The following is a 57,671-nucleotide window of genomic DNA, read 5'->3' as shown; positions in this document are numbered from 1 at the left end:
TAGCTATTTTTCTTTATATTATTTTCTTTTTCATTAAGCTTTTTTTCTAATAATATAAAATGATCTTTTAGTTTTCCAGTCTTTAATATTCCAAAATATATAATTTCATTACTTATTTGTTTAGATACATAATGTAAATATTTTAATATACTTTTATGCATCTTAGCTGGCTCACCATAAATAGCTAGTGGACCATCTATTATGAATGCTGTTTTTCTTATTAATTCATACGACTTATATTTTAATAATGAATCTATTAAATTTATAGCTAGCATATGTTCTGTTATTTGAGCAAATCTTGTTAAAATTGTGTTATGTCCAAATTCTAAATCAACGCACTCATGTAACCTTAAATAATCAGTTATATATTTTTTTTCCCCGCAAAATGGACATATACAATATCCATCTTGTAATTCATTTATACTTATTTCAAAATTATCATTCTCATTATTATTTGATTTGCAATTTTCATTAGAACACCTAATTCTAATACTACTTAAATTACTTTTTAGCACATTAATAAATGATTCCATAAGAGTTATCTCTCCAAATGGACTATTTGTAAGATAGAAATTATATATTTCCTTTCTAATACAATCTATAATATTCATATCCTCATTATCTTTTGGTACTATATTAAAAGTTGGACATATAAATGTTAAAATTTTCGAATTATATATATCATTAAATTTTTCTGGATTAACAAATCCACCATCATAAATTTCAGATTTCTTATTTAAATCAATAATATTAGAACTAAAATTTACAATTCCAATTTTGGCCGATGGAACTTCATCATTTACTGGTAACTCTGTAAACGAGCTATCAACTGTAAATATAAATTTTATAATATTATTATCAATGATATTATTATATTCGAATCTTGAATTTACATCTGAAATTAATTCTCTATTTCCTTCGTCTATATCATATGCAATTCTATATTCATTTATTTTTTCTTTAAGAATATAATTATTGATTATATTCTCATGAGAAAATTTATTAGCTCTCTCCTTATTAAATGGCATCATTCTTCACTGCTTTCATATAATTTAATTTGTACAGGTAATACAAAATGTTGTGATAAAGTTTTAATTCTAGAAAATCCAACATCCTTACTTGTTAATAAAGAATTTTTAAAATCTGCAAAATCATAAAATTTCGATAATGTTCTTAGCTCATCTTCGTTATTAAGATGTGTCACAAACCAATTCTCTGTGTTAGATAATATATTTTTATTTATAGATGATGGTTCTTGTGTAGAATATACTAGCCCTATCTTATACTTTGCTCCTTCTTTAGCTATCCTTGGCCAAACTTCTTTCAAATCCATATCTCTTCCTATTAAGTTATGTGCTTCCTCTATATAAAATATTACAAAATTAGGTGTTTCTCCATTTATATACATACTCATATTACTTTTAAATATCTTTTTAGCAATACTTTCACTTATTAAATTTCTCATGTTTTCATCACCTATTGATAAATCTAGTATTATAGTATGTCCATCTTTAACTAAATTCAATATTTTATAAATATAGTTTTCTGCTTCATCACAATGATATGCTCCTGGTTGTACTTTTTTTATATGACCAAATCCTAAAAATTGACCTCCGTTTGAATTTTTTTTAACTGCTATATTAACTAAATTTTCGAATTCATCTTTATATACTTTTGATCCACTACTAGTTTTTAAAGAATCCCTTTTTTCATGAATTTTATTTAAAATATCTCCTAATTCCTCATATGTTATTTCCTTATCTATAAATTTATTCATATCTAATTGTTCCATTATTATTTTACTAAATGGATTTTTGAATTTTTCTAATTTACTTTGTCCTAAAACCTTATATAAAATATATTTATATGTTGCAATTATCCATTTTGACCTAGTTATTAATGACCTATCTGTTGGATCAATATTTTGATACATATATGCACTAATATCCATATTCAAAAATGTTTGAATATCTGTTGATGTAGACGTATTATTATCCTTTAAAAGATTTATAATAAATTCATGTGCTAATTCTATATTCTTGAAGAAATCAAATTGTAATGTTTGAATATTTGTACTATTTACATTTCTTAATTTTGTATTTAACGAGAATATATGTGCACTTTTTAAGTCACTTGCTATTGATCCTTTATCATCAATATTCATATTAGCATATTCACCATTTATATCATAAATAATCTGAGCTATCTTCATATTATTAGCTCTTGCTGTTTCATCAATAGCTTTGACTAAAGTTTTCACAGTATTTGACTTTCCAGTTCTAGTCATTCCAAACATAGCAGTTCTTCGAGCAATAAAGTCATTTGGATCTATATAAACTTTTGCTTTTTTATCCTTATTTTGTAATCTATTGCTTGATGTAAATCTTATTTCTCCGATTTCCTTAGGCGTAGTCACAATCTTTTGTCTTGTATTTTTTTGTTCTTTATAATTAACAATTTTCTCCAAACTACTGCATGATGGCTTGTATACTCTCAAAATTTGTGTTCCATAATAATTTTCTATATCCGATCCAAACTTAAGTTCACCATTTTCATCTTTAAAAAATGTTCCTAAAACTCTACATTCCAATCCTGAATATTGCATTTCATTTTGTGAAAATTCATCATACACCAGTTTTGTATCTGTTTGTATATTCTTAAATTTATCTATCTTAGCCTCTAACCACACATCACTATTAGGCAATTCATATTCCGATGTCACACGCAATAGTATAATTTCTTCGTCAATTTCCTTAGTTAAGCTTAAATTTTCTGAATTAATGGCTGTTGCAATTAAAAAACTATTATGTTGAATACCTTTAGATTGCTTTTTGTAATAATCATTAGTTAATATTGTCATAGTTGAATAGTTTAAATTTATTGAATATCCAATTTTTTGAGCATCTTTTAATAATGTAAACAAATTATCTTCTTTTAACATATCATTAATCATATTGCACCTCTTTGTAAATATTAAATATTCTTTACATTTGTTCCCTAAAAACATTATACTACATTATAATAATAATAGATTAATTTTGAAATAATATCATATACTTACTATTTTGCTATATAAATTTTCTTTAAATTTTCCTATACCATTTCTACTATGCTTACATTTAATAGTTTTGACTTCTAACATATTTATTTCCTGAATTTTTTTACTGCTCCAAGAGCCATTCATTATTACCAAATCCTCAAGAATTTTTTTATAAATATATTCGTAATTTTTATTTTTTTCTCTTTCAATTATTAAAGTTGATAACATCCTATTTTCTCTTTCTACTTCAATAATACTTAATTTTTTTCCATCACCTTTAATTACTTCTGCTATTACACATTTACGCCTGTCAATAGCATTGCTTAAGTATGAAAATTTTCTTCCTACTGGTAAATTAACAACCTTTATATCTACACTTGATATCCAACTAAACCCTTCTAGTTCTTTTATAATAGCTATAAAACTTTCTAATTCTTTTGATAATACTTTTTCATCTACTGCGGAAATTTCGATTCCAATACTACTTCTATACCCACCTTCTGAAGATAATGTCCTTAAATTGTCATCTTCCTTAACATACTTTTGCGTATACTCGTCTTCAAATGATCTTAACTTTCCTTCACGTTGCTTAATCTTTTTTATTTTAGGTATATTAACATACTCTTGAATTATCAAATCATTATTAATATTTTCATCATAATTATTAGAACCATCCATATTATTATCAATTATTTTATCATCACTATTATTGTCTATATAAATATATTTCCTGTTTTTAGCTTCATCACTTTTTTTTCGTTCTTCAAAGCTAGGATGATATATTTCCACTCCTTCAAATTTAATTTCCTTTAAATTTACTTTTAATATTTCCATAATAGTAAAACCATATTTATGTGTCTTAACTCTTGCTCTAATATTAAACTTGGGAATATTAAATTCAAATTTTAATGTTCCATAATTCAACATGCTATATCCTACGTTACTATACATTTGAAAAATTTCTTGATTACTTATCATCCATGCCAAATGATTATAGTATTCATCTTTTAAATATGATGTTTTATACTCTTTAGAAAAATATAAATTAAGAATATTATCTTTTTCATGGTAGATAAAATAATCTTCCCATATATCATTATATAAAATAGTGTTTAGCATAAACGAATTTGGAGCTAAAACAGCTCTTACTATTTCAATTATTGGAATAGTATATAAAACATTATTTTTCCAAAAACTAAAAGTTTTAGATTTACTTTTATAATTACTTTTCTTTATATTCCAATCTGATTCGTTGTATTTAGGCATAATGTTGCTTAACTCTATATTTATTGTTTTCATTATTCCTTCATCATCTATTATTTCACCTGAATTTAAATCTCCATCAGTATAATACTTATCAATAGATAAAAAATGTATGTTGGCCCAATCTTGAATTACCTTTTTAGTAACTTTTCCATCACAAAAATAAGTATCAATCATCCATTTATTATTTTCTTTAAATGGTTCTCCAATCCATATCAATTGAACCTTTTGTCCTTTTTCAAAAGGCCAGTTTTTTAATTTAAGCTTTATTCTCCCCATAATATAATTCTCCCAGTTTCTCGTTTAAATATTTTTGTAATTCATCTTTTACATTTTTAAAATGTTCACTTCTAATTCCAGCTATTCTTTGCACTTCCCATAGCTTTATTCCTTCTTTATCTATATATTTATCAATTATAAATTTTCCCCGTCTTATTTGAAAATCTGTTGTACTTTCACATACTTCATCAAAAAATTTCTTTACTAAAGGTAAATTATCTAATTTCTTTTCTATATTAGATAATATTCCTAATGACTTAGATAAACTTCCTTTTGTAATACGAATCATAGTTTCACTATTAATTAATTCTTCATATTTTTCCTTTAACAATTTCAAATACTCTTTATCACGTTTATCCCAATCTACTCTTCTATTATCTTGTTTAATTTCAACTTTTTTAGGTAAAGTATTTAATAGCCATTCTTTATCATATCTATAAAGATACATATATTCTTTTTTACATCTACTTCGTATCTCCGTCCTTGATAGATTCTTGCTGTCAGCTATTTCTTTTAAAATAATTTCTTTATACATTTTTAATTTATTTATATCTGCATTTTCTAAAAAATAATGTTCATTTCTTTTATTTATTTTTCCTAGTTTACAATCCGTCTTATAAAAAAATTCTTCAATATTTCCACATAAGAAATTAATAAACAGCAGATGTCTTAAAGGATGTGATGCTCTTTTAGATTTCCTTGCCAGAACTTTAAGCCAGTTATATTCATTGTTATAATCTATATTGCAATCCAATTTGTCTAAGAATGTTCTTCCATAAAAATTTATGAATTCTTCATATAGCTCTCTTTGGTTTATTGTATTATTTCCCTTTAATAGCCCCTTTTGAAATAATAATTTTCTATATTTCATAAAAACTTTTTCTTTAGACATACTACTTAAATTAGCATTTAATAAATAATATGAATCTTCAGCTAATTTTAAATGCTTATCATAATCATCAATAATACTATCATCAGTTTTTAAATCTAAGTACCTTTCTTCTAACCTGATATATTCAATTCTGCTTACATCAACTTTCTTCAAAGAATATTCCTTCAGCAAAACACCATGATGAGGACATAAATATATTCCTTGTAGTTGATGTTCACGGTGAATATATGGCTCTCCGTATTTATCCAAATCATCATCAGCACATAATGGACAGTAAAAAATCCCATCCTTTTTACATATAGCTCCCGCTACAATTCCTAACCTTGTATATAATGCATAACTTCCTTTATTCTTTATTTCATCAATAGTTTGATTTTTTACTCTTTCAGAAATAAAAGGTGAATAATAAGGCATAATAGTATGTTTTATTATTAATTCATCTGAACTATATTTCTTTCCTAATACTTTTGATAAATATTCAAAGTTACCACCTATTTCAAATGATGGTATCATAGTTCTCTTACCAAAACATTCTTCAATAGTATCTCTAAAATCAACATTTCCTGAATAAAAATGATATCTAGCTATAGTTGAATATATTAATTCATCCTTGTAGGGATCAGTAAAAAAATCTAGCATTAATATCGCTCCTTATATTTTTACTCTCCCATCCCCTCATAATTAATTAACTTTTAAAAATTCTTCAAAAGGATCTTTTATAAAACCCTTTTCTTTTAATAGTTCATATGGATGTATTTTCTGCTTTATAGCAGCATCATATATTCCTATTAATCCTTCATTGCTCTCACATTGTTTCTTTCTATTTTGGTTTTCTCTTAATGTTTCATTAAGCTCCATAGCTTTCTTAACAGCTTCAAGCTTTTGAATATTATATTCATCGTCAATAGCAGATTTTTCTACTATCTTTTCACAAATTTTTTGAATATCGTCATTACTTAAATTATCAAACAAATTCATCGCTACTAAATCTAAAATCAGATTCTCTGTTACACTTTTTTTCTTAAATTCCACTGACTTTTTTCTTTCTTTAAATGATTCTTTAATTAAACCTGTTAACTGTATATCATTCTTATAGTTCATTGCTATTTCATCTAAATTGATTGAAATATCCTCATACTTCATAATATCCGCTAAATTATTGTTTCTGAGAGCTTTAATCATTGGTTTAATCATCTGTAAATCATTTTTAGCTGTTTCTCTTACAATTCCAATAGTTATTTGTTCTTTGCCCTCCTGTAGTGCTCTTTCTTGCGCTAATAAGAATAAATTAACTGCTACTGCTGTAATGCCTTGGCATTCATCATAAAATACATCCATCAGTTTATCTGTTAATTGAGCTATTTTCTTTAATCCTTGAAATTCCCATATAGATTCCATAAAGAACTTCCACTCATCATCTTCTTTGCTCATTCTATCCCACATAATAGAACCTTCACTAGCCGCTCTTCTCGCCTGCCTAAAGTTTCCCTTAAATATCTTTTGTGCTTTACTGGTTCCAATAAGTACTGTAGGTATTCCAACTGTATTAGTAAGTGTAACGAAAAAATCAAGCATTTCTTCCATATCATTTTTTGCATTTAACAGATGTTGTATTTCATCTATAACTAAGACACCTATTCCATATCTCCATGCTAATTTGGTCATATTAATTAACATCGTTGATGTTATTCTATTAGAATACCCAAACTTTTCTAAATATCTTGTTCCTAAAATATCATCAATTGCAGAAAAGAAATTCTTACACAACGTAGATAAGTTTCCATCATAAGGGCAGTCGACCTTTAACCATACTATTTGTGTTCTTGTAAGGTTTATCCCTTTATATTCGAAATGCTTAATTACTTGTGGATACATCAAAAGTAATCTTTCAATAGCTGTTGTTTTTCCTATTCCTGAAATTCCTATAATAGATATACTATCAGCAGTAGACCTAATGTTGCTTAATTCATCTTGCAGGCTATTATCTTTAATTGATTCATCATCTAACTCGTTAAGTATCCTCAAACTTTTCAAAAAGCTTTTATCTACTGGATTTCTACTTAAATATCCACGCCTTATTAATGCAGATAGCATTCTTTCTAATCTGATATGTATAGGTAACGGCTGAATAAAGCTTTTTGCTCTCTTTATAATGTGATACCTCAAATTTTCTGGCTTACTTCTATCTTCATCCGTAATCTGCGGAAAAACTGTGAATTTGTCGACCACGTCTTCCTCAGTAAATATATTAGGTAATGCTTCTATAAATGGATTACATGAGTATTCTTTTATTTCTTGTTCTTTATAAACAGCTTCCTCAACGCGCCCTTTAAGTATTGTTATCTTTTCACTATCTTTCACTTTTTCTCATTCCTTTTTCGCTTGATCATTTCCAACAATCTTTTATCTCCATTACTTTCTTTAGTTTCTTCATCTGGTTTAATTAATTCAATGGCTTCTGCTATCTTATTATTCTCAATATTGTTTTCTTGACCTAACTTAAAACTTTCATCCTCCCTATTCAATTCCTTTTCTACCATTCTATTTTTCTTTATTCCTTTTAATTTTTCTGCTGAACTTTTATTGTAATCAATATCCTTTTGCTTAGCTTTTTTTGCTTGAATTACTATTTCTTCAATTTCTTTTTCAAAATCAACTTTATTTTGATTCTGCTCTTTTTCTTCCTTTTCTTTTAATTCAGACATAAGTTCTTGATTAAATATAATTTCTTCTAATATGCAGTCTTTATATTGCAAACTTGTGCTTATTAAATAACATTCATCATAACTTAATCCATTGTCATATGGAATATAAATACTATTCATATTTCTAGGATCATAAACTATATTTATACTTCTAACATTATTATTTATAAACCATTGCTCTTTAATTGCTTTATCTGAACTATAATACAAACCTTTAAACCTTATTCCTGCCCTTGATATACTTGCTTTACCTCTAGGCAGTATATTAAGCCTTAAAACTTCTCTATCTACGGTTTTTAATCGTCCTTTCCTATTTTCCATTCCCCATTTCCATAATTGTAATGGTGTTGGAACAATTTCATCCTCAATCATTTCTTTATCCATAGGATATTTATCTATTAATTTACTATTATGATGTAAAACAATATTAATATATATTTTTGTAAATTCTTCTAATGTTAATGTTGCATCTAATCTATAATCTCTATCTCCACGCTTTCTAAATTCTTTTTGAATTGCTCCTGGAGTTGTATGTTTAATTTTTTCATTTGTTGTTCTAAAACTTCGCTCAACAATCCCTTTTAAATCACCTCTATACGGTGAAGTATTTTCTATCTTAACATCTAAATTATTAATTAAGTTTTCTACGGAATACCCCTCAAATTCGCCTCTATCAGCTATTATTATTTCAGGAAGATGTTTGCATGGCCATTGCTCTGGTTTTATATCAATTCCATATTTTTTGCAAAATTCAGCCTTATCACAAATCATATTGTCAAGAGCCATCATTGCTCCTATCCATGAAGGTCCTTCAAGTCCTACATAAATTCCTGTAATCATCCTTGAAAAAACATCTATTATCGCATATATAATAGGTCTTCCAATAACTCTATTTCTATTTAGAGAACTTACTAGATAAACATCAGCTATTGTAGCATCTACTTGAAATCTAGTTCCTGGTCCATCAGTTTCTTGCTTTGAATTACTTAAAAGCTCCCTATGTTTAAGATTAAATTCTTTTTCACTTTCTCTAAATGTAATATCTTTTTTAATATCCTCATTCTTCCTAAACCAATAATAGAATTGAGTATATGTAGGTATTCGTGATTTATCCCATACTTTATGTTTTATCTCATTATTTTCTTTATAACTATCTGAATAGAAATCTCTTAACATAAAAATATAAGTTTCTTTAAGTGATATTTTTTTATTATTTCTATAATATTTATTAATTGAAAGTTGAAAATGTTGCTTTACTTCATCTGTTATATTTATTCCTTTAATTGATTCACCCTCATAATCAACTTTTCTAGGTCTTCCAACTTTAACATCAGCTAATTTTCTTTCTTTACCTCGAGCACCTGAATTAATATAATCTGGTAAAAGAGCATTTTTATTCATTCCCCGCTGCCAATAGCGACTAAACAATTTTTTTACCTTAGGAACACTTATACCTGCTTGCTCTGATATTTCTTCAAATATTTTATTTCTATATTTCTTTTCTAATAATCCAATTTTATTGGGATCCCAAAATTTCAAAATGATTTTCCAATCATTTTCCCTTTTGGAAATCTGCAATTCTGATAAATTTTTTTCATCAATTATTCTTGCAAACGGATCTTTAATAGCAACTAATTTCTCCGTAGTAATTTCTTGTGCAATAGTTTCTATCAATTCTTTTCTAGGCATAGATGTTGCCCCATCTATATTTACTATATAAATATAGTCATCTATCATATCAATAACTCTAATTCGTTCTTTACTAACATCATCAACATATTTATATACAGAGTTAATTTCAATCATATAGCTTCCACCTTCTTAATATCTTCTTTTCTTAACTCAAGAATAGGTAAGTTTTTATTTACATCAATTTCTTTTGTAATATCTATTTGAATAATCTTATTAATAACTAAATATTTAAAAATACTTAGTCCACTTCCTTTTTCTAAATCCATATCATCATCAAACTCAGAAGATATTTTCCTTACACTTCTATTATCATCTATAATTCTTTTTATAAATTCATATATTAAATCTTTTAATTCCAAGCTATCTATATTAATAAAACAATCTATTGATGAAATATCTTTATATCCTTGAACAAAACTTATATTATGTGCTGCTACTTTATCAATCTCATTTTCAGTTACTATGCCCCAATCTATTTCTTTTCTTTGCCAATATACTCTTTCTATTTCAAATTTCTCTAATATACGTTTATTAAACAGTTCATCTTTATTTTTTATTGTTCTGGCCAACTCCATATATTTTCCATTATTATTTACTGTCACTAAAAAATCCGTTGTCATAACTATTGGCTCATTAGTTTTAGGATCTGTTGGATGCTTTATTCCTAATTCAATTGCAATATCCATAGTTTCTTCTAATGGTAATAATGGATACTGTTCTCTTATATCCACTACATCATCTGAAAACTCTAATAAATAAAAATAATTTCTTTCAACATCAGATAGTAATTCATGTTGTCTTCCAGTTTTTATACCCTTAACTCGTGTAACCCTCCCCAAAGATGCTATATCTTGTATTCTTATCCACGGAATATAATCCTTTCCTATACCAGTTCCACGTCCGTCGCTTATCATTTTATTTATTTTTTTAGTTCTTTCCCTTTTAGCCATTATTTTCACCTCAAAAATATAAAAGCTAGACATTCTTTTAATAAAAATGTCTAGCCTTATTGGATCTATTATTCTATTTTTATCATTATTGCAATACTAAACATTCATTTTTAGTATTACCAATTAAATTTATTTTGATACAACTTTGTTATAAACGATATAACTTTATTACAAATGATACGACTTTATTATAAATGATTTAACTTTGTTACAAATCTACATTTAAACAAATTTATTATTTATCTTTATTCTACTGTAACGCTTTTGGCTAGATTACGAGGTTTATCAATATCACAGCCTTTAAATTTAGCGATATAGTAAGATAATAATTGAAGAACTGCAACTCCAAGCACTGGTGCAAATATATCTATAGTTCTTGGAATATAAATAACCTCATCTAGAACTTCTTCCACACCTTTAGTTCCTTCATAGCAAACTCCTACTACTTTAGCTCCTCTAGCTTTAATTTCAACAATATTGCTTATCATTTTTTCTTTTAAAGCTTCTTGAGTTAATAATGTTACTACCTTAGTGCCTTCTTCTATTAAAGCTATTGGGCCATGCTTTAATTCTCCACCCGCGTATGCTTCAGAATGAATATATGATATTTCTTTTAGCTTAAGTGATCCTTCAAGTGCTAATGCATAATCAAGACCTCTTCCTAAATAAAACATATCTTTTTCTTCATATAAATTCTTAGCTATATCTTTTATCTTATCTTTATCTTCTAATACTAATTCTACCTTTTCAGGTAAGTTTAGTAATTCTTCTTTTAACTTATTTATTCTTTCACTCTTAACTCTACCTAATATTTTAGCAAATGTCATTGCCATCATATACATACCAATTATTTGAGTAGTGTATGCCTTTGTTGAAGCAACAGATATTTCTGGTCCAGCTAATGTGTATAATACATGATCAGCTTCTCTTGATACTGAACTTCCAACAACATTAGTAAGTGCAATTATTGTAGCGCCAATATTTTTGCAGTTTCTCATAGCAGCTAATGTATCTGCTGTTTCTCCAGACTGGCTTATTACAATTACTAAAGATTTTTCTGTAACTAATGGATTTCTATATCTAAATTCTGAGGCAATATCAACTTCTACAGGTATTCTTGCAAGTGATTCAATTAAATTTTTTCCTACAAGTCCAGCATGATATGCAGTACCACAAGCCACTATAAATACTCTATCAGTATTTAATAAATCTTCCTTAGTTATTTTTAATTCATCAAGTAAGATTTCATTCCCCATAGATACTCTTCCTGCTAAAGTGTCTCTTATAGCTCTTGGCTGTTCATGAATTTCTTTTAACATGAAGTCTTCAAATCCACCTTTTTCAGCTGCATCTTCACTCCATGTAACATGATATATATCTTTTTTAATTTCATTTCCTTCTGTATCTACAAGCTTAACACCATTCTTATCTATTACAGCTATTTCGAAATCCTCTAAAAGATAAACATCTCTAGTATAGCTTAATACAGCAGGTATATCTGATGCTATAAAGGATTCTCCTTTACCTAACCCAACTATTAATGGACATTCTTTTCTTACTGCTATTAATTTATCTGGTTCATCTTTGCAGATTATTCCTAAAGCATAGCTTCCTTCAAGTCTTTTAAGTGCTTTAGTTACAGCTTCAAATAAATCTCCTTCATAATAATAATCAATTAAGTTAGGGATTACTTCTGTATCAGTTTCTGATTTAAAAGTATATCCTTCTCCTTTTAGCCAAGTTCTTAATGCTAAATAGTTTTCAATGATCCCATTTTGAACTACAGCTATTGTTTCTTTGCTATTTAAATGAGGATGAGAGTTTGCATCTGATGGTGCACCATGAGTTGCCCATCTTGTATGACCTATACCTATACATCCCTCAACTGGATTTTGCTTTATATTATCTGCTAAATTAGATAATCTTCCTTTAAATTTTCTTACCTCTAAATGATCTTTATTAAATACAGCAACACCTGCAGAGTCATATCCTCTGTATTCTAATTTTGATAATCCATTTATTAAAAATGATGTTGCCTTTCCACTTCCTAAATATCCAACTATTCCGCACATATTAAATTCTTCCTTCCTTATTTCACAAATTAAGAATCCATTTTAAACATACGAATTACTTGTTCATTAGCTTACTAAGGAACAAGTGTTAAAAATTCAAGTGTTTAAAAAGTTCCTTTTTCCTAACAAACATATCTAGCTAGGCTTCTTTATTCATAATTTTATCTAAGTCTTAAAACTTTATACTAGTAATACCAAAATATTAAAATATCATTGCAAATTACTTTACAATTAATAATCATATTAAATAAAAAAAGGGCATAATAGTCCTAGTACCTAAAAGCCTTAAACTTTAGAAGGTTTTAACACCAGACTGGATTTGTTCTTTAAATCACTTTAAAGGTTTGCCAGCCGTTAACGGTAGTGCTTAATACCGTGGGGCACCCGCCGAAGTTTCGATAACTCCCCAACCTCGTCAACTTCTTTCGAAGTTCTGGCGCTTTAAATATAGATGCTTTTTAAAACTATCCCTATATAATTCCACCTTTCTATTTCTTATTTCACACCCTTTTATATATTTTATCATATAAATTAGTTTTGTCTATAATATATAATATTAAAGTGCTTTTAATTATGTGATTAATAATAATTTAAGAATTTATCTATAAAAATTGCATCCTAAGTTATTTAGGATGCAATTTAAAATTCATTAAATTTGTATTATTGTCCAGCAGAAGATGAACTGCTTACTGCCCAAGGTTTTTCAAATACTATCTTCAATTGATAATATTGATTTAATGTCTGTCTCAAACTAATATCTAATTGTCTATACCCTGTTGCAGCTGTATTATAGTCATTAGTAGTCATCAATCCTAATTGATATTGTAGCTTTGTATTCGCTAAGCTTTTATTAGCTATATCAATATTAGTTATTAATTGATCAATTCCATCTTCCATTGCTAGAATATTAGAGTAATTACTTCGTAACATATTTTTATATGTTTTCTCTTTTATGTTTACTCCAGCACTTGCAGATTCACTACCCTTTTTAGCCTCTAAATAGCCTTTATATGCAGCTAATGCTCCATTTTTAGCAGTATTATATGCTTCTTCATTAAGATCATATCCTATAACATTTCCATCGGAATCTGTTTTAGGAATATTATAAAATTTATCTTTATCTGGCATTTCTAAATCATCTAAATCATCATCTTTCATATCGTCTACAGCATCTTCTAGAAGATCAGCTAATTCTCTATCATACTTAGTAATAATGCTTATTTTATCATCAATATAACTTTCAAGATCACCATCTAGTTTCAATTTTTCATAATTTAATCTATCATCAAATGTATAGTTATTTACATTTATTCCTGTAGCTAATTTTAATTTTTCTTTTAAATCATTAAGTGAGTTTATTTTAGCCTGTAAGGTATCTTTTTCAGTCTTAAGAGAAGCTTCTTGCTTGGACATAGAAACAGAATCAATTAAACCTTTATTATATTTTAATTTCATATTACTTGTTTTTGTTTCTTCATTATTAACAATCTCTCTTTGATATTCAACCTGCTTTTCAGCTAATACTATACTGTTATAAAGATTAGTTATTTCATACTCTACTGCATCTTTTCTAAATTCTTTTGATTGCTTAGCAGAATCTATATTTACATCATTTTGGTCTTCTCCATTATCATTATCAGCTTCATCATAATAATCCTGCAAATCTTTATAATAATTTAAATTGCTTGATAATATTTTCATTTGATCATCATTATTTAGGCCTGCTTCTATCGCTTTATCTAAAGTGAGGATTTTCAAACTATTTTCTGAAGCCCCTGATATTGTGTTTATCTTACTATCTCTTATAGTTTCAGTTGCCAGTACAGGAGATACATTTCCTACTATTACACTTAAACCAATTCCAATAGCTATTAATTTATTAATGTTTTTCTTCACTTTCATACCTCCAAATGTATTATTTATACAATTAGCAATGAAGACTATACAAAATGTACCTCTTCATTACTATAAATTCATTCATTTAATAACTCATTCTTTATAATCAACTAATAAATTCCCTTAAGCTCTAATGCTTTAAATCTTAATATTTTTTTACGTTAATCTATATAATTCCACCGTTTCATTCTCTTATTTTATACCCTTTTATATATTTTACCATACAAATTAGTTTTGTATATAATATATATTATTAACATATTATTAACGATTTAAGAACTTACTTAATAATGCTTTTCTTAACTTTCATACCTCTAACTATATTATTAGATATTAGTAATGAAGACTCTGCAAATTGCACGTCTTCATTACCATAAACAAATATATTTATTTTTTTAATTTTTCTTTTCCATTTTTTATTATATTTTTAAAATTAATTTTTAATTTGTTATTGCCATTATAATTTGAATCATTAGAGTCTTTTTTTAATATTTTTCTTATTTTTTTCTTAAATGAATTTTCAATTCTATCAAATATCAAATATAAAGTTGGTATTAGAACTAATGTTACTAATGTTGATACAGTAAGTCCTCCAATAATTACTATAGCAAGTGGCTGCATCATAGCTCCACCTTCACCAAATGCTAATGCACTTGGAATCATCCCAACTATAGTTGTCATTGTTGTCATAAGTACTGGTCTAAGTCTTGCTGCTGATCCCTTAGCTACAAGTTCTTCCAATGTTCCATCAAATTCTGATTCTCTAAGCTGTCCAATATAGTCGATTAAAACTATACCATTATTAACAACTATACCAACAAGTAATATGGCACCAAGCATACCTACTACATTTAATGTAGTTCTTGAGATTACCAATGCAAGAACTACTCCAACAAATGCAAATGGTATACTAAACATTATTATGAACGGTTTATTAAATGATTCAAATTGAGCTACCATTACCATATATACCAGAATTAATGCTATTATCATTGAAAATACAAGACCACTCATAGATTCATTCATCATTTCAGCTGTACCACCAACATCTATTCCATAGTCTCTAGGCATATCAACTTGATTAACTGCTGCAACTGCTTTGGCTGATGCAGAATTGGTATCTAATCCATCTGCTTTTGCTGTAATTGATATTGAATAGTCACCATCTGTTCTTGAAACTGATTTTAATCCTTCTGACATTTTGATATCTGCAAAAGCACTTAAAGGAAACTCTTGTCCTGTTGCTGATTTTATTTTTATCTGTCCTATATCATCTACGCTATCTATACTTGAATCTTTAAATTTTAAGTTAACATTATAATCATATCCATCTATTGTTACTGTACTTGTATCTGAGCCACTTATTGCTGTACGTAACGTTGATGCTACTGATGCTGTATTTATTCCATATAATGTTGCTTTTCTTTTATCTATTTTAAATTGTGCTTCTTGATTTGCATCTGATAATGATGTTTCTACATTTCTGAATCCTGGGATCTTTTCCACATTAGCCTTCGCTTGATTAGCTATTTCTTCTAATACATCTAAATCAGGTCCCTTTATATCAACTTGAACTTCACCAGATCCTCCCATAGACATACTACTGCTCTGACTTACATTAATTTCGCAATCAGGAATTACCTTTAATCTTTCAATTACTTCTTGTTCTATTTCATCAGTTGATCTATCTCTTTCTTTAGATGAAACTAAATCTAAATTTATACTTGCACCTGAACTCATTAACGAGCTCATTCCTGAGCCTGTTCCAAATGAAGTCACCATCGTTTCAATTTCTGGTATATCTGCAATCTTTTCTTCAGCCATTGATACATAATAATCACTTGGCTCTAAATCTAATCCTTCAGGTAATGTGATTGATATGCTTAACATACCCTCATCACCTGTAGACATAAAATCCATACCTATCGCACCAGAAAAGCCTAAAATTATTGAACCAATAAACATTCCTATACTTATAAGTACTACTACTGTCTTATGCTTTAATGAAACAGTGATGAGTTTTTTATATATTTCACTAACCTTATCAAATATAGGAGATTCTTTCTCTTTCATTTTAGCTGCATTTTTCCCACCACTTAATTTAACAAATATACTAGGCACAAGAGTTATTGCAACTATCAATGATAATGTAAGTGCAAAAATAAGAGTTTTAGCTAATGATCCAAACATTATCTTAGTAAAGCCTTCTGTAAACAGGATCGGTAAAAATATTGCTACCGTTGTTAATGTTGAAGCTAAAACTGCATTAGAAACTGTTTGTGTTCCTTGAATTGCTGCTTCATCTAATGGTAAAGCATCATTTTGTCTATATTTAAATATGTTTTCAATAACAACTGTTGCATTATCAACAACCATACCAACTGCTATTACAAGCGAACTTAATGTTACCATATTTAAAGTTTCACCAGTGAAATAAAGCAATGCTATAGCACCCACTATTGACGTTGGTATTGATACAGCAACAACAAATGAAGCCCTTCCACTCTTTAAGAAAAGTAATATTACAAAGAAGGCTATCACTGCACTTAATACCAAGTTATTCATTACATCTTTTATAGATGTACTAATATACTCGCTTGTATCATTTACTATCTTTAAATTATATTGTGGATTTTCTGAATTCAACTGCTCAACAATTTTATTTACATTCTTCATAACTTGCACTGTATTTGAATCTTGTTGTTTTTGAATATCCATAACCAAACTTTCTTGGCCATTATATCTATATACTGATGTCTTTTCTACAACTCCATATTCCACATCACATATTTTATCTAGATTAACTGTTTCTCCTCCAGATACAGGCACTTGAATTGACCTTATATCTTCTATATTCTCAATTTTATCTACTCCTCTAATTACGATTTTATCTTCACCTTGAGTTATAGATCCATATGGATAACTTTTATTAGCTGCTGATAAAAGCCCTTTTATAGTATCTAATGATACACCATAGTTTGAAAGAACTGCTGGATCTGCTGTTACATTAATTTGAGTCTTTTCACCACCATTAATATCAGCAGATGTTATCCCATCTACAGATTCTAATTTAATTTGTACTGTATCTTCAGCATATTTCATTATGTCATCTGTACTTCCATCACCATTTACAACAATTTGTGCTATGGCTTGGGCATTCATGTCCATTTTTAATATACTTGGTGATTCTACATCATCCGGCAAAGTCATTTTGACTCCATCTATTTTAGTTCTTACATCATTAAGTTTCTCATCTACATCAGTTCCATAATCAAACTGCGCCACAACCATTGATACACCTTCACTTGACTGTGATACTGTTGTTTTTACTTTAGATATACCTGAAAGGCTCTTTTCAATTGGCTCTGATATTTGATCATCAATATCTTCTGGTCCTGCACCTGGCCACGTAGTCATAACCAGAACTACTGGTATCTCTATATCTGGCATTAAGTTAGCTGGCATTTTCATATATCCTATTCCACCAAACATCATAACGACTAAAAATACCATTATTATAGTAAGAGGACGCTTTACTGAAGTTCTTGTTACACTCATGCTGTTAATCCTCCTTTACTACTGGGAATAACTTGCTGCCATCATCAATAAGTGATGTTCCTCCAATGACTATTGTATCGCTATCACTTACTCCACTTGTAATTTCAATTTCTTCTGCTGTTTCAATTCCTGTTTGGACTTCTACTTTACTTGCTTTATTTTCTTTTGTAACTATGTATACATATTTTTTATCATCTTCTTCGATAATTGCTTTTCTAGGAATTGTAATTACTCCAGATTCTTCTTCGATGCTAACTTCAACTTCAGCTGATACTCCTGCTTTAAATTTGCCTTCTCCATTATCTACAAGTATCTCTACATTATATAATGATGATGAATTATCAATAGTAGTAGGAACTGTTTTAACTGTACCAGTAGTTTCATCATCTCCAATTATAACTTTAACTTCTTTTCCAACAGCAAATTTATCTAAGTCATTAGCTGTTATTTTTAAATCAACCTGTAATATATTAGGATTAGATATAACAAATGCAGCTCCTTGTTGACTTATAAGTTCATTTTCATTACAATTTTTAGCTGTTATAATTCCATCAACTGGTGCAGTTAATGTAAGTTTATCTATATTTCTTGCTGCAGAATCATAACTAGCTTGGGCTTGTTCAACTCCTTTTTGGCCTGCTTCTACAACTTTTGGAAGTAATTCATCATAACTCTTTATTGCACTATCTAATGCATCTTTAGCCTGATTATATCCCTTTTCAGCTTGTTTATAGGTATCTTCGCTTATTACATCTGCTTCATAAAGCTCAGTCTGTATATCATAATTTCTTTTTGCTTCATCATATGCTAGTTGTGCTGATTTTAAACTTGATTCCATTTGTATTTTGGTTTGCTCTATGGTACTATCACTACTAGCCTTAGCTGACTCAACAGCTGCACGAGCCGTATTGACTCCATCCCTTACATCATCACCCTTTATCGTTAATAAAACATCCCCTTTATGTACTTGTTGTCCAACTTCAACTTTTATCGATTCTACGGTTCCACCTATTTCTACTGAAACAGCCGTTTCATCTTTAATCTTTGTCGTTCCTATAAAAGTATTTGTATTTTTTATTTCTCCATTTTTAGCTGCTTTTACTGATACAGCTACTGACTTATCTTCTTGTTGAACTTCTTTACTTCCACATCCAACCAAACTAAATGCAGTAATACTTACTAAAAATAACGCCAAATATTTTTTCATACTTTCCTCCCCAATCTACCCAATCAATAACTTTTACTATATTATACAATTATTTGCACTTCTTACCTTTTTCTTTAATATCAGCTTAAACAGAATATATATATTTTTTATATTGTATACTATACTTCTTTTAAGTGTATTATGTAATTGATTATAATTTTATAACTATTCTAAGTCAATAACTTTTTTCCTTGTTAATAAATTATTCATAGTCTATAATAATATTAATGAATTTTTAAAATTTAAAGTATGTTATATGAGCTTTGATATATACTATGGATGAAATTGTATTAAAAACATTAGCAGATTCTTTATTTGATTTTTTAATAATATCTAGAAATAGTGTTACGAATGGTGATGAATTTCTAAAAACTTTCCTGTGCCACCAAAACAATTTCAAGAATATATAGAAAAGTTCCCTATGCTGCCACCTTCACATATAAAAGTTATTATTTATCTTTATGGAATAAATTCAGCTCCAATGTCTCAAATTGCTTCTACTCTAAATATTTCTAAATCAAATATGACACCAATTATAGATAAACTTATATCTTATGGACTTGTTAAAAGATATACTGATGAAAAAGATAGAAGAATTCTACGTATTGAACTAACTGAATTAGCATTTAATATATTCAATCATTTTAAAAATTATGCGAAATCAGTCTTGTTAAATAAAGTATCAATTCTTCCTGATGATGATCTTGAAGAAGCACAATATTGCATTGAAAAATTAACTTCTATTTTCTTAAAGCTGTCTTAAATCCAAAAAATAAATCTCAAACCCTGTGGAGTTTGAGATTTATTATAAAATTCTTTTATGTAAAAAAAGCATTTTACATAAAGACTATACCGTTAATCAGAAGGAATAGAATTTGTTCATTGGTACGTAAAAAGAAAAAATCCATTACAAAAATCAATTTAAAACCTTGAAGAATATCTTTCAAAATCGAACTAAAAATCATTTATTTGAGTTAAATAAAATTGCATAAACTTATTTTTAAGTCTTTTAATTAAGATTGTTTAAGTGTATCTATTTATATAAAAACTGTAAGTTCAAAAAATCAGTATGAAAAAATAGCGCCCTAAATAATTTAGGATGCCATTATGAATTTATTGATTATCTTTTTGTTGCTCAGAATCTGAACTGCTTACTGACCAAGGTTTTTCAAATGTTGTTTTTAATTGATAATATTGATTTAATGTCTGTCTCAAACTAATATCTAACTGCCTATACCCTGTTACAGCTGTATTATAGTCATTAATAGTCATCAATCCCAATTGATATTGTAGCTTTGTATTCGCTAAGCTTTTATTAGCTATCTCAATATTAGTTATTAATTGATCAATTCCATCTTCCATTGCTAGAATATTAGAGTAATTACTTCGTAACATATTCTTATATGTTTTCTCTTTTATGTTTACTCCAGCACTTGCAGATTCACTTCCCTTTTTAGCATCTAAATAACCCTTATATGCAGACAATACATTATCTCTAGCAGTATTATACTCTGTTGTATTAAAATCATTTCCTATAACATTTCCTTCAGAATCTGTTTTAGGAATATTATAAAATTTATCTTTATCTGGCATTTCTAAATCATCTAAATCATCATCTTTCATATCGTCTACAGCATCTTCTAGAAGATCAGCTAATTCTCTATCATACTTAGTAATAATGCTTATTTTATCATCAATATAACTTTCAAGATCACCATCTAGTTTCAATTTTTCATAATTTAATCTATCATCAAATGTATAGTTATTTACATTTATTCCTGTAGCTAATTTTAATTTTTCTTTTAAATAATTAAGTGAGTTTATTTTAGCCTGTAAAGTATCTTTTTCAGTCTTAAGAGAAGCTTCTTGCTTGGACATAGAAACAGAATCAATTAAACCTTTATTGTATTTTAATTTCATATTATTTGTTTTTGTTCCTTCATTATTAACAATCTCTCTTTGATATTCAACCTGCTTTTCAGCTAATACTATACTGTTATAAAGATTAGTTATTTCGTATTCTACTCCATCTTTTCTGAATTCTTTTGACTGCTTAGTAGAATTTATGTTTACATCATTTTGATCTTCTCCATTTTCATTATCAGCTTCATCATAATAATCTTGAAGATCATTATAATAATTTGATTTACTTGATAGTATTTTCATTTGATCATCATTATTTAAACCTGCTTCTATTGCCTTATCTAAAGTGAGGATTTTCAAACTATTTTGTGCTGCCCCTGATATTATATTTATATTACTATCTCTTATAGTTTCAGTTGCCAGTACAGGAGATACATTTCCTACTATTACACTTAAACCAATTCCAATAGCTATCAACTTATTAATGTTTTTCTTCACGTTCACACCTCCAAATGTATTATTTATACATTTACTAATGAAGACTATACAAAATGTATGCCTTCATTACTATAAATTTATCTAGATTTTACTTTTTCTTTTCCGCTTTTCAATATATTCTTAAAATTAAACTTCATCTTCTTATCATTCTTAGGTTCATCATCTGAATCCTTATTGAATATTTTTCTAAGTTTTTTCTTTACTGAAGTTTCTATATTATCAAAAATAATATATATTGTTGGTATAAGCACTAAGGTTACCAATGTTGATACGCTAAGTCCACCAATAACAACAACAGAAAGTGGCTGCATCATTTCTCCACCTTCACCAAATGCAAAAGCTGAAGGTAGCATACCTATTATAGAAGTTAATGCTGTCATTAAAACTGGTCTTAATCTTGTTGAAGATCCCTTTGCAACTATTTGTTCTAAACTTCCTCCAATATCTGATTTTCTTAGCTGCTCAATATAATCAATTAATACTATACCATTATTAACAACCATACCTATCAATAATATTGCCCCCAACATTCCTATTACATTTAATGAAATTCTACTTACTACAAGTGCTAGTACAACTCCTATAAATGCAAATGGTATGCTGAACATTATAATAAATGGTCTACTAAATGATTCAAACTGAGCTACCATTACCATATACACAAGAACTATAGAGATTAACATAGCAGATACAAGGCCTGACATAGCTTCATTCATTTGTTCTGCATCTCCACCAACATCTAATCCATAATCTTTAGGGAAATCTAATTGCTTTATTGCTTGCATTGCTAAATTGTTTGCTTTATTAGTATCCATTCCATCTGCTATACCACTAACAGCTATAGAGTAATCTCCATCTGTTCTTGATATTGATTTAACACCTTTTGCGATTTGAATATCTGCAAAAGCGCTTAATGGTACTTCTTTTCCACCTGCTGATGTTACAGTTATTTTTCCTACATCCTCTATACTATTTATACTATCTTCTTTTAGCTTTAAGTTGATGTCCATACTATAACCATCAATTGTTACAGTGGTTGCATCAGTTCCAGTAATTGCAGTACGTAATGTTGATCCAATACCCACAGTATTAACACCATACAATGCTGCTTTTCTTTTATCTATTTTAAATTGAACTTCTTCTTTACTATCACTAAGGGTAGTTTGTACATTCCTAAAATTTGGAATTGCTTTCAATTTTTCCTCAGCTTGATTTGATAATACTTCTAAAACATCTAAATCTGGTCCTTTTATGCTTATCGATACACTTCCACCGCTGCTACCACCCATACCACTTGAACCAACTGTTATTTCGCAGTCTGGAATAACTTTTAATTTTTCTGCAACTTCCTTTTCTATTTCAGAAGCACTTCTATCTCTTTCTGTTCTAGGTGTTAACATCATATATATCGAACCTGAACTTTTGTCTACTTCAGTTAACATTCTATCAAGTTCTGGAGTATTCATTATTTTTTCTTCTGCCATTGATACATAATACTCACTTGGCTTTAAATCCAAGCCATCTGGTAACTTCATGCTTATTTGAACCATACCTTGATCCCCCATAGACATAAAGTCCATTCCTATTAATCCTGAAAAACCTAAGACTATAGACCCTATAAATAACCCAAAGCTTGTCAACACTACTATTGTTTTTCTTTTTAATGACCAAGATATAAATCTTTCATAAAATGCACTTATTTTATCAAATAATGGTGTTGGCTTTTCTCTCATTTTAGCTGCATTTTTTCCACCACTTAATTTAGCATAAATACTTGGTACAATAGTCATAGCTACTATTAAAGATAATGTTAAAGCAAAAATAAGTGTTTTAGCTAATGCACCAAACATTATTTTAGTAAATCCTTCAGTGAACATAATCGGTAAGAAAATTGCTATTTTAGTTAATGTTGATGCCATAATAGCATTTGATACTGTTTGTGTTCCTTTTACGGATATTTCCTCTACATCAAGCATATTATCTGATCGCCTATGCTTAAATATATTATCAATAACAACTATAGCATCATCAACAACTATACCAACTGCAATTACTAGCGAACTTAATGTAACCATATTTAAAGTTTCACCAGTAAAGTATAGTAATGCAATAGAGCCAATTATTGATGTTGGTATTGCAACTGATATTACTAAAGATGCTCTTAAACTCTTTAAGAACAAAAGTATAATACCAAATGCAATGACTGAGCTAAGAACTATGTTTAACATTACATCCTTTATAGATGCCCTAATATATGATGATTCATCATATGCTACAGTGAGCTTAAATTGTTCATTTTCTTTATTTAATTGATCAACAGTTTTGTTTACTTTATTCATTACTTGAACAATATTTCCATCTTGTTGTTTCTTAATATCCATTCTTAAAGCAGGTTTTCCATTGTATCTTTGTATTGACTCTTTTTCTTTAGATCCATAATTAACGCTACATATTGTTCCTAAATTAACAGTCTCACCTTCATTTGTAGGTATTTGAATTAATCTTACATCTTCTAAAGATTCAATTTTATCAACCCCTCTTAAAACAAGAGAGTCCTCTCCTTGAATAATAGAGCCATAAGGAGTAGTTTTATTTGAACTTGCTAAAATTCCCTTTATTGCATCCAAAGAAATTCCATAGTTTCTTAATACAGCTTGGTCTGCAACTACATTTATTTGAGTTTTATCTCCCCCTTGTATATCTGCTGCATTTACACCATCAACAGATTCTAACTTAGGTTCAACTATATCTTCTGCATATTGCATTATGTCATCTGAATTTCCTTCACCTTCTACTATAATAAAAGATATCGCTTCTGAATTCATATCAAATTTTTGAATAGTTGGTCTATTTACATCATCCGGTAATGAGCTTTGAACTGTATCTACTTTTGATCTTATATCATTAAGTAAATCATCAACCTTTGTTCCATATTCAAATTGTGCAACAACCATTGAATAGCCTTCTCCTGATTGGGAAGTTGTTGTTTTTACACCTTGAACTGATGAAAGAGCTTTTTCTATGGGCTTTGATACTTCTTTATCAATATCCTCTGGTCCTGCACCTTGCCATGTAGTTTGTACCATTACGACTGGAATATCAATATCAGGCATTATATTTGATGGCATTTTTAAATATCCTATTATTCCAAATAAAAGTACTATTACAAATACCATTATTATAGTAAGTGGACGTTTAACTGAGGTTCTTGTTATGCTCATATATTAGTCCTCCTTTACTACTGTAAATAATTTACTTCCATCTTTAATACGTGATAAACCTGAAATTACTATAGTATCTTTATTGTTTACACCACTTTTGATCTCTATTCTTTCTGCTGTTTCAATACCTGTTTGAACTTCGACTTTTTTAGCTTTATTATCTGCTGTTACTACATATACATATTTTTTATTATCCTCTTCAAATACAGCTTTTTTAAGTACACTAATTGTGTCATTTTTATTTTCTGTAGTAACTTCAACATCTGCTGCCATTCCGCCTTTAATTTTACCTTCAGAATTATCAGCAATAACTTCCACTGTATATAATGATGTTGAATTATTAACTACAGATGGCACTGTTTTTATTGTTCCTTCTGCATCCTCACCATTAACAGTAACCTTTACTTTATCTCCAACTACAAATTTATCTATATCATTTGATGTTATTTTCAAATCTATTTGGATTATTGATGGATTTGATATAGTAAATGCCGGAGAACCTTGTGCTATTAATTCGTTCTCTGTGCAATTTTTAGCAGTTACAATTCCATCAACTGGAGAAGTCAATGTAAGTTTTTCTAAATTTCTTGCTACCGAATCATAACTCGCCTTAGCTTGTCCAACTCCTTTTTGACCTGCTTCTTCAACTTTAGGCAACAACTCATCGTAACTCTTTATTGCACTATCTAATGCTTGTTTTGCTTGATTATACCCTTGCTCAACTTGTTTATACGTATCTTCACTTATTGCATCTGAATTATATAATTGTGTTTGTATTTCATAATTTCTTTTAGCTTCATCATACGCTAATTGTGCATTCTTTAAGGCTGTTTCTAAACTAATTTTAGTTTGCTCTATATTACTGTCACTAGTAGCCTTCGCAGATTCAACAGCTGCACGTGCCGTATTAACTCCATCCTGTACATCATTTCCTTTTATTGTTAAAAGCACATCTCCTTTATGAATTTCTTGCCCAACTTCTACTTTTATTGATTCTACAGTTCCACCAATCTCTACCGATACATCTGTTTCATCTTTAAGTTTTGTTGTTCCTGAAAATGAATTTGTATTTTTTATTTCACCTTTTTTAACAGCTTGTACAGATACTGCTATAGATTCTTCTTTTATTTCAATTTCCTTGCTACCACAGCCTACCAGCGATAATGCCGTAAGCATTACCAAAACTAATGCTAAATGCTTTTTCATATTTTCCTCCCCAATCTACTATATTCAATGAATTCTAGTACAATATTATTGCTTTTAATACTATATCATATATCATAGCTTATACTCCTTATTTTTTTCTTAATATTAACTTAAATAGAACTTATGATTTATTTTGTATTTATATTCCATATAATTCTCGTTTATATTGCATATAAAACCAGTATATAGCTGATTATAATTTCATAACTATTCTAAGTTAATAACTTTTTTCTTGTTAATAAATTGTTCATAGTCTATAATAAATACTAATGACTTTATAAAATTTACATTATATTATAGGAGTGTTGATATATATTATGAATGAAATATTATTAAATAGACTGGCAGATTCTTTATTTGATTTCTTAATAATAGCTAGAAATAATATTATTAATGAAGATGAGTTTCTAAAAAATTTTCCTATTCCGCAAAAAAAGTTTGAAGAATATATGAAAAAGTGTCCTATGCCACCTTCACATATAAAAGTAATTATTTATCTTGCTAGAGTTAATTCAGCACCCATATCTCAGATTGCTTCTACTTTAAACATTTCAAAGTCAAATATGACTCCAATTATAGATAAATTAATATCGTATGGACTTGTTAATAGATATACTGATGAAAAAGATAGACGAATTTTACGTATCGAATTAACTGAATTGGCATTTAAGTTTTTTAATTCCTTTAAAGATTATGCTAAATCTGCATTGTTAGATAAGATAGCAATTCTTCCTGATGATGATCTTAAAGAAGCACAATATTGTATTGAAAAATTAACTTCTATTTTTTTAAAACTATCTTAAATACGAAAAGCAGATGACATCTAATAATGCCATCTGCTTTTTATTTTATTCATATCTCAATGCTTCAATAGGATCTAATTTTGCTGCTTTTTTAGCTGGATAATATCCAAAGAAAACCCCTATTCCCATAGAAAATGCAAGGCTTATAAATATTGTTGGTATTGAAACAGATACCGGTACTTTTAATACTAAACATGCAATTATTCCTGTTCCTACACCTAAAGTAATTCCTATAACACCACCTATTGCACATATAATAACCGCTTCTGTAATAAACTGCATTTTTATATGAGAACTCTTAGCCCCCAATGCTTTTCTTGTTCCAATTTCTCTTGTTCTTTCTGTAACTGATACAAGCATAATGTTCATTACACCTATTCCACCAACTAAAAGTGAAATAGCAGCTATAACTGAAACCACTAATGAAACTATACTTAGCATTTTGGTAAATCCCTCTACTTGGCTCTCACCATTGTATACATCAGCTGTAAAATATTTATTTGTCTTATATTTATTTTCAAAATATTTTTGTAATTCTTCAGTTAATTTATTCGAATCACTTCCTGGTTTAGGCTTTATTGTGAAATTATCATAATTCTTCTTATCAGCTGACTCCTTTACTGATGTTACAGTGGTATAAACAGCTGTAGGCATATCATCTTCATTTCCCATTCCACCCTCAAACATTGATTTCTTATATTCATATATACCTACGATAGTATATGTAGTAGAATTTTCTCCTAAAGAATCCGTTACTTTAAACTCTTTTCCCAAAGGATTGGGTTCATTTTTAAATAACTTTTTCACTAATTTATCTGATACTACTGCTGTTTTTTTATTTCCTTTTACATCTTTTTTAGATATAAATCTTCCTTTTAATATTTTAAAGTTTTCTACACTTTTATATCCTGCATTAACTCCTGTTATATATACATTAGCTGTTGATCTCCCTGATGTTTTTGCTTCCCCACTTATTCCTCTTTCACTCACTTCAACGTCTAATATTTCACTGTTAAATCTTTCTTTAACACTATCTAAGTCTTCAAGTGAAAGTAAATCATTATCTTCTGCTTCTCTATCACTATCACCTTTTTGATACACATAACCATATATATTTCCCGCTCCCATATCGGACATTAAACTGGTAACTGATGCGCTAAGTGCACTTCCTATTGAAACAATAGAAATAACTGAAGATATTCCTATTATTATTCCAAGCATAGTAAGAAGCGATCTCATTTTATTTGATTTAAGACCAGCTATAGCTAGCATTATATTTTCTTTTATAAACATGACTTTTCACCTTCTGGGAAACGCCTTATGAAATTACTATTTTGTCTTTCATTTACTATCTTCCCATCCCTTACAGTTATAATTCTTTCAGTCTCATCTGCAAGTTCACTGTTATGAGTTATAAGCACTATAGTTTTACCTTCCATTTCATGTACCTTATGAAATAGATCCATAACTAATCTTCCTGTTTCAGAGTCCAATGCTCCTGTAGGTTCATCTGCAAGTATTATACTAGGATCATTAGCTAAAGCTCTTGCAATTGCAACTCTTTGCTTTTGTCCTCCTGATAGTTCATTAGGTAAATGGGTCATTCTTTCCCCCATATCTACTAATTCAAGTAGCTCCTTAGCTTTTTCAATTCTTTTCTTTTTATCTATTCCAGCATAAAGCATTGGTAATTCTACATTCTTTAACGCTGTACTTCTAGGTATTAAGTTAAATGTCTGAAATACAAAGCCAATTCTTTTATTCCTTATATCAGATAACTCATCATCACTTAGCTCATTTATATTAGAACCATCTAAGAAGTATTCTCCTGATGTTGGTCTGTCTAAAGCTCCAATTATATTCATTAGTGTACTTTTCCCCGACCCAGAAGCTCCAACAATAGATAAAAATTCACCATTCTTTACATCTATATCTATCCCTTTTAATATATCCAACTGGTTTTCAGTTCCAATGTAAAAGCTTTTTATTATATTTTTCATTTCAATTACATTATCACTCAACAACTTCACCACCCTGATTCATCATCATCGGATTAGCTAATTTCACTTCAGTACCAACTGTATATGATGTAGGATCATTTACAACAATTAAATTATCTTTTATTTTATCTCCTGATATTTCTATATTTACATCCGACTCCATTCCTGTGATTACTGGAATTTCCTTAACTATATATTTATCCTTATCAGTTTGTTCTAGAATATATATACTTTGTCCATTTTCTCCATCTACAATGCAATCAAATGGCACTGTATAAATATTATTAGATTCTTCTACAACTATTTTAGTTCTAGCATTCATACCAATCTTAATCTTATTATCTGGATTTTTCAATTTTATTTTGGCTTTAAATGCTGAGCTAGTACTACTAGAATTTGATCCAGAATTTGACTCTGATGCAGAAATCTCTTTTTCTGCCGTATCAGTGACACTTGCAACTTCACCATCTACAAATGCTTCATCCTCCATAGCATCAGTCCTTATTTCAACTCGTTGTCCTGCCTTCACATCTAATATGTCTACCTCTTTAATAGGAACCTCTATATATACATCATCTAAATTCTCAATTACAAATAATGTTCCATTTGCAGCTTCTCCTTCTTTGGCATTAACACCTGTAATCGTTCCACTAACAGAGGCTCTTATTTGACAATTTTTCAAATCTTCTTGCTTATCTTTTAAAGCCGATTTTTTACTATTATCATTAGCTTTGATTTTAGCTGACTCGTAATCTTCTTTTGCAGTTTGAAGTTTATCTTTCGCATCTGTTTTAGCATTTTCCAAACCAATCACAGCTTCATCATATGCCATTTTTGCTGCATTAAGATCTGTTTCTGATTTTTTAAATACTTGCTCTGAAACTTCTCCATAATTAAATAACTCTTTATTATATTCATAATTGCTTTGCGCTTCTTCCAATGCAACCTTCTTTTCATTCAAAGTTGATTTTGCTGTATTTACTTCACTATTCATATCATTTTGTTCTTTATATAGCGTATTTTCATACACTCTCTTTTTACTTTGTAAATCTAGATCTGAAGACTGATCATCCTGCTCTATACTCTCAGTTTCCTCTTTAATCTGTCTTTCAAGTTTTTCACTATCAATTACCGCTAAAACATCGCCTGCTTTAACTTTATCTCCTACCTTAACATTTACTTGTTTAATATTACCTTCAACTTTTGAATATATATTAGTTACCTTTTCACTTTCAACAGTACCTGTTGCATCTATACTGTTTACTATTTGTGACTTTGCTAAAGTAGTGTAATTTGAAATAATAATATCCTTAGGTATTAAGAAGGGTTTTGCTACAAATCCAATTATTATAAGTACTATTACTCCTAATACTATAAACTTCTTTTTTATTTTAAACTTTTTTATGTGTATATTTTTAGGCTTTAGCTTACTCAAATCTGGCTTAGTTAACTTCATTTTTTTCTTCCTTTCTAAATCAAGTATCCATCTTTCATTTGCATATATTTTAAATAGTTTACATATAAGGTATTTTTTTCTTTTATATATTCTGATTTTTGATTTATTAATTGTATATATGCTTCCTCACATTCTTTATTAGATATATATCCATGATTTAATTTTACCTTCTTAATATTGAAAGCATTTTCTTTATCAGTTAACTTATTCATGCTATTTTTTATACTATTATAAGAATTCATTAGATTATTATAATTATCTTGAAAAGTTAAACGTAAATCACTTTTTCCTTTTGTCAATTCCAATTCTGCATTATCTATTTCATAGTCATCACTATCATCATTGTCTTCAACTTGATCCAGCTCTATCTTTTTAATTTTTATGTTACTATTATTGTTAATCACTTGATTAAAATCTTCTTCAAAGTCTATATTGGCAATTTTACTAATATCAAAATCCAAATTTTCATTTACAGTTATATTTTCATCATCTATTCCTAAGGCACTTTTTAATTCCTTTAAACTCATTTCTTCATCTGTTATTGATTTATTATACGTATTTTCTATATCTATAAAATCTACAGTATTAGTCAAGTACTCATTTCTTGAGATATATCCCATGTCGTACTTAGCTTTATTAATGTTATTTTTATCTTTATTGTAATTTACTTCTTCTTCTTTTATATCTTTAAGAGATTTATTATATAAATAATCTATATATTTTTGTTGAGCAGTTGTAACTAAGTCTCTAACTTTATTTTGATATGTAATTCTAGCAATCTTTAAATCATCTTTTTTCTTATCATATTCCTTTTCTAAAGTATCTAATTCTGCTTCTTTTTGATTTATTTTTTCACTTTTATCATCAGGCTTGTCTGAATCAGTTATTTTTTCACTTTTATCATCAGCCTTCAAATCAGTTATCTCTCTCTGTAATTTATTAATCTTTTTATCTAAGTCCTTATAGTATTGTATTTTACTTTCAAGAGAATTCTTTGCAATTTTTAATTCGATGTTGTTGTCTATTACAATCTCATCAATATTATCAATAGAAACAATAATCCCCTTTTCACTTGCTGAAGCCGGAATTATATTGATTATAAGTAATAGCATACATATAAATGATGAAATTTTCAGTCTCATGGTAATCCCTCCCTAATTATGTATTATATTTTATTTTTTGCATAATTTTATTAAATATATTCATGGCTTTATTGTACCATTTACTAGCAATGTTTTCCCTTAAAGAATTATTAAATTTTTCATAAATATAAAGAAAAAAATCTTTAGAATTGTAATATACCTATTCTAAAGATTTTTTAATATAAAATCATTATCTAAATGATTCTCTATATATGATTTTCGACTCTACTATGTAATGATTAATTTTCCTTTGATTATCTTCTAAATAATCAATTAAGATTTTAGATGCATAATATCCAAGCTCATGAGAATTTATATCTACTGATGATAATTTAGGAGTTTGAAACTCTGCCAATGGACTATTATTAAAGCCTATAATTGAAATGTCTGTAATGTTTTTTTCTTTAAATACATTTAATACCCCAAATGCTAAGACATCATCTTCAACTATTATTGCTGTAGGATGACTATTTTCTAATAATATATCAGCTGCTTTAGCGCCATCTTTTTCATTGAAATCAGGCATCATTATAATATTTTTATCTTCTATTGGGATTCTATTCATTTCACATGCCACTTTAAATCCATATAGTCTGTCCCTTGTAACGTTCCATTCTTCTCTCGCTCCAATAAAACTTATGTCTCTATGTCCCTTTTTATATAATTCTCCTACTAGGTTATAAGTGGTTTGAAAATTATCATTATCAACCCATAACATTCCATCAGCTTCCTCTGGTCTTCCGATTACAACAAAAGGAAAATCCATCTGCTGAAGGTATTTAATACTTTTATCCTCTGGTCTAGCACGAAGTAAACATACACCATCTACCAAGTTGCTGGTTATAAAGTTATTTATATTATCATACTCACTTTTTTCATCTTCACTAAATGCATAAGTTATATAGTACTTCTTCTTTTGAGCATATTCACTCATGCCTTTCATAGCTTGAATAAAAAATGGATTTGTAATTAAATCTTGATCTTCGTTAGGTAGAACTACACCAATAATCCTACTTTTATTATTTGCCAAACTTCTCGCTATAGCATTTGGTTTGTATTTTAATCTATTAATAACCTCTCTTACTTTTTCCTTAGTCTTATCACTAATTTGTGGACTATCAGATATAACTCTAGATACTGTTGAGGGAGAAACATTTGCTTCTTTAGCAACTTCCTTGATTGTAACTTTCATACACTTACCTCCTAATTTTATTTATTCTAGCCCTCAAGTTTTGATTATAAATATTATAAAACTGCAAATTGTTTAAATTCAATATAAATATTTTTAAATATTATAATACATAAAGAAAGACTATCATTTATCATTTTACTCAATATTGTTAAATGCATCCAATTATACAATAAATATATATTATATTCTATAATACAATTGATATATTGTATATAAATATATTAGATAACTAATAAAGTAAATGAGATCCCATGATAGTCTTTTTTTAATACATCATTTATAGAAGTCATATTTAATTATAATTGTTTGTCTTCTTCTACATATCTTCCATAAATCTTTGTCATTTCTTTCATTCTTTTAGCTAATTTATTATCATAAGCCCTAGCTTTCATTCTCCAACGCCAATTTATACCTAGTGTAGATGGTAAATTCATTCTAGCAGAATTGCCTAAATCCAAGAAATCCTGCATTTGTGCTATAGCTATATCTGCAACGCTACTCCAAGCACTTCTAATAAATCCCCATGAATATCCTTCTTCTTCTGTCAACTTTAAATACTCAATTGCTTTTTCAACATACTCTTTTTCTCCTGTTTTCTCCATCCATCCTCTTACAGTATCATTATCATGTGTTCCAGTATATACTATAAAATTCTTATCATAATTATGTGGAAGAAATGGATTATTATAATCACTATCAAAGGCAAAAGTTAATATCTTCATTCCAGGATATCCAGTATCATTTCTTAATTTTATTGTTTCTTCTGTTAATGTCCCTAAATCTTCAGCAATAATATTTACATCCCCCAATGCATCTTTAATTGCATTAAATACTTTTATACCTGGACCTTTTACCCACTCACCATTTTCAGCAGTTTTATCACCATATGGAATTGACCAATATGATTCAAATCCTTTAAAATGATCTATTCTTAAAACATCATATATTTTAAAACTTTGCCTTATACGATCAATCCACCATTTATAGTGGTCCTTCTCCATATGATTCCAATCATATATAGGATTTCCCCACAATTGACCTGTTGCTGAAAATATATCTGGTGGACATCCAGCAACTTTTAATGGTCTTAAAGTTTCCTTGTCCAACATAAACGCATCTGGGTTTGCCCAAACATCTGCGCTATCCTCTGCTACATATATTGGCATATCTCCAATTATCTCAATTCCTAATTCATTTAAATATGTTTTTAATTTTGTCCATTGCTTAAAAAATTCAAACTGCAAGAATTTCCAATAACTAATATCATCTTTTAGGTCTTCTTTATATTTAAACATAGCTTCTGGCTTTCTTAATCTTATATCCTCATCCCATGTCTGCCAGCTTCTTAGGTCAAAACTATTCTTAACTGACATATATAATGCATAATCATCTAGCCATGCATCTTCTTCTTCTATAAACAGTTTCAATTCTTTAATGTCTTTTGATTTAGAATTTTCATATGCCTTTCTTAAGACTTTCATTTTATTTCGAAATATAATTCCGTAGTCTATATCTTCTTCATTACTTCCAAAATCAACTGACTCATAGTCTTCTTTCTCTAAAAGTCCATCTTTTCTTAATAAATCAAAATCTATGAAATAAGGATTTCCTGCAAAAGCCGAAAAAGATTGGTATGGTGAATCTCCAAAGCTAGTCGGACCTAAAGGTAGTATCTGCCAATACTTTTGTCCTGCTTCCTTAAGGAAATCTCCAAATTTATACGCTTCTTCACCAAATGTTCCTATTCCATATTTTCCTGGCAAAGAAGAGATATGCATTATAACACCACTACTTCTGTCCATAAAAACCTCCTACAATAATTTAATATTAAAACTCTTACTACTTTTAGGTTATAAATTCACTCAATCGGTTGCATTATTATATGTAAATATAGAGCTTCACTAGATGTGAATTTATATATTTTTATACACTTTCTTTCATAGAAACCCTATATTTACATTATACACCTATTTTATTGATCCTTGTACTATTCCAGCAATTATTTGCTTTTGTACAAAGAAGTAGAAAATTATTATTGGGATTATTGCCATTATCAATGCTGCCATTGCTAATTCCCATTGCTTTGAAAATGCTCCAAAGAAATTATTCATTGCAAGAGGTATTGTATTTATTTTTCCATTAACAGTTAAGAAAGGTAAAAGGAAGTCATTCCATATCCAAATACTATTTAAAACTGCTACTGTAACTGTTGTTGATTTTAATAATGGAAAAACAATTTTTCTAAAAGTTTGGAATTTAGTACATCCATCTATTACTGCTGCTTCTTCAAGTTCTGCTGGTATACTTTTAATAAATCCATGATATAGGAATATACTCATACAACATCCAAATCCTATATACATAAATATTAATCCATAGTGTGTTCCAATCATACTTATGGAACCGAACCTAAATTTTCCCATCCACTGTACAAGTGGTATCATTACAGCTTGGAATGGTACTATCATACCTGCTGTAAATATATAAAATGCAACCTTGCTCTTTGTAGTCCTATCTCTCACAAGAACCCATGCAGCCATTGCTGAGAATACTATTATTAATATTACACTAAATACTGTTATTATCATAGAGTTAGCAAATGAGCTAATAAAGTCCATTCTATCTATGGCTGTAGCATAATTACTAAAATTCCAATTTGCAGGCAACCCTGTTGTATTAGCAAATATCTCTCTTCTTGTCTTAAATGAATTTATAAACATTAAGTAAAAAGGAGTCATATATAGTATTAATAGTACCCATGAAAAAACTTCTAATAATTTTAGCTTTCCAGTATAACTATCTAATGTCTTTAATTTTTTATTCTTTTTATTTTCTACAGAAGTTTCTAATGTCTTATTTGCTTCCATTATGCTTCAACCTCCTTCTTCTTATTGAAATAAACTTGTGTCAACGAAATACATGCAACAATTAAGAAGAATATTATAGCTTTAGCTTGCCCAAATCCCATGTTGTTTACAACAAATGCTTCTCTATATATATTTAACGCCATCATTTCTGTCGCTTTTCCTGAACTTAATGAGAAGTTTAAATCAAACATCTTAAATGATTGTGATAATGTTAAGAATAAACATACTGTTATTCCTTGTCTAACCATTGGTATTGTTACATTATTAAATGTCTGCCATCCATTAGCTCCATCTATATGTGCTGCTTCTATTAAATCTTTAGGTACATTTTCTAATGCCGATACATATATAACCATAATATATCCGGCATATTGCCATGTTGAAACAAATATCATTGCAAATACTGCTGTTCCTGTATTCTGAAGCATTGAAGTTGAAAGTATTGTACTTCCTAATGTCTTACCTAAATTCACAAATACTGAGTTAAACATGAATTGCCATATAAACCCTAAAATCAATCCACCTATTAAGTTTGGCATAAAGAAACCAGTTCTTAAGAAATTTTTTGTTTTTAAATTTCTTGTAACCGCATATGCTAAGCCAAATCCAACTAGGTTAATTACTATGACACTTATGAATGTATAAACAATTGAAACCTTAAATGAATATATGAATTGTGCATCAGTGAAAATACTTGCATAATTTTTTAATCCCACAAAATCATATTTCGGATTAGCGCCATTCCAATTTGTGAATGTATAATATATACCAATTATAAACGGGATTATTACTACCATTGTAAAAGCGAATAGACAAGGACCTATGAATATCCAAAAATCCCTACTATCTCTTGTTTTCTTAGTCATATCTATACTCCTTTCCTAACTACATTTAATACATACCCAAAACAATCTTACTAACATAATTTCTTTATACCACTTAATATTAATTGTTTAATATATAAGGGAATCATATATGTTCCCTTATATATTTTAATTTCTATATTATTAAATTATTTACTTACTGGAGTAGCAGCTTGAATATCTTCTAACATTTGTTTCTTAGCAGCATCTCCCATATCTGTCTTTATAAATTTAGAGAATACTGGTCCTATATTATTCATAGAGAATCCATCTGGGAAGTTTGTAAATGTCCAAGGAAGAGTCTTTCCTGCTTTATTGAATTCACTAATTGATTTGTTTAACGCATTATCACTTTCTACAGCAAAGTTTGTAAATGCTGGAATCATATCCATATTCTTAACTATAGCTTCTTGACCTTCTTTACTTTCAACCATCCAAGTTAAGAAAGCTTTAGCTTCAGCATTAACTTTTGAATCCTTGTTAACAACCCAATACATAGGAACACCTACTGGAATACAAGAACTCTTTTCACTATCATCAATACTCATTGGTATGAATCCCATATCAAATTCAGCACCCTCAGTTAATTTCTTTAAATCTCCTGCTGTCCAGTTACCTTGTTGCATAAATGCTGTTTTTCCTAATGCAAAATTACCAACTTGAGTACTATAATCAATAGTTTCTAATTTTTCTTTTCCACCATATTTACACATTAATTCAACTAAGTTCATCCAGTCATTAAATTGTTTATTGTTAACTACATCTGCTTTACCAGCAAAATAATCATCAGCAAATTTTTCTGGGTCATCTTGCATTGCAAATGGAATGTTAAATGTATGGTTACCAGTTACCCAAGTTTCCTTTGTAGTATAAGAGAATACGTCATCAATACCTAAATCAGCTTTTTTACTGTCTAGCTTTTCTACAGCTTCTTTTAATTTTGTGAAGCTAGTTATTGATGCAGGATCAATTCCTGCCTTGTCCAAAATTGATTTATTATACATTAAGCCATAACCTTCAGTTGCAGCTGGCATACCATAAACTTTTCCGTCTACAGTTACAGTATCAAGAGTTCCATTAACTGCATTCTTAATCCAGCTTTCATTGCTTAAATCGTCAATTTTATGTTTCCAAACCTCATAATCTCCAGCCCCTTGAATCATAAAGATATCTGGTTCTGTACCTTTTGCAAATTCTGCCTTTAATGATGCACCATAATCAGCACCACCACCAACTGATGTTATTTCAACTTTAACTCCAGTTTCTTCTTCATATTTTTTAGCTAATTCTTGAAGTGCATCATTAATTTCAACTTTTAATTGGAATACTTTTACTACTTTTCCGTCACCACTTTTTGCTGTATCTCCACCTGCACTTGATTTTGAAGAATCTGCTGTTCCTCCACCACATCCTACAATAGTTCCACATGCTAATGTAGTAGCTAAAATTGTTGCTAATAATTTTTTCATTTTCATATAAAATACCCCTCCATTTAAATTATTATTTATTAAAGTCAAAGGTTCTATAAATTTATTTATATTATCTATATGATTAAATATAGATTAATATTCAATTTAAACAATCGTTTGCATTATTATCGAAAATTATTCAAGTCATTTGTTATAATATGTATCATATCTAATATAAGTAAACTTTTTCAATGAATAATATATGAATGCTTATGCTTTACTTTTTGCAATCGGTTGCGATTTGTTGCAAAAAAATATATTTAATATTCAGCAAACAATTATATTTCAGAATATTGTTTTTATTTCCTTTATCTGTTTTTATTATATCAGTGTAAGTAAACTTTTACAAGCACTTTTTAGAAATTATTTATTTATATTTTAGAAATTTTTTTGAACTGCTCTTTATAAGCCATTCCTTCTTACTTCTAGTATATTTTTTTATTTCATACTCCCTTTTCATTGCATCTTTCTTATCATCAAATTCTTCAAAATATACTAATTCAACCGGACCTCTCCCTCTAGTATACTTTGCCCCAGTACCATTAGAATGTGCTTTTATTCTTTTTTCTAAATCGTTAGTCCAACCAGTATATAAAGTATCGTCTGAGCATCTTAATATATATACATAATTCATTTTTATCCTCCGTAGATTGAATTATTATTGTTTAAACAAATCCTATCTATATTTTATAATACATAAAAAAGCGGCTATGCCACGCTTTTTAAGTAAAAACTAAGTATTATTAGTGAATAATTTTTTAGATGAGAACCTTAAGCTTTTTATAATTTTACTTTGAAAATAACACTGCTGTTTTTTCCTTAACTCTTACACAATAAAAAAGAGATAGCATAAATAAATGTACTACCTCTATTTTATAAATTGGTTATTTACTAGTCAATTAGATAATTCAATATAATTTTATTCGGTTATTATCTCATTAATAGGTGCACCTGGTGCTACCATAGGAAAAGCTTTCTTATCAATATCTATTACATAATCTATAAGAACTGGACCTTTTTCTTGTATAGCTTGTTTTAACACAGGTTCTAATTCTTCTGGCTTAGTCACTCTAAATGCTTTTCCACCAAAAGCCTCCATTAGCTTTACATAATCTGTTGGTCTATCAAGAGTTGTTTCCGAGTATCGTTCTTCGTAAAATAAATTTTGCCACTGTCTAACCATTCCTAGACAGTTGTTATTCATAATTATTTCTATCATTGGCAGTCTATTTTTAACTGCTGTAACAAGTTCCTGACAGTTCATTCCGAAACTTCCATCACCAGCAATGTTAATTACTTGCTTATCAGGATTACCAACCTGCGCACCTATAGCAGCACCCAATCCATATCCCATTGTTCCTAAACCGCCAGATGTAACAAATGTTCTTTCTGATTTAAAGTCAAAATACCCCGCTGTCCACATTTGATGTTGCCCAACTTCAGTTGATATTATAAAATTGTTATCATTTAATTCATTTAGTTTTTTGAACAACAATTCTGGAGTATTATAATCCATTGAAACTTCTTTATCTTTTTCTTTTAATGATTCTATTTTTTCAATCCATTCAATATTCTTTTTTTCATTAACTAATGGATATAATTTTTCCAATACTACTTTTAAATCACCAATAACACATTGATCTACCTTAATGTTTTTATTAATTTCTGCTGGATCTACATCTATTTGAAGTATCTTTGCATTTCTTATGTGCTCTTGCTTGCTTATAACTCTATCACTGAATCTTGCTCCTAGTGTTATTAATAAATCACACTTAGTAGCTCCTATATTAGAGGCCTTTGTTCCATGCATTCCGATCATTCCAGTATATAGTTCATGATCATTAGGGAAACCATCCATACACATTAATGATGTCGATACAGGTGCATTTATTTTTCCTGCAAATTTAATTAATTCTTTAGTTGCACCTGATATAACAATACCACCACCTGCATAAATAAAAGGTCTTTTACTATCATTGATTAATTTTACTGCCGCTTCTATGCTTTTAGCTTTTATAACCTTATCTTCTCTATTTATTTCTTTAGGAATTATAGGTTTATAAACTGTTTTATCTGCTGTTATATCCTTTGGAATATCTATAAGAACCGGCCCCGGTCTTCCTTCTTGAGCTATATAAAAAGCTTCTCTAATTATATTTTGAAGGTCTTTTACGTCCTTAACAATATAATTATGCTTAGTTATTGGCATAGTAATACCTGTAATATCAACTTCCTGAAAACTATCTTTACCAAGCAATGGCTTAGTAACGTTTCCTGTTATTGCAACCATAGGCACAGAATCCATATGTGCTGTAGCAATACCAGTAACTAAATTTGTTGCTCCTGGACCTGAAGTTGCTAAACATACTCCAACCTTACCAGTTGATCTTGCATATCCATCAGCTGCATGTGCTGCATTTTGTTCATGCGCTGTTAATACATGATTTATTTTCCCTCTATATTTATATATTTCATCATATATATTTAATACAGCTCCACCTGGATATCCAAATATGGTATCTACACCTTCATCAATTAACGATTTTATTAATATTTCAGCACCTGTCAATAACATATTTTCACCCCCCATTGGACAATTCAAAATTCAAAATTCATACCCTTTAGGGCACCCAGATGGGCAATTCACAATTAAAAAAGGATTTATCCCACAATTGTGAATTGTGCATTGTGAATTCTGAATTACTTAAGTATTGCTCCTTCTGCTGCTGAACTAACTAGTTTAGCATATCTTGCTAAATAACCTTCTTTAACCTTTGGTTCAATTGGCTTAAATGTCTTTCTTCTTTCAGCAATTTCTTCATCACTCAACTTTACATCAAGTTTACAATTATTAATATCTATTGAAATTATATCCCCATCTTCAAGTAATCCAATAACTCCACCGTCAGCTGCTTCTGGAGATACATGTCCTATTGAAGCTCCTCTTGTAGCTCCACTGAATCTTCCATCAGTAATTAATGCAACTGAGGAATCAAGCTTCATTCCTGCAACTGCTGCTGTTGCTTGAAGCATTTCTCTCATGCCAGGGCCACCTTTTGGACCTTCATATCTTATAACAATAACATCTCCTGGATTTATCTTTTTAGAGAAAATAGCTGCATTTGCTTCTTCTTCTGAATTAAAGACTCTAGCTGGTCCTTCATGAACAAGCATTTCTGGTAAAACTGCTGCTCTCTTTACAACAGCACCATCAGGAGCTAGATTTCCTCTTAATATAGCGATTCCTCCAGTTGCACTGTATGGATTATCAATTGGTTTGATAACATCATAATCTGAAACAGTTACACCTTCAATGTTTTCTCCAATAGTCTTTCCTGTAACAGTCATACAACCTAAATCTAGAATATCCTTCTTAGCAAGTTCACTTAATACTGCTGATATTCCCCCTGCTGCATATAATTTTTCAATATGAACATCAGATGCAGGTGCTAATTTACAAAGGTCTGGAGTTTTAGATGATAAATCATTTATTATATCTAAGTTCATTTCAACCTTTGCTTCATTTGCAATTGCAGTTATATGAAGCACACTATTAGTTGAACATCCAAGTGCCATATCAGCCTTTAATGCATTCATTATACTTCTCTCATTAATTATATCTCTTGGCTTAATGTCTTTCTTTAAAACATCCATAACAGCCATACCTGCTTTTTTAGCAAGTCTTAATCTTTCAGAATATACTGCTGGAATTGTTCCATTACCAGGTAATGCAATACCTAATACTTCACATAAACAGTTCATTGAATTAGCTGTAAACATTCCAGAACATGAGCCACATGTTGGACATGCAGAATTTTCTAATTCACATAGTTCTTTTTCATCAATAGTTCCATTTTCATATGAACCAACCGCTTCAAACATAGTAGTAAGAGAGATATCCTTGCCTTTATGTCTTCCAGCAAGCATTGGGCCTCCACTTACTAAAACTGCTGGAATATTAACTCTTAGTGCTGCCATAACCATTCCTGGTACAATCTTGTCACAGTTAGGAATTAAAACTAATGCATCAAATGCATGGGCCTTTGCCATACACTCTATTGAATCTGCAATAAGTTCTCTTGTAACTAAAGAATATTTCATTCCTTCATGTCCCATAGCTATACCATCACAAACACCAATAGCAGGAATCACAATTGGTGTTCCTCCAGCTACTAATATACCTTTTTTAACAGCCTCTGTAATCTTATCAAGATTCATATGTCCAGGTATAATTTCGTTTTGAGCTGATACTACTCCTATTATAGGTCTTTTTATTTCTTCATCTGTTAATCCTAGTGCTTTAAGCAGTGATCTTTGCGCTGCTTTTCCAGGACCTAACTTTATTGCATCACTTTTCATTAGCCTCTACTCTCCTTTAACAATTTTTTTACAAACTAAGTCTCCCATTTCCGTAGTTCCAACCTTAGTTTTTCCTTCACTCATTATATCTCCAGTTCTATAGCCATCTTCAAGAACTGATAACACCGCATCTTCTATAACTTTAGCTTCTTCATCTAAATTAAAACTGTATCTAAGCATCATAGCAACTGATAATATTGTTGCTAATGGATTTGCAATTCCCATTCCTGCAATATCTGGTGCACTTCCATGGATCGGTTCATACATTCCAAGTGTTCCATCTCCAAGTGATGCTGATGGTAACATTCCAATTGAACCAGTAACCATACTAGCTTCATCTGATAATATATCTCCAAACATATTTGAAGTAACAATTACATCAAATTGAGTTGGATCTTTAACAAGCTGCATTGCAGCATTATCTACATACATATAATTAACTTCAACTTCTGGATAATCCTTTGTCATTTCTCCAATAACTTTTCTCCAAAGTCTTGAACTTTCAAGTATGTTTGCTTTATCTACACAAGTTAATTTCTTATCTCTCTTCATTGCTGTTTCAAATCCAATTTTAACAATTCTTTGGATTTCTTTTACATTATATCTTTCAGTATCATAAGCAGATTCTAAACCATCAACAGTTTCTCTACCTCTTTCTCCAAAGTAAATACCACCAGTTAATTCTCTAACTATAGCAATATCTATTCCATTTCCAACTATACTATCTTTAAGTGGTGATGCATTCTTAAGTGGTGCATATAATGTTGCTGGTCTTAAATTACAATATAGATTCATTCCACCTCTTAAGCCTAATAAAGCTTGTTCTGGTCTTACCTTTGCATCTGGATCATCCCATTTTGGACCACCGACAGCTCCAAGTAATACTGCATCATTTCTTTTACATATTTCTAAAGTTTCTGCTGGAAGTGCTTCTCCGGTTTTATCTATAGAACATCCACCAGCTATTGCATATTCATATTCAAATCTATGTCCAAATTTTTCTCCAATTGTTTTTAATACTTTTATAGCCTCTGCCACTATATCTGGACCTATTCCATCTCCTGGTATTACTGCTACGTTACATTTCATTATAAAAATCCCCCTCTTTATCAGTTCACAATTTACAGTTTATAATTAATCAAAGTTTCAAATAAATATAATATTATTTAACTGTGAATTGTAAATAAATATGTTTAGCTTCTATTTTTGCTTATTTATATTAACTATGCTTACTTACCTTTGTTTTACTTCTACTTATTGTTTCTGATATATCCAATAAGTCCATCATTATCGATTATTTTTTGCATGAATTCAGGGAAAGCTTCTCCTTGATATTCTTGGTTCTTAGTTAAGTTTTTAATTAATCCTGTTTTAAAATCAACTTCTAATTCATCACCAGCATCAATATTCTTAACTGCTTCATCACATTCTAATATTGGTAATCCTATGTTTATTGAATTTCTATAAAATATTCTTGCAAATGTTGATGCAATAACACAGCTTACCCCTGCTGTCTTTATTGCAAGCGGAGCATGTTCTCTTGAAGAACCACATCCAAAGTTTTTATTCGCTACAATTATATCTCCATCAGTTACATTTTTTACAAACTCTGTATCAATATCTTCCATACAGTGTGCTGCAAGTTCTTTAGCATCTGATGTGTTTAAATATCTTGCCGGAATTATTACATCTGTATCTACATTATCTCCATATTTGAATACTCTACCTTTTACGCTCATTACTAAATACCTCCTACACTAATTCTGGATCAGTTATTTTTCCAGTTATTGCAGATGCTGCTGCAACAGCTGGACTTGCAAGATAAACTTCCGATTCAACATGTCCCATTCTTCCTACAAAATTTCTATTTGTTGTTGATACACATCTTTCACCCTTTGCTAATATTCCCATATGTCCACCTAAACATGGTCCACAAGTTGGAGTAGAAAAAGCAGCTCCAGCTTCAATTAAATCTTTAATAATTCCTTCTTCTAAAGCTTGTAGATATATTTTTTGAGTTCCTGGAATAACAATACATCTTATTTTCTTGTTAACCTTCTTACCTTTTAATATATCTCTAGCAACTCTTAAATCTGAAATTCTACCATTTGTACATGAACCAATTACAACTTGATCAATTTCAACATCGCCAGTATTATCAATTGTTCTTGTGTTATCTGGTAAGTGAGGGAATGAAACTGTCGGTCTTAATGTACTTAAGTCAATTTCATATACTTCATCATATTCTGCATCTTCATCTGCTTCATACTTCTTCCATTCTCTCTGTGCATGTTCTTTTAAATATTCTTCTGTTTTATCATCTACAGGGAAAATTCCATTTTTTCCACCTGCTTCAATAGCCATATTAGCCATTGTGAATCTATCATCCATAGAAAGATATTGTAATCCATCTCCTACAAATTCCATTGATTTATATAATGCACCATCAACACCTATCATTCCAATTATATGTAGGATTATATCTTTACCACTTATCCATTTAGCTGGCTTATTTTTAAGAACAAACTTTAATGCTGAGGGAACCTTAAACCAACATTTTCCTATAGCCATTCCAGCTGCCATGTCAGTTGATCCTATTCCTGTTGAGAAAGCTCCAAGTGCTCCGTAAGTACAAGTATGTGAGTCAGCTCCAATTACTACATCACCTGCAACAGCTAATCCTCTTTCTGGTACTAAACAATGTTCTATCCCCATTTCTCCAACTTCAAAGAAATTTTCTATTTCCATCTTATTTGCGAATTCTCTGATATATTTTACTTGTTCTGCTGCCTTTATATCTTTATTAGGAGTAAAGTGATCTGGCACTATAGCTATTTTGCTTTTGCTAAATACCTTATCTGTTCCAAATTTCTTAAATTCATTTACAGCTACTGGAGTTGTAATATCATTTCCTAATACTAAGTCTAGATTTGCTTCTATTAATTGTCCGGCTTTTACGCTTTTTAATCCAGCATGTGCTGCTAATATTTTTTGTGTCATTGTCATACCCATCTTAAAATCATCTCCTTAAAAATATGTTTCTAATTTTCTTTGAATATCTTTAATTAATTTATATTCTATTGAATCTACCAAAGCTATCCAACTAGCTTGAATTACGTCTCTGGATACCCCAACTGTACTCCAATTTTCTATACCGTCTGTTGATTCAATTAAAACTCTAACTTTTGCTTCTGTAGCACTTTCAGAATCTAAAACTCTAACTTTATAATCTACAAGTCTTGTTTGTTTTAGTTCTGGATAAAATACTTCTAATGCCTTTCTTATTGCCTTATCTAATGCATTTACAGGGCCTTCACCTTCTGCAGCTGTCATTTCAGTCTGTCCATCAACTGTAATATTTATTACTGCTGTCGAACTAAATTCTTCTGAATTATAAGGCTGTTCTCCAATTATCTTGAAATGATTTAATTTAAAGAACGGTTTATACTTTCCAATAATTTTTCTTATTATAAGTTCTACAGTTCCTTCTGCCCCTTCAAACTGATATCCTTCAAATTCCAAGTCCTTCAGCCTATCAGTAATCTTTTGAACTTCTTTATCATCTTTAGATATATTAGGAAAGACTTTTCTTATTTCCTGTAATATAGTGCTTTTCCCACTAACTTCAGACACTAAAAATCGTCTTTTGTTTCCAACCAATTTAGGATCTATATGCTCATATGATTTAGGTGATTTTGTAACTGCATCAATATGCATTCCACCTTTATGAGCAAATGCTGAATTTCCTACAAATGGGCTTTGATCCTCTAATGTAATATTGCATATTTCTGAAATTGCTCTTGCTGTTTTTGTTAATTCCCCCAATTCATTATTTCCAAGCACATTATAATTAAGTTTTAACTTTAGTATTGGAATTATGCTGCTTAAATTAGCATTTCCACAGCGTTCCCCTATTCCAATAAAAGTTCCTTGAACCTGATTTGCACCTGACTGCACTGCTACTATAGAATTTGCTACTGCCATTCCCATATCATTATGACTATGGATTCCTATTTCAATATCTACTTGGCTTCTCACAAATTTAGTAATACTCGCTATTTCTTCTGGAAGCATTCCACCATTTGTATCACACAGTACAACTGCCATTGCCCCATTTTCTTCGGCAGATTTTACTGTTGACATTGCATATTCTTTATTAGCCTTAAAACCGTCATAAAAATGTTCTGCATCAAATATTACTTTTTTCCCTTTATCTGAAAGATATTTTATTGTATCTTTTATCATTTCTAAATTTTCATCCAAGGTTGTCTTTATTATATCCGTAACTTGAAAATCCCATGACTTGCCAAATACAACAACTGTATCACATTCTGCAGAAAGTAAATCTTTTAAATTTTTATCATCTTCTACTTTAATATTTGGTCTTCTAGTAGAACCAAAAGCAACAACCTTTGAATGCTTTAAATCTATTGTCTTTATTAGCTTAAAGAATTCCATATCTTTGGGATTAGATCCTGGATTTCCAGCTTCAATATAATCTATCTTCATTTCATCCAGTAGTTTTACTATTTTTATCTTATCCTCTAAAGAAAATGAAATTCCATGGCCTTGAGCTCCATCTCTTAAAGTAGAATCAAATATTTTTACCGACTGCTTGTCCATATATTGAATTCCCCCTTAACTTATTGCCATTCATTAATTTTTACAGCTTAAATTACTCTAAATCTAATTCTTCAACACTTTTCTTTAGTGTTTTTTCCCCTCTTTGAAGAGCTGTTATTCCAGTCCTAACCAATTCCTCTATTCCATACTCTTCCATAAGACTTATTAATGCTGATACTTTATCTTCATCCCCAGTTAATTCAATAGTTAATGTATTCGTAGAAAGATCTATTATTTTACTTCTAAAGATTTTTACAGTTTCATTTATTGCTGCCCTATTTTCAGCATTTGCCCTAACCTTTATGAGCACTAGCTCTCTATACACTGATTCATTGTCATTTAAATCTGTTACACATATAACATCTTCCAGCTTATTCAATTGTTTTTTAACTTGTTCTAATACATCTTCGTCTCCGTTCAAAGCAATAGTCATTCTAGAAATATTTTGATCTTCAGTTCTTCCTACAGTTAAGCTATCGATATTATATCCTCTTCTAGAAAAAAGACCACTTACTCTGCTAAGCACCCCTGATGAGTTTTTAACTAAAACAGACAACACATGCTTATCCATATAATTCCTCCTCAAAAATAGTTAAAAAAAACCCACCCTTAATGATATAAATCATAAGAAGTGGGATAAATTTCCGCCTTACATAATATCACTAGGTTCTAACAAACCCTTGCATATAACGGATGCACACCGGATATCTTTTACTCAAGAATTAAATTCTCTTTCTGGATTCTGCTCTGGAGTGATAATTATAAAATTAAAGTATCGATTCTCACCTGCCATCGACTCTCTGAAACTTTTTATCTTTTTTATAACTTTCTCCTTCTCAGCATTTTTTGCTAAAGGATATATTAATTTTTTGTTGTTACGTTAAAGTTTACTACTGTAAATAATCTATGTCAATAATATAAAAAAATTTTTCCACTCTGGTTTTTTAAGATAAGTTTTTTGAAGATTATTTATCTAATTGTTATTAAATTCTTTATTTTTTTAACATTCCGATACATGTTTTCTTATAAATTTAGTATTTTATCTAAATGTATCATATATACTTTTTATTATAGTAGAATAATAATTTTATTTCATTTCTCCATATTGTTCCATAATATCAACCGATTCAATATCTGCTAAAACCAAATCTAGATTGTAGTCATTTATATTAAAATCTATATCCTTTTGGATTAATCTTGATATTATCTCTTCTTGTTCCTCTTCAAATACTATATCTGATTCTATCTTTTTTATAAAATCATCTATCTTATAAACTTTGCAAATTCCTGTCTCAGCTCCTGCTTGAGTACATATATTAACTCTTGGTGCTTCTCCTCCAATATCAGTCAAGTCATTATAATCATTTTTTACTATTTTATGATCAATAAATCTTTCATAATACATATTTACATATGATTTTGCCCCTTCATAATCCGTAAATCCCTTGCATGTTCCATCTGGCTCTACTAATAAATACTCATTATAAGATAATACTTCACTCATAACTAAATTCTCCTTACATAATTAAATTTCAAAGCATAAAAAATTGTCCCTATTATTATTCCCATGAAAAATATTAATTATAGCAATTATTAATCTATTATAATAAAGTCAGCATAAAATGAGCATATTCTCATATTCCTAAGAATTTATATTATCGTATTCTTAGGCATGGATCTCAAATCTTGCATTTAGTGCGAATCGCTAGCATTTAACACTTAGCGAGGTACGAACTTAGTGGTAAAGCCCGCATTTTTCTGCAAGAAAAATACGTTTCTACTAATATAAGTAAGTGTTTCCTAAAAAAATCCCCTCTAGACCTCATAAAATAAGCAAATTCTTAAATTCTTAAATTCTTAAATTCTTAAATTCTTAAATTCTTAAATTCTTAAATTCTTAAATTCTTAAATTCTTAAATTCTTAAATTCTTAAATTCTTAAATTCTTAAATTCTTAAATTCTGGGAATTTTATTTTACTTAACAATGTTTGTCTACTTTTTATTTAAAAATATTTTCACTATATGTTTTTATGTATGCTATAAAGTAATATATCAAAAAAATAGATAAAGATGTAACTAAAAATAAATTTTTTTAATTACACCTTTATAAAAAAGACTACATTTTATTTTAATATACAAAATATTTTGCTGTTTCCAGAGTTAATTTTTATTTTGGTATCATTTTCTTCTGATATAAATTCTGCACCTTCTACAGATTCTACATTAACAACATCTTTTAATACCAATGTCCATTCATCCTCTGTCCCTGTTGATTCAATTACTATTTTATTACCATTCTTTAAAACCTCAACAGAAAGTTTTTCTTCATTGTTCATATCAAAAACTTTTGCACATGCTTTAGTATTTTCTTTTAATTCATATGCTAATAATGAAACATCTTTTCTATAATCATAATCAGGTTTACTATCTTCAGCACCAACTGCAATAATACTATTTTCTTTAATCATCATAGGTACACTTAAGTAGTCATGTTTTTCTTTAATCCATCTTCCACCTTCATATTTCTTTCCAGTTATGAAATTTGTCCACTTTCCTTCTGGTAAATAGTATTTTGCTTTACCTTCATCATTAAATATAGGTGCTACTAAAATTGATTCTCCAAGCATATATTGTTTATCTAAATAAATACATGCATCATCATCTTGATATTCTAAAACCATTGATCTCATAACTGGAATACCAGTTTCATGAGTTATCTCTGCCATTCTATATAAATAAGGCATTATGCTACATTTTAATTTAGTGAAGAATCTAACTACATCACAAGCTTCTTCATCATATAACCATGGTACTCTATATGATTTACTTCCATGTAATCTACTATGAGATGATAGTAATCCAAATGCAACCCATCTCTTATAAACATCAGCTGTAGATGTGCTCTCAAAGCCTCCTATATCATGGCTCCAAAATCCAAATCCAGACATACACAATGATAATCCACCTCTTAAACTTTGCTCCATAGATTCATAGTCAGCTTCACAATCTCCTCCCCAGTGTACAGGGAATTGTTGTCCACCTGCTGTAGCTGACCTTGCGAATAATACAGCTTGATCATCACCTTTGTATTTCTTAAGTGTTTCAAATACTACTTTGTTGTACATAAAAGTATAGTAGTTGTGCATTTTCTTTGTGTCTGACTTATCAAAGTATTGTACATTTTCTGTAGGTATACGTTCACCAAAATCAGTTTTAAAACAGTCTACTCCCATATCAATTAATTCTTTAAGCTTTCCTGAATACCATTCACATGCTGATGGATTTGTAAAATCAACCAATCCCATTGCTGGTTGCCACATATCCCATTGCCATACATCTCCATTAGGTTTCTTTAAAAGATAACCATGTTTCATTCCTTCTTCAAATAGCTTTGATTCTTGTCCTATATAAGGATTTATCCATACACATATATTTAATCCCTTTTCTTTAAGCCTCTTAAGCATTCCTACTGGATCTGGGAACACATCATCATCCCATTCAAAATTACACCAGTTAAAGTCTTTCATCCAGAAACAATCAAAATGAAATACTCTAAGTGGAATATCGCGTTCTGCCATTCCATTAACGAAGCTTGTTACTGTTTCTTCATCATAATTTGTAGTGAATGATGTTGTAAGCCATAATCCAAACGACCATGCTGGTGGTAATGCCGGCTTTCCTGTTAATGTTGTATAATTCTTAACAACTTCTTTCATTGTTTCTCCACCAATTATAAAGTAATCTAAGCACTCTCCTGGAACACTAAATTGAACTTTATTAACATTTTCTGATGCTACTTCAAATGATACCTTTTCTGGATGATTTACAAATACACCATAGCCTTTATTAGTAATATAAAACGGAATATTTTTATATGATTGTTCTGTACTTGTTCCTCCATCTTCATTCCATACGTCGATAGTTTGCCCATTCTTAACAAAGGCTGTAAACTTTTCTCCTAGCCCATAAACTAGTTCTCCTGCACTTAAACGTAACTGCTCTCTCATATAAACACCATCTTCTACAATGTTTATAAAATCTTCTTCTTGTATAGTTTTGATATAAGCAAGTCCTTTATTTTCGCTACAAGTTAATTTTTTATTACCTTTATAGAATGCCATTTCCCATTTTTCTTTACTGAGTATCATTTTAGTATTTCCAGATTTAAATATAACTTCATTTTCATTATCTTCAATTAATACTTTAGTATCTTTGTTTTCATGTATTTCAAAACTAGGTGATTTCTTTTGTTCTCCCATAAAATGATATGCTCTAACTCTAATTACATCTTCCATTGGTGATGTAATCTTATATGTGATGACCGCACCTCCTAAAGTATCACCTCTTGTATTTATTTTAGTACAAGGTGCAGATACTGTTAATGTATCTCCTTCTATTTTTATTCTATGAACTTCTTTTGGGCTATAAATTTTTACTCCTTCTTTATCTAACCAACATCCATTACTAAATTTCATAAAGTTCTCTCCTTTTCATAAATATAATCCTGATTTAAAAATCGTATTCTATGTTATAATATCCCTTTTCTAAATTTATAATTTTCACTATTTTTTATTAAATCATTTAGAAGATATATTAATTTTTATCCCTTTACAGATCCTGCTGCTACTCCTCCAACAATATATTTTTGACCTAAAATAAATACTATTAATACTGGAAGTAATGTTAGCATAATGTCTGCATTAACTAGATTCCATGAATTTTCAAATGCTCCAAAGAAGTTATAAACTGCTAGAGTCATTGGCCATTTTGCTGAATTATTTAAGTAATACAATGGCATTGTGAAATCATTCCATACAGCCATGAAATTTAAAACAAATAATGTTGACATTATAGGTTTTAACAAAGGTAATATTATTTGTACAAATAATTTAATTGGACCACATCCATCAATTACTGCTGCTTCATCTATCTCTCTTGGAATAGTTGATATAAATCCATAGCATAAGAATAAGCTAAGTGGTATATTTATAGCTGCATAAACTAATATAACTCCAATTCTTGTATTAACAAGATTTAATGCTTGCAAAACTTTCATTAATGCAACATTATTAATTGGTATTGCTATACCGGAAATAATAAAGTAGTAGATAAGATTATTTATGCCTTTACGATTTCTAGCAATAACAAAAGCTGCCGCTGATACTACAATTACTATTATTACTACACTTACTGTTGCATATAGAAGACTGTTAAAAAATGAAGATACTAGCTTTCCTTGCTCAATTACTGTCTTATAATTTTCAAACTGCCATGTACTTGGTAAGGTTAGAGACATCTTATTAGATTCTCCCTGTGTCTTAAAGGAGTTAAGAAATAAAACCACTAATGGTATTAATATTATTAAACTTATAAATATTGTTGCAGTATTTGCTACTATTGACTTTATAGTTTTCTTTGAACTCTTCATTAAGCTTCAACCTCCTTATTTTCCATGGATTTAAGAATATAATATAACAGTAGTAGTAATATAAAGAATAGAATACTAGACAAGGTTGTACCCATTGCATAATTTCCTTTTGAAAATTCTTTATATACTGCCGTATTAATTACTCCAGTTGCATTTCCTGGTCCACCATTTGTTAGTGAATAGATCATATCAAATACTCTAAAGCCATATGTTACGTTAAGTACAGTAACATTCACAATAATTGGTTTTAATAAAGGTAATGTTATGCTCTTAAATTTTTGCCAGAATGTAGCTCCATCAATACTTGCTGCTTCATAATACTCTGGTGCAATTGACATTATCCCAGCTATTATTACAACCATTATATATCCCATACCTTTCCAAGTATCTACTGCCATTACAGTTGGGAATACAACCTTTAAGTCTGTTAACCAATTTTTTGTTAAAATATCTAAGCCCATTGTTCTTAGGAAATTATTTAAGAAACCTGTTGTTGGATGTAACATGCTTTTGAAAACAAGACCAACTACTAGATAAGACATTACTTGAGGAGAAAATATAATCATTCTATGAAGATTTTTGAATTTTATTATTTTCTGCGTTAATAAAAGTGCTAATCCTAACCCTACTATTGTTTTTAATGCTGTTGTGACTACTGTAAATGTAACCGTATTCCAAATATATGTGCGATATTCTGGTTTACCTCTAAATACTTCTATATAATTCTTTAATCCAACAAAATTCACTTCACTAGAAAAGTTATTCCAATCAGTAAAAGAATAAAAAATACCTATAATTCCTGGTAAAAAGCAAAGTAAAAAGAATATGACTAATGCACCACTTGTAAAATACCATGGATATAACTTTTTTCTGTCCATAATTATGCCTCCTATTTTTAGTAATTTTTTATTTAATAGTCCTGCCGACAATGAAGGAAATCAAACTTATTATTTTCATTCCTTCATTATTCATTTTTTGCAGAACCCTATGAGCAAACCTTAATATAAAAAATCATTTTTGCTCATTATTATATTGTTAATAACTTCTAAACTTTGTACATAGTCAAAGATTATTTTGTCCAATACTCATCCTTTTGTAAATTTGCTTGTTCTGTCCTTCTATCTATTATTGTTTGTAGTACTTGTTCTGGAGTCATAGCACCAGTATACATAGACTCTAAATCCTTACCAACTTCCATCCATTGGCTATCAACATATTTAACACCAGCTTGAACAACCATGCCTTTTTCCAAAGAATCAATATAAGCTTGGTCTTCATCTGAATATTTTGATTTTATTTCAGGCCAGCATACTTCTGACAATCCTGGTTGTCCATCTAAACGTTTTTGTAAATTTTCTGGTTTTGCTAAAAATTCAAAGAACTTTAATGCAGCATCTACATTTTTTCCATTTTTATTTATAAAATAAGCATTACTAGCTGGATTTACACCAATTGTTTGATTATCACCCCAAGGCATTGTAAAAATGCCTAACTTACTAACATCAAAATCAGGGAAATCTGCTTTTACTTCATCTCTCCAAGCTGATTCAGCCATGAACATTGCTACATTACCATTTGCCATAGCTTCTTTAGCATTTTCAACTGAATTACTTAAATAATCATCACCATAAAATCCTAACTCAGAAAATTCCTTTAATTCTTTTATTATTGTTAATAATTCTGGAACAGAATCTAAGTCAACTTCGTTTTTATTAAGCTTTTCATATAAGTCAGGATGCTTTGCTTGATACATAGCTCCTGTTTCAAATAATGGAAGAACTTGATGCCATCCATTTTGAGTTCCTTCATAAATAGGAGTTGTTCCCGAATCTTTGATTTTTTGACATACATTTTTAAACTCTTCATATGTCTTTGGAATTTCTAATCCTAACTTTTCAAATATTTCTTTATTGTACACATAAAAATACATTTTCTTTCCCGGGAATGTTATACCATATACCTTATCATTATATGAAATTGATGGAATAACATTTGGATCCATTCTTGATACCCATTCTTGATCAGTTACATCCACACAATATTTTTCTGGATTTACCCTAGTAACTAAATTTAATGGATCAGCATCTGCACAAAATATATCTGGTGCTTCACCTGAGTCTAGTTTTACCTTTAAAAGATCACGCCATTGGGCATCTGGTGAAATTTGAAAGTCTATCTTTATTCCTGTCTCTTTCTCAAATTCTTTCGCTAAATCTTGTACCACTCCTGATGTTGGAAGACCTGATTGATGAGAACCAAAAGTTAACGTTACAGAACTTCCGTTGCCAGAAGCTGACGAATAAGATGAGCCTCCACATCCTGTAAGAATACTCCCTGCCATTACCCCCATCATAATAGCACTTAACACTTTTTTTAAACCTTTTACCATATTAAATACCTCCATCCTTTTAATATTTTCATTTACCATGTTTATCATTGTCCATAGCTTTATGATATCATTTACATCACCTATATTACATAGACAAAACAGAACTTTCCTTTGCACTTTTTTGAACTGTATTATATAATACACATTAAAAGGAGGCTAAAAAATGAAGCGTGAATTTTATTATTCTCAAAAGACTTATTTATTCTTTATTTACGGGCTTTTAGTAACAACATTACTATCAATTTTCTTCATTTGTTTTTACTCATTTTACAAGGATAATATAGTAAGTGATTCAAAAATAAAATCCGAATCATTATGTACTTCTATACAGAACTCATTAAATAGTGAATTAAATAATATGTCTACAATATCCATGAATATTGTTTACTCAAATGCATTAAAAAAGAATTTTACTAGCTTTTATAAGAATTATAATTCTAATGAACTAAATACATCAACATTTTCAACATCAAGAGAAAACGTTTTATTAATATATGATATTATTACTGCTATTATAGGCCCATTTCAATCTGCTACCCAAGTAAATATTTACACATTAAATGGGACATGCATCGGTTCTGGTTATTTTCAAGGGGTAACTCAAATTAATTTAGCCGAATTACCTTGGTATGAACCAACTATAAATAAGAATGGATCTAAGCATATATCCACAATATCAACTCTTCCAAATAGCAAAAATTTATATACTGGAATATCTAAATATATCACTTTAACTCGCTTATTTTTTGACAGCAGTGGAGAAGCTGAAGGAATAGTTGAGGTAATACAGGATGGCGATATTGTATTTTCTTTAATTTCAGAATTACAGCAGAAAAACCCATCTACATCATTTTATGTATATAACGAAAATAACGAACTAATATATCCATACAACGTTAAAGAAGATGATAACATAAACTACTTAAAATTAATTAATGAAAATTCACTCATCCCATCTTCTGCTCAATTTGTGAATACAGGTTACATGAAGGAATTTCTAGTATCATATGAAAAAATTCAGCCATATAATTGGACAGTAGTTATAAGTGAACCTAAAAATATAGTTTTTGAATCATTAAATTCTTTTAAAATAAGCTTTATAGTTATAATTTTTCTTTCAGTTGGATCTACACTAATTTTATGTTTCATTATTTCTAGTCGAATTACACACCCTTTAAGCAATTTAAGTCATGCTACTAAACAAATAACAATTAACAATGTACTTGATGAAAACGAAACCATAATTACTCCTATTCATTCAAATATTCAAGAAATCTCTGAATTGTACACATCCTTTATAGATATGTATAGCAAACTTAGAGATTCTTCACATGAAATTTTATTATTAAAATCTGAAGAAACACGAGCAAAGCTGCAAGCTACTCAATCATTATTAAATCCTCATTTCTTATATAATAGTCTAACGAATATAAGTGTTATGGCAGAAGAAAACATGAATAATGATATAGTACGTATGTGTGATTCTCTTTGCAATTATTTTCGATATATAAGTACTAGTGATGAGACTATAGTTTCTTTATTTGAAGAAATTTCATTTACAGAGCAATATATAGAATGTATGAAAATAAGATATGGTAATGATTTTATATACCATTCAGATATTAATGAAAATACAAAAGACATATTTATTCCTAAATTAATAGTTCAGCCATTTGTTGAAAATGCCTTTAAATATGGCTTCAGCGCTTCTCCACCTTGGTATCTTAAGATAAGCTCAAATATTGAAGATGAAAAATGGATAATTTGTATTGAAGACAATGGCGGATGTTTAACCAATGATAAACGTATAGAATTATTATCTAAATTCTATAATCTAGATAAAAACAAAGAGCTAAAGTCTTTGAAAATAGGCGGTATGGGATTAAAAAACGTATATATTCGTTTAAAGATTCTTTATGGAGATGAAAGTATCTTTTATATAGATAATTCAATTTATGGTAAGACAGTATTTATAATTGGAGGTCCAATTTATACAAATAAGGAGGAGTTTTATAATGACCACACACAAATATAAGTATATTGTAGTAGAAGATGAACATCTTATTAGAAAAAATCTAATTAAAAAAATCGAATCTTTATCCATTCCTCTTGAGTTAGTTGGCGAAGCTAATAATGGAGAAGATGCTATTGGCTTGGTTAATGATTTATGCCCATCCATTGTTATTACTGATATTAGAATGCCTCGTTCAGATGGATTAGAGTTAATAAAATATATCCATCATAACTATCCATATATAAAGACAATGGTACTTAGTGGATATAATGATTTCAAATATGCCCAAACTGCACTTAAATACGAAGCCAAAGATTTTCTTTTAAAACCAGTAAAAATAGATGAGTTAAACTCTTCTCTTCAAAACATTTTAATTTCGCTTGATTCAGAAAATAAAGAAGAAGCTAGCTTCTCAATTGATCCACATAACTTAAAGCCAGAAAGGTTAAGCAAATTACTTGAAAATTATTTGATTAACAATTATTCATCAATAACTTCAATTAATGATATTTCTGATAAATTTGGATTCACAAATGAGTATTTAAGCAAAATCTTTAAGAAACATATTGGAGAAACTCCACTTAAATACATCACAAAAATTAGAATAAACAAAGCAAAGCAACTTTTACTGAATCAACCAGAATTAGAAATCAAGAAAATTGGTGAATTAGTAGGTTATAAAGATGCATTTTATTTTAGTCGTGTATTCAGATCAAATGTTGGT

General features: G+C 29.2%; 40 protein-coding genes (2 of these 40 cut by a window edge). 4 read left to right on the top strand and 36 right to left on the bottom strand.

Annotated features, from left to right (window positions below; translation table 11 throughout):
- From CNEONATNEC86_RS01645 to CNEONATNEC86_RS01595, 11 genes are all read right to left on the bottom strand, one after another.
- Positions 1-1,031, bottom strand: the 5' portion of a protein-coding gene (locus CNEONATNEC86_RS01645; RefSeq protein ID WP_159135430.1) for a DNA double-strand break repair nuclease NurA. It extends 361 nt beyond the left edge of the window; only the first 1,031 of its 1,392 coding nucleotides appear in the window; it begins with the start codon at positions 1,029-1,031; its stop codon lies off the left edge, out of view.
- Positions 1,028-2,953, bottom strand: a complete 1,926-nt coding sequence (locus tag CNEONATNEC86_RS01640; RefSeq protein ID WP_159135429.1) for an ATP-binding protein — start codon at positions 2,951-2,953, stop codon at positions 1,028-1,030. The genes CNEONATNEC86_RS01645 and CNEONATNEC86_RS01640 overlap by 4 nt, the downstream gene beginning before the upstream one ends.
- Positions 2,954-3,049: 96 nt before the next feature.
- The gene (locus CNEONATNEC86_RS01635) at positions 3,050-4,582 is read right to left on the bottom strand and encodes a Tn7-like element transposition protein TnsE (protein WP_159135428.1); all 1,533 of its coding nucleotides are present in this window, start codon (positions 4,580-4,582) and stop codon (positions 3,050-3,052) included.
- Positions 4,563-6,113: a TnsD family Tn7-like transposition protein gene (locus CNEONATNEC86_RS01630; protein WP_159135427.1), complete on the bottom strand. Its 1,551-nt coding sequence runs from the start codon at positions 6,111-6,113 to the stop codon at positions 4,563-4,565. Before CNEONATNEC86_RS01630 ends, CNEONATNEC86_RS01635 begins: the two co-directional genes overlap by 20 nt.
- A gap of 42 nt (positions 6,114-6,155) precedes the next feature.
- Positions 6,156-7,835, bottom strand: coding sequence for an AAA family ATPase (locus tag CNEONATNEC86_RS01625; protein ID WP_159135426.1), 1,680 nt, complete (start codon positions 7,833-7,835; stop codon positions 6,156-6,158).
- Positions 7,832-9,985, bottom strand: a complete 2,154-nt coding sequence (locus CNEONATNEC86_RS01620; RefSeq protein ID WP_159135425.1) for a Mu transposase C-terminal domain-containing protein — start codon at positions 9,983-9,985, stop codon at positions 7,832-7,834. The genes CNEONATNEC86_RS01625 and CNEONATNEC86_RS01620 overlap by 4 nt, the downstream gene beginning before the upstream one ends.
- Positions 9,982-10,821 (bottom strand): TnsA endonuclease N-terminal domain-containing protein, encoded by an 840-nt coding sequence (locus CNEONATNEC86_RS01615; protein ID WP_159135424.1) that lies wholly within the window; start codon positions 10,819-10,821, stop codon positions 9,982-9,984. The genes CNEONATNEC86_RS01620 and CNEONATNEC86_RS01615 overlap by 4 nt, the downstream gene beginning before the upstream one ends.
- A 245-nt stretch (positions 10,822-11,066) precedes the next feature.
- Positions 11,067-12,893 carry a glutamine--fructose-6-phosphate transaminase (isomerizing) gene (glmS, locus tag CNEONATNEC86_RS01610; RefSeq protein ID WP_125149645.1) on the bottom strand — a complete coding sequence of 609 codons (1,827 nt, stop codon included), beginning with the start codon at positions 12,891-12,893 and terminating at the stop codon, positions 11,067-11,069.
- 660 nt (positions 12,894-13,553) lie between these two features.
- Positions 13,554-14,789, bottom strand: a complete 1,236-nt coding sequence (locus tag CNEONATNEC86_RS01605; RefSeq protein ID WP_058293477.1) for a TolC family protein — start codon at positions 14,787-14,789, stop codon at positions 13,554-13,556.
- 387 nt (positions 14,790-15,176) lie between these two features.
- The gene (locus CNEONATNEC86_RS01600) at positions 15,177-18,347 is read right to left on the bottom strand and encodes an efflux RND transporter permease subunit (RefSeq protein WP_159135423.1); all 3,171 of its coding nucleotides are present in this window, start codon (positions 18,345-18,347) and stop codon (positions 15,177-15,179) included.
- A 4-nt stretch (positions 18,348-18,351) separates the two neighbouring features.
- Complete coding sequence (locus CNEONATNEC86_RS01595) at positions 18,352-19,554, bottom strand: efflux RND transporter periplasmic adaptor subunit (protein ID WP_125149643.1); 1,203 nt, start codon at positions 19,552-19,554, stop codon at positions 18,352-18,354.
- Positions 19,555-19,975: 421 nt separating this feature from the next.
- Here CNEONATNEC86_RS01595 and CNEONATNEC86_RS01590 point away from each other — a divergent pair, with 421 nt between their 5' ends.
- Positions 19,976-20,317 (top strand): MarR family winged helix-turn-helix transcriptional regulator, encoded by a 342-nt coding sequence (locus CNEONATNEC86_RS01590; protein ID WP_230132121.1) that lies wholly within the window; start codon positions 19,976-19,978, stop codon positions 20,315-20,317.
- A gap of 350 nt (positions 20,318-20,667) precedes the next feature.
- Here CNEONATNEC86_RS01590 and CNEONATNEC86_RS01585 read toward each other — a convergent pair whose 3' ends face one another.
- The 3 genes from CNEONATNEC86_RS01585 to CNEONATNEC86_RS01575 form a co-directional block, all read right to left on the bottom strand.
- The gene (locus CNEONATNEC86_RS01585; RefSeq protein ID WP_159135422.1) at positions 20,668-21,915 is read right to left on the bottom strand and encodes a TolC family protein; all 1,248 of its coding nucleotides are present in this window, start codon (positions 21,913-21,915) and stop codon (positions 20,668-20,670) included.
- A 77-nt stretch (positions 21,916-21,992) separates the two neighbouring features.
- Positions 21,993-25,136 carry an efflux RND transporter permease subunit gene (locus CNEONATNEC86_RS01580; protein WP_125149641.1) on the bottom strand — a complete coding sequence of 1,048 codons (3,144 nt, stop codon included), beginning with the start codon at positions 25,134-25,136 and terminating at the stop codon, positions 21,993-21,995.
- 3 nt (positions 25,137-25,139) lie between these two features.
- Positions 25,140-26,342, bottom strand: a complete 1,203-nt coding sequence (locus CNEONATNEC86_RS01575) for an efflux RND transporter periplasmic adaptor subunit (RefSeq protein WP_058293482.1) — start codon at positions 26,340-26,342, stop codon at positions 25,140-25,142.
- 317 nt (positions 26,343-26,659) lie between these two features.
- On the opposite strand from CNEONATNEC86_RS01575, the gene CNEONATNEC86_RS01570 reads away from it, so the two are divergent.
- Positions 26,660-27,145, top strand: coding sequence for a MarR family winged helix-turn-helix transcriptional regulator (locus tag CNEONATNEC86_RS01570; protein WP_058293483.1), 486 nt, complete (start codon positions 26,660-26,662; stop codon positions 27,143-27,145).
- Positions 27,146-27,190: 45 nt separating this feature from the next.
- Here the strand turns inward: CNEONATNEC86_RS01570 and CNEONATNEC86_RS01565 are convergent, their stop codons facing one another.
- The 22 genes from CNEONATNEC86_RS01565 to CNEONATNEC86_RS01460 form a co-directional block, all read right to left on the bottom strand.
- A complete protein-coding gene (locus tag CNEONATNEC86_RS01565) occupies positions 27,191-28,438 on the bottom strand; it encodes an ABC transporter permease (protein ID WP_125149640.1) in 1,248 nt (415 codons plus the stop codon).
- On the bottom strand, positions 28,429-29,166 hold the full coding sequence (locus CNEONATNEC86_RS01560; RefSeq protein WP_058293485.1) for an ABC transporter ATP-binding protein: 738 nt from the start codon (positions 29,164-29,166) through the stop codon (positions 28,429-28,431). Before CNEONATNEC86_RS01560 ends, CNEONATNEC86_RS01565 begins: the two co-directional genes overlap by 10 nt.
- On the bottom strand, positions 29,159-30,601 hold the full coding sequence (locus tag CNEONATNEC86_RS01555; protein WP_159135421.1) for an efflux RND transporter periplasmic adaptor subunit: 1,443 nt from the start codon (positions 30,599-30,601) through the stop codon (positions 29,159-29,161). Before CNEONATNEC86_RS01555 ends, CNEONATNEC86_RS01560 begins: the two co-directional genes overlap by 8 nt.
- Positions 30,602-30,615: 14 nt before the next feature.
- Positions 30,616-31,743 carry a TolC family protein gene (locus tag CNEONATNEC86_RS01550; protein WP_125149638.1) on the bottom strand — a complete coding sequence of 376 codons (1,128 nt, stop codon included), beginning with the start codon at positions 31,741-31,743 and terminating at the stop codon, positions 30,616-30,618.
- A 190-nt stretch (positions 31,744-31,933) separates the two neighbouring features.
- A complete protein-coding gene (locus tag CNEONATNEC86_RS01545) occupies positions 31,934-32,935 on the bottom strand; it encodes a LacI family DNA-binding transcriptional regulator (RefSeq protein ID WP_159115480.1) in 1,002 nt (333 codons plus the stop codon).
- A gap of 296 nt (positions 32,936-33,231) precedes the next feature.
- On the bottom strand, positions 33,232-34,737 hold the full coding sequence (malQ, locus tag CNEONATNEC86_RS01540) for a 4-alpha-glucanotransferase (protein WP_125149637.1): 1,506 nt from the start codon (positions 34,735-34,737) through the stop codon (positions 33,232-33,234).
- 165 nt (positions 34,738-34,902) lie between these two features.
- Positions 34,903-35,802: a carbohydrate ABC transporter permease gene (locus CNEONATNEC86_RS01535; RefSeq protein ID WP_125149636.1), complete on the bottom strand. Its 900-nt coding sequence runs from the start codon at positions 35,800-35,802 to the stop codon at positions 34,903-34,905.
- Positions 35,802-36,668, bottom strand: a complete 867-nt coding sequence (locus CNEONATNEC86_RS01530; RefSeq protein WP_125149635.1) for a carbohydrate ABC transporter permease — start codon at positions 36,666-36,668, stop codon at positions 35,802-35,804. Before CNEONATNEC86_RS01530 ends, CNEONATNEC86_RS01535 begins: the two co-directional genes overlap by 1 nt.
- Before the next feature lie 146 nt (positions 36,669-36,814).
- Positions 36,815-38,140 (bottom strand): ABC transporter substrate-binding protein, encoded by a 1,326-nt coding sequence (locus CNEONATNEC86_RS01525; protein ID WP_125149634.1) that lies wholly within the window; start codon positions 38,138-38,140, stop codon positions 36,815-36,817.
- A 361-nt stretch (positions 38,141-38,501) separates the two neighbouring features.
- On the bottom strand, positions 38,502-38,768 hold the full coding sequence (locus CNEONATNEC86_RS01520) for a GIY-YIG nuclease family protein (RefSeq protein WP_125149633.1): 267 nt from the start codon (positions 38,766-38,768) through the stop codon (positions 38,502-38,504).
- 285 nt (positions 38,769-39,053) lie between these two features.
- Positions 39,054-40,709 carry a biosynthetic-type acetolactate synthase large subunit gene (ilvB, locus tag CNEONATNEC86_RS01515; protein ID WP_125149632.1) on the bottom strand — a complete coding sequence of 552 codons (1,656 nt, stop codon included), beginning with the start codon at positions 40,707-40,709 and terminating at the stop codon, positions 39,054-39,056.
- Positions 40,710-40,834: 125 nt separating this feature from the next.
- Complete coding sequence (gene ilvD / locus CNEONATNEC86_RS01510; protein WP_125149631.1) at positions 40,835-42,493, bottom strand: dihydroxy-acid dehydratase; 1,659 nt, start codon at positions 42,491-42,493, stop codon at positions 40,835-40,837.
- A gap of 6 nt (positions 42,494-42,499) precedes the next feature.
- Positions 42,500-43,582 (bottom strand): 3-isopropylmalate dehydrogenase, encoded by a 1,083-nt coding sequence (gene leuB / locus CNEONATNEC86_RS01505; protein WP_058293496.1) that lies wholly within the window; start codon positions 43,580-43,582, stop codon positions 42,500-42,502.
- 161 nt (positions 43,583-43,743) lie between these two features.
- Positions 43,744-44,232, bottom strand: coding sequence for a 3-isopropylmalate dehydratase small subunit (gene leuD / locus CNEONATNEC86_RS01500; protein ID WP_058293497.1), 489 nt, complete (start codon positions 44,230-44,232; stop codon positions 43,744-43,746).
- Positions 44,233-44,245: 13 nt separating this feature from the next.
- Positions 44,246-45,505, bottom strand: coding sequence for a 3-isopropylmalate dehydratase large subunit (leuC, locus tag CNEONATNEC86_RS01495; RefSeq protein ID WP_058293498.1), 1,260 nt, complete (start codon positions 45,503-45,505; stop codon positions 44,246-44,248).
- 15 nt (positions 45,506-45,520) lie between these two features.
- Positions 45,521-47,116 carry a citramalate synthase gene (gene cimA, locus CNEONATNEC86_RS01490; RefSeq protein ID WP_159135420.1) on the bottom strand — a complete coding sequence of 532 codons (1,596 nt, stop codon included), beginning with the start codon at positions 47,114-47,116 and terminating at the stop codon, positions 45,521-45,523.
- 52 nt (positions 47,117-47,168) lie between these two features.
- Entirely contained in the window at positions 47,169-47,687 is a 519-nt protein-coding gene (ilvN, locus tag CNEONATNEC86_RS01485) for an acetolactate synthase small subunit (RefSeq protein WP_058293500.1), read from the bottom strand.
- Positions 47,688-48,203: 516 nt separating this feature from the next.
- Positions 48,204-48,620, bottom strand: a complete 417-nt coding sequence (locus CNEONATNEC86_RS01480; protein WP_125149629.1) for a hypothetical protein — start codon at positions 48,618-48,620, stop codon at positions 48,204-48,206.
- Between the two features lie 619 nt (positions 48,621-49,239).
- The gene (yicI, locus tag CNEONATNEC86_RS01475; RefSeq protein ID WP_159135419.1) at positions 49,240-51,591 is read right to left on the bottom strand and encodes an alpha-xylosidase; all 2,352 of its coding nucleotides are present in this window, start codon (positions 51,589-51,591) and stop codon (positions 49,240-49,242) included.
- Between the two features lie 125 nt (positions 51,592-51,716).
- On the bottom strand, positions 51,717-52,544 hold the full coding sequence (locus tag CNEONATNEC86_RS01470) for a carbohydrate ABC transporter permease (RefSeq protein WP_159135418.1): 828 nt from the start codon (positions 52,542-52,544) through the stop codon (positions 51,717-51,719).
- A complete protein-coding gene (locus CNEONATNEC86_RS01465) occupies positions 52,544-53,422 on the bottom strand; it encodes a carbohydrate ABC transporter permease (RefSeq protein ID WP_125149626.1) in 879 nt (292 codons plus the stop codon). Before CNEONATNEC86_RS01465 ends, CNEONATNEC86_RS01470 begins: the two co-directional genes overlap by 1 nt.
- Before the next feature lie 191 nt (positions 53,423-53,613).
- On the bottom strand, positions 53,614-54,933 hold the full coding sequence (locus CNEONATNEC86_RS01460) for an ABC transporter substrate-binding protein (protein ID WP_159135417.1): 1,320 nt from the start codon (positions 54,931-54,933) through the stop codon (positions 53,614-53,616).
- A gap of 163 nt (positions 54,934-55,096) precedes the next feature.
- On the opposite strand from CNEONATNEC86_RS01460, the gene CNEONATNEC86_RS01455 reads away from it, so the two are divergent.
- On the top strand, positions 55,097-56,968 hold the full coding sequence (locus tag CNEONATNEC86_RS01455; protein ID WP_159135416.1) for a cache domain-containing sensor histidine kinase: 1,872 nt from the start codon (positions 55,097-55,099) through the stop codon (positions 56,966-56,968).
- A protein-coding gene (locus CNEONATNEC86_RS01450) for a response regulator transcription factor (protein ID WP_125149685.1) crosses the window boundary here: on the top strand, positions 56,946-57,671 show its 5' portion. 51 nt of this gene lie beyond the right edge of the window; 726 of the gene's 777 nt are visible here — the first part of the coding sequence; it begins with the start codon at positions 56,946-56,948; the stop codon falls past the right edge of the window. The genes CNEONATNEC86_RS01455 and CNEONATNEC86_RS01450 overlap by 23 nt, the downstream gene beginning before the upstream one ends.

This window comes from Clostridium neonatale (assembly GCF_900465025.1).
In the GTDB taxonomy this organism is placed as follows: domain Bacteria; phylum Bacillota; class Clostridia; order Clostridiales; family Clostridiaceae; genus Clostridium; species Clostridium neonatale.
This window is presented reverse-complemented; position numbering and strand designations above follow the sequence as displayed.

What these genes read in the sequence shown, in the direction of transcription:
- CNEONATNEC86_RS01640 (WP_159135429.1), bottom strand. Translation starts at nt 2,953, where the DNA reads ATGATTAATGATATGTTAAAAGAAGATAATTTGTTTACATTATTAAAA.
- CNEONATNEC86_RS01635 (WP_159135428.1), bottom strand. Translation starts at nt 4,582, where the DNA reads ATGGGGAGAATAAAGCTTAAATTAAAAAACTGGCCTTTTGAAAAAGGA.
- CNEONATNEC86_RS01630 (WP_159135427.1), bottom strand. Translation starts at nt 6,113, where the DNA reads ATGCTAGATTTTTTTACTGATCCCTACAAGGATGAATTAATATATTCA.
- CNEONATNEC86_RS01620 (WP_159135425.1), bottom strand. Translation starts at nt 9,985, where the DNA reads ATGATTGAAATTAACTCTGTATATAAATATGTTGATGATGTTAGTAAA.
- CNEONATNEC86_RS01615 (WP_159135424.1), bottom strand. Translation starts at nt 10,821, where the DNA reads ATGGCTAAAAGGGAAAGAACTAAAAAAATAAATAAAATGATAAGCGAC.
- glmS (WP_125149645.1), bottom strand. Translation starts at nt 12,893, where the DNA reads ATGTGCGGAATAGTTGGATATTTAGGAAGTGGAAAGGCAACATCATTT.
- CNEONATNEC86_RS01600 (WP_159135423.1), bottom strand. Translation starts at nt 18,347, where the DNA reads ATGAGTGTAACAAGAACTTCAGTAAAGCGTCCTCTTACTATAATAATG.
- CNEONATNEC86_RS01595 (WP_125149643.1), bottom strand. Translation starts at nt 19,554, where the DNA reads ATGAAAAAATATTTGGCGTTATTTTTAGTAAGTATTACTGCATTTAGT.
- CNEONATNEC86_RS01590 (WP_230132121.1), top strand. Translation starts at nt 19,976, where the DNA reads ATGCTGCCACCTTCACATATAAAAGTTATTATTTATCTTTATGGAATA.
- CNEONATNEC86_RS01580 (WP_125149641.1), bottom strand. Translation starts at nt 25,136, where the DNA reads ATGAGCATAACAAGAACCTCAGTTAAACGTCCACTTACTATAATAATG.
- CNEONATNEC86_RS01575 (WP_058293482.1), bottom strand. Translation starts at nt 26,342, where the DNA reads ATGAAAAAGCATTTAGCATTAGTTTTGGTAATGCTTACGGCATTATCG.
- CNEONATNEC86_RS01570 (WP_058293483.1), top strand. Translation starts at nt 26,660, where the DNA reads ATGAATGAAATATTATTAAATAGACTGGCAGATTCTTTATTTGATTTC.
- CNEONATNEC86_RS01565 (WP_125149640.1), bottom strand. Translation starts at nt 28,438, where the DNA reads ATGTTTATAAAAGAAAATATAATGCTAGCTATAGCTGGTCTTAAATCA.
- CNEONATNEC86_RS01555 (WP_159135421.1), bottom strand. Translation starts at nt 30,601, where the DNA reads ATGAAGTTAACTAAGCCAGATTTGAGTAAGCTAAAGCCTAAAAATATA.
- CNEONATNEC86_RS01550 (WP_125149638.1), bottom strand. Translation starts at nt 31,743, where the DNA reads ATGAGACTGAAAATTTCATCATTTATATGTATGCTATTACTTATAATC.
- CNEONATNEC86_RS01545 (WP_159115480.1), bottom strand. Translation starts at nt 32,935, where the DNA reads ATGAAAGTTACAATCAAGGAAGTTGCTAAAGAAGCAAATGTTTCTCCC.
- malQ (WP_125149637.1), bottom strand. Translation starts at nt 34,737, where the DNA reads ATGGACAGAAGTAGTGGTGTTATAATGCATATCTCTTCTTTGCCAGGA.
- CNEONATNEC86_RS01535 (WP_125149636.1), bottom strand. Translation starts at nt 35,802, where the DNA reads ATGGAAGCAAATAAGACATTAGAAACTTCTGTAGAAAATAAAAAGAAT.
- CNEONATNEC86_RS01530 (WP_125149635.1), bottom strand. Translation starts at nt 36,668, where the DNA reads ATGACTAAGAAAACAAGAGATAGTAGGGATTTTTGGATATTCATAGGT.
- CNEONATNEC86_RS01525 (WP_125149634.1), bottom strand. Translation starts at nt 38,140, where the DNA reads ATGAAAATGAAAAAATTATTAGCAACAATTTTAGCTACTACATTAGCA.
- CNEONATNEC86_RS01520 (WP_125149633.1), bottom strand. Translation starts at nt 38,768, where the DNA reads ATGAATTATGTATATATATTAAGATGCTCAGACGATACTTTATATACT.
- ilvB (WP_125149632.1), bottom strand. Translation starts at nt 40,709, where the DNA reads ATGTTATTGACAGGTGCTGAAATATTAATAAAATCGTTAATTGATGAA.
- ilvD (WP_125149631.1), bottom strand. Translation starts at nt 42,493, where the DNA reads ATGAAAAGTGATGCAATAAAGTTAGGTCCTGGAAAAGCAGCGCAAAGA.
- leuB (WP_058293496.1), bottom strand. Translation starts at nt 43,582, where the DNA reads ATGAAATGTAACGTAGCAGTAATACCAGGAGATGGAATAGGTCCAGAT.
- leuD (WP_058293497.1), bottom strand. Translation starts at nt 44,232, where the DNA reads ATGAGCGTAAAAGGTAGAGTATTCAAATATGGAGATAATGTAGATACA.
- leuC (WP_058293498.1), bottom strand. Translation starts at nt 45,505, where the DNA reads ATGGGTATGACAATGACACAAAAAATATTAGCAGCACATGCTGGATTA.
- cimA (WP_159135420.1), bottom strand. Translation starts at nt 47,116, where the DNA reads ATGGACAAGCAGTCGGTAAAAATATTTGATTCTACTTTAAGAGATGGA.
- ilvN (WP_058293500.1), bottom strand. Translation starts at nt 47,687, where the DNA reads ATGGATAAGCATGTGTTGTCTGTTTTAGTTAAAAACTCATCAGGGGTG.
- CNEONATNEC86_RS01480 (WP_125149629.1), bottom strand. Translation starts at nt 48,620, where the DNA reads ATGAGTGAAGTATTATCTTATAATGAGTATTTATTAGTAGAGCCAGAT.
- yicI (WP_159135419.1), bottom strand. Translation starts at nt 51,591, where the DNA reads ATGAAATTTAGTAATGGATGTTGGTTAGATAAAGAAGGAGTAAAAATT.
- CNEONATNEC86_RS01470 (WP_159135418.1), bottom strand. Translation starts at nt 52,544, where the DNA reads ATGAAGAGTTCAAAGAAAACTATAAAGTCAATAGTAGCAAATACTGCA.
- CNEONATNEC86_RS01465 (WP_125149626.1), bottom strand. Translation starts at nt 53,422, where the DNA reads ATGGACAGAAAAAAGTTATATCCATGGTATTTTACAAGTGGTGCATTA.
- CNEONATNEC86_RS01460 (WP_159135417.1), bottom strand. Translation starts at nt 54,933, where the DNA reads ATGGTAAAAGGTTTAAAAAAAGTGTTAAGTGCTATTATGATGGGGGTA.
- CNEONATNEC86_RS01455 (WP_159135416.1), top strand. Translation starts at nt 55,097, where the DNA reads ATGAAGCGTGAATTTTATTATTCTCAAAAGACTTATTTATTCTTTATT.